This window comes from Paenibacillus sp. PL2-23 (assembly GCF_040834005.1).
Classification (GTDB): domain Bacteria; phylum Bacillota; class Bacilli; order Paenibacillales; family Paenibacillaceae; genus Pristimantibacillus.
Window position 1 is genome coordinate 1,018,185 of sequence record NZ_CP162129.1, and the last position, 57,671, is coordinate 1,075,855.

Genomic DNA, 57,671 nt, shown 5'->3' on the forward strand with positions numbered 1-57,671 from the left:
CTGGGGCCTTCGGGCTGCGGCAAAACAACAATATTGCGACTGATCGCGGGCTTCACAGAGCCGTCGCAGGGCAACATCTATTTTAACGGAAATATCATTAACAAGGTGCCGGCTAACAAACGCCAGGTGAATACCGTGTTCCAGGATTACGCGTTGTTCCCGCATCTGAACGTATTCGAGAATGTGGCGTTTGGCCTGCGCATCAAGGGGCTCAAGAACGACGCCATCGCAGCCAAAGTAACGGAAGCCCTGCGCTTCGTCAATCTGAGCGGCTATGAGAGCCGTGAAATGACTGAAATGTCGGGCGGCCAGCGCCAAAGGGTCGCGATCGCGCGAGCAATCGTCAACGAGCCGGAAATTTTGCTGCTGGACGAGCCGTTGTCGGCGCTTGACCTGAAGCTGCGGACGGAGATGCAGTACGAATTAAGAGAGCTGCAGCGCCGGCTTGGCATAACCTTTATATTCGTCACGCATGACCAGGAGGAGGCGCTGGCGATGTCGGACGAAATTTTTGTGCTGAGTGAAGGCACGATCCAGCAGTCGGGCACGCCGACGGACATCTATGATGAGCCCATCAACCGCTTCGTGGCGGATTTCATCGGGGAATCCAATATTGTAAAAGGAAACATGGTGCGCGATTTCGAGGTGGAGTTCGCAGGGCGCAGGTTCGAATGCGTCGACCAAGGCCTTGTTGAAGGCGAGACGGTAGATATCGTGATCCGGCCGGAGGATCTCGAGATTACGGCGGCGGGGAGCGGCAAGCTGGAGGTGAAGGTCGACACGCAGCTGTTCCGGGGCGTACATTACGAGATCAGCTGTTACGACGACGCGGGCAATGAATGGCTGGTTCATTCCACTCGCAAAGCGGCGGTTGGGGAGCGCATCGGTCTGATCTTCGAGCCGGAGGCGATTCACGTTATGCGTCTCGGCGAGACGGAGGAAGAATTCGATAAGCGGCTGGAAGCTTATGAGGACAGCGGAGTGGGTCAAGATGGACGTTAGGGCGCGCAATCTGTATCTGGTTCCTTATGTGCTGTGGATCGTGCTGTTTGTTGCGGCGCCGATTCTGCTGATCGTTTATTATTCATTCTTTAATGTAGAAGGCGAGCTGACGCTGGACAATTACGCGAAGTTTTTTACGCCGGTGTATCTGAAGATGACGCTCAGCTCCTTCTGGTATGCCTTCCTGATCACGCTGTTCTCGCTGCTGGTTGCCTATCCCACGGCTTATCTGCTGACGAGGACCAAGCACAAGGGGCTGTGGCTGCTGCTGATCATTCTGCCAAGCTGGATTAATCTGCTGCTGAAGGCTTACGCGTTCATCGGTCTGTTCGGCACGTACGGCTTCGTCAACGCGGTGCTGGAGGCTACGGGTATCGGAGCGAAGCAAATCTTGTTCACCGACTTCAGCTTTGTGTTCGTATCGGTATATATCTTTATCCCGTTCATGATTCTGCCCATCTTCAACGCCCTGGAGAAAATGAACCAGACACTCATCGATGCCGCGCGGGATCTCGGCGCATCGCCATGGATGACGTTCAGGCGAGTGGTGTTCCCGCTGACGCTTGACGGCGTGAAGGCCGGCTGTATGGCCGTGTTCATTCCCGCGCTGTCGCTGTTCATGATTACCCGGCTTATCGCGGGCAACCGAGTTATTACGCTCGGCACGGCGATCGAGCAGCATTTTCTCGTGACGCAGGATTGGGGGATGGGCGCGACCATCGCGGTATTCCTCATTATCGCTATGGCGATTATCATGCTCCTGACCGGGAATCGAAAGCGAGGGCTGATCGACATTGTCAAACGGTAAATGGAAGCTGTCTAACCTATACTTGATCGCGGTGTTCGTCATCCTGTACGCTCCGATCTTCTATCTTATGTTCTATTCGTTCAACAGCGGCGGGTCCATGCGGAATTTCGAGGGCTTCACGTGGGAGTTTTACGGTGAGGTGTTCCAGGATACACGGCTGCTCATCATCGTGCTGAACACGTTCGTGATCGCGCTGCTGTCGGCGGCTATCTCTACGGTGATCGGCGTGCTGGGCGCCATCGCGATCCATTATATTCGAAGCAACCGCCCCAAGGGCACGCTTCTGACGCTGAACAACGTGCTTATTGTCAGTCCGGACGTCATCATCGGCGCATCGTTCCTGATTCTGTTCACGATCGCCGGCATCCAGCTTGGCTTCGTGTCCGTGCTGCTGTCGCATATCGCGTTCAGCATTCCGATCGTTGTCATTATGGTGCTGCCCAAGCTGCAGGAGATGAGCGGCACGCTGATCGATGCCGCGCGCGATCTCGGCGCCAGCTCCTGGCAGGTGCTGACGAAGGTGATTATGCCGTATATTAAGCCAGGCATATTCGCGGGATTTTTTATGGCATTAACCTATTCGCTCGACGACTTTGCCGTGACGTTCTTCGTGACGGGCAATGGCTTCTCCACGCTGTCGGTGGAGATCTATTCGCGGGCGCGCCAAGGCGTGTCGCTGTCGATCAACGCGCTGTCTACGCTTATCTTCCTGTTCACGGTGCTGCTGGTCATCGGCTACTACTTCATTAACCGCCGGAATAATAAGGCGCCTGCCGCAGGGGAGGGACGCGTATGAGCCAGATCGTTCGTATGCTCCTGCTGGTGTTCGCCGCAGCCTTCGGCCTCATGTATGCTACGGCATATTTGAACGAGAGCGAGGGCTATTCCGGCGACGATACGCTGACTGTCTACAACTGGGGCGATTATATCGATCCGGAGCTGCTGGAGCAGTTCGAGGAGGAGACGGGCATTAAAATCGTCTACCAGACGTTCGATTCCAATGAAGCGATGATGACGAAGATCAAGCAGGGCGGCACAACGTTCGACGTAGCCGTTCCTTCTGAATATGCCATTAGCAAAATGAAAGATGACGGCCTGTTGCTGGAATTGGACCATACGATGCTGCCGAACCTGAAGCATATCGACGAGCGGTTCATGCATCTGTCCTTTGATCCGGACAACCTGTATTCCGTGCCATATTTCTGGGGGACGGTCGGCATCGTGTTCCATCCCGATCTTGTCGGCGATCTGACGTTCGAGAGCTGGGATGACCTGTGGGACCCCAGCTTGCGCAACAACGTGTTCCTCCTGGACGGCGCGCGCGAGGTTATGGGTATGGGTCTGAACAGTCTTGGCTATTCGCTGAACGACACGAACGAGGAGCATCTGCAGGAGGCGCTGGCCAAGCTGTCGAAGCTGACGCCTAACGTGAAGGCTATCGTTGGGGACGAGATCAAGATGCTCATCGCCAATGAAGAAGCGGCGGCAGGTCTGGTGTGGTCTGGCGACGCTTCGGAGATTATGTATGAGAACGAGGAGCTCGACTACGTTGTGCCGAAGGAGGGCTCGAATCTCTGGTTTGATAACATGGTCATTCCCAAGACGGCGCGCAACCTGGACGGCGCTCATCAGTTCATCAACTTTATGCTGGACCCGGAGGTAGCCGCGCAGAACGCCGAATATGTCGGCTATTCGACGCCGAATAAGGAGGCACTCGCGCTGCTGCCGGAGGATATCTCCGGCGACGAGCGCTTCTACCCGGACGAGGAGCTCACTGAGCGCCTTGAGGTGTACGACAACCTGGGTCCCCGCATGCTGTCGCATTACAACGAGCTGTTCCTGGAGTTTAAGATGCATCGGAAGTAATGCTCATGGGGAGGGGAGGCTGCAGCGCTGCACCTTGCAGCCAGCAGTGCTGCACCATGCAGTCAGCCGCCCTGCGCCTTGCAGCGACTAGCCCTGCGTCATGCAGTCAGCCGCCCTGCGCCTTGCAGCGACTAGCCCTGCGTCATGCAGCCAGCAGCTCTGCGCTTGCAGCGACCAGCCCTGCAACCTCCAGCCCGCGAATGCTGCAAAAATACATCAATTTCATGTGAAATAGCAGCTCCAGCAAGGAAATCATGTACGGCATACATCATTTATGTAGCAAAGTGCTTTAAAGGTAGGAAAATAGCACAAAATGATGTATTTTCGCAGGATTGCTGAGGCTGTTGTGAAGCTTTGAGTCAAAATCATGTACAAACGCAGCAATTTCGCTTAATATAGGCGAGCCGAGGGAGCTGCTGAAGCCGGAGACGCGGGAGAGGTTCCCGGCGGAGTTGCTGGACATCATTACAGCAGCATTGTCCTCGTCGATTACGTTGACCTTCGCGCTTGCCATTATTCCTGCGGCGCTTGCGCTGCTCGTGTCCTTGTTCATGGGCAGGAGCAAGCTGGATCCCTCCCAAGCGGATGAGGAATATGTGGGCGGACATTAAGGGGATGGCTTATCGGCCTGGGACATGCATCACGCGTGTCCTAGGCTTTTTTTCATGGAAGGAGGCTATTATTTCTTGAAAAAAATAAAAAAAATTTTCTGAATAATGAAAGGGCTCTCAGAAAGCGATGTCATCTTAGTTCCCGCAAGGGGTTAGCCCGATTCGGAAAAAGGTGCCAAATGCACGCAAAAGCCGCTCTTGGCGGGCGAATCGCCTTGACGGCGTTCGTTAAACCATGATACGGTTTTGTTAACATAACTAACACGAAAGCTTGTGAAAGGGGCAACTAAATATGATGAAAGCTATTATTTTTGACTTTGACGGAACGATTATTGATACGGAGACGCCTTGGTTTTACGCGTTTCGCGACGCTTATAAGGAATATGATGTGGAGCTGACGCTGGAGCAATATTCGCAGTGCGTGGGCACGAACATTTATACGTTTAATCCTTATGAGTATTTGAAGACTGACCGGGGCATCGAGCTTGACTTGGATGCGTTCAAGGCCAGAATTCACCAGGATCATGCCACGCTTATGAGCAAGCAGGAGGTTCGCGAGGGTATTCTCGACTACTTGAACGCGGCGAAGGCTGCGGGGCTTCGCATCGGTCTGGCCTCCAGCTCCGGAAGGTTCTGGATTGAGAAGCATCTTGAAGAGCTGGGTATTCGGGACTATTTTGAGACTATTATGACTGCGGATGATGTAAAGAACGTGAAGCCTGATCCGGAGCTGTATCAGAAGGCGCTTGCAGCGCTGGGGGTCAAGCCGGAGGAGGCGGTGGCCATTGAGGATTCGCCGAATGGCGCCAGAGCGGCCGCAGCCGCGGGCATGAGCTGTATCGTTGTGCCGAATGAGCTGACAGGTCTGCTGCCGTTCGATTCGGAGGCTGGTTACATTCATGCGGTATCGTTGACGCATATTGATTTTGAAACGTTGGTGTCTGGAAGCTTATTAAGCGTATGAGCTGGTGAGAGGTTAATAAACAGCCTTTCAACGAAAGAATAAGTCTGAATTTTCAAACTCTTTAGAGAGCCAGGATATGACGCAGAAATCGAAAAAATCGAGGGGGAGATACGATGAAAGCCGTGCATATAGGACCAGGTAATATCGGCCGTGGATTTATCGGCGCTCTCTTGTCTGATTCCGGATTCGAGGTCATCTTCGTGGCCAGGAATGAGCGCAAGGTGCAGCTGCTGCAGCAGAAGAAACGATATGAAGTGAAGTTCGCTAATGAAGCAAACGCAACAAATGAGGTAAACAATATATCCGCCATAAGCAGCAAAAACAAACAAGGCGTGGCCCAGGCTATCGCGGACGCAGATCTGGTAACGACGGCGGTAGGCGTTAACGCGCTGCCTCACATTGCGGGACTGATCGCTGAGGGTATTTCGATGAAGCTTGCTGAGGGGATTACGAAGCCGCTCCATGTCATGGCGTGTGAGAATGCCGTCGGCGGCAGCTCCCAGCTGAAGGCTCGCGTGATGAGCGCGCTGAGGGAGGAGGACCGGGAGAAGGCGGAGCAGTTCGTCGCCTTTCCGAATACGGCTGTAGACCGTATCATACCCGGTCAGGAGGACGAGGATTCGCTCAGCGTAACCGTTGAGCCTTATTATGAATGGGTAATTGACCGTTCTGAGATGCTGGAGGGCTTTCCGCCCATTAAAGGAGTTAAGTATGTGGATCATCTTGCTCCTTATATTGAACGGAAGCTGTTCACCGTCAACACCGGCCACTGCGTAGCGGCGTATCATGGCTATCTCGCCGGATATGAGACGATACAGGAAGCTATGAAGGACGATCGCTTGCGCAGTCAGGTGGTGAACGTGCTGAGGGAGACGGGAGCTATGCTGACGACCAAATACCATTGGGATGAAGCCAAGCACCGACTCTATATTCAGAAAATGATCACACGCTTCTCCAATCCTCGTCTGACAGACGAAATTGTACGTGTGGGCCGTTCTCCGATGCGGAAGCTGTCGCTTAACGACAGGCTCATTCGACCGGCGCTTCAGGCGCATAGCATGGGCCTGCCGGTACAGCATCTCACCTCGGCGATCGCCGCCGCGATGCTGTTCGACTATGAGCTGGACCCGGAGGCGGTAGCCTTGCAGCGCAAGCTGTCCAGCAAGGGCGTAGACGAGGTCATCACGCAAATCATGGGCATCCCGCGTAAGCATAAGATGCACCCTATGATTGCAAGCAAATATCATGAAATGAAAGCGAGGCTGAACGATTTCAGCGCGCAGGCAGCTTTATAATCCAGAGGCCCGGTCAGGACGATTTCGTCTTACCGGGGCCTTTTTAGCTTCAGCACAAATAGACGTTTGTGGCACGTCTATTTGCTCGCAACCGCCCATCCCAGCACAAATAGACGTTCCTGGCACGTCTATTTGCTCCCAGCCGCCCTTCCCCGCACAAATAGACGTTCCTGGCACGCTTTCACAAAGCGTGGTGGTCACCTTGACCAAGAAACAGTATACTAGCTGTAATGTTACCGAGGAATGGAGAGATCGTGGCATGGCAACCAAGCTGCTTATGAATGAGGCGATCAAGGCGTCGGAGGTGCTGCTGACAGGGCTGAACGGAGAGAGAGTTGGCGTGGTGTCCCGGGAGGAAGCGCTGGCGATGGCGAAGGAGCTGAAGGCAGACCTTGTCTGCGACTCGCTGATGAGCAGCCCTCCGCCATGCAGGTTGGCGGGGAAGGGCGCGGCGAAGCGGGAGAAGGACCAAGCCGGCAAGGAAGAGCGCCAGCAGAGCGGCGGGATGAAGGTGAAGGAAATTCGGCTCACCGCAAGCATCGAGGAGCACGATTATGACACGAAGCGCAGACAGGCGGAGAAGCTGCTTGCGTCGGGTAACGGCGTGCTGCTCGTTGTGAAGGTTCAAGGCAAGGAAGGGGCGGCGGCGAAGGAGCTGCTGGAACGGCTGACTGGAGATTTGAAGCACACTGGCAGAAGGAAAACGGGCATTCAGGTTAGCGGCAAGCAGGCCGCTGTTGAGCTGCTGCCGGTTTAAAGACGCGCTGGCCTTTATTCGCGGCGGGAGAATGACGGTGTTCACCCATCCGGAGCGAATCGTTATGAGCCGTTCATTACCTTGACAGTGGGCGGGGGATTAGGTATGATTTTTTTATTGAAAATCATTATCAATTAGTCCCTCAATTCAACATGGACGGAATAGGAGCTTGACATGCTGCGTCGTTTTTTCTCGTACTACAAGCCGTACAAGAAGCTGTTTTTTCTTGATTTTTTCAGCGCGGTCATACTAGCTGTACTGGAGCTCGTGTTCCCGCTTGCTGTTGGCTACGTCGTCAACAAGCTGCTGCCGGATGGCAACTGGGGCTTGATTGTGTCCGCCTGCGCTGTGCTTCTGGTTATTTATGCCATTAATACGCTGCTGAGCTATGTTGTAACTTACTGGGGACACATGCTGGGCATCAACATTGAGACCGATATGCGGAGGAGCCTGTTCGACCATGTGCAGAAGTTGAGCTTCCGCTTCTTCGACAATACCAAGACGGGGCATCTGATCTCCCGGCTGACGAACGATTTGTTCGAGATTGGAGAGGTGGCGCATCATGGACCGGAGGATATGTTCATCGCAGTGATGACGCTGATCGGCGCATTCGGCATTATGCTGTTCATTCAGCCTGAGCTTGCCATTATGACGTTTATTATTGTGCCGATTATTATATGGCTTGTGCTGTATTTCAACGGACGTATGACCAAGGCGGCGAATCGGCTGTTCTCCGATATGGCAGATTTCAACGCGCGGGTTGAGGATACGGTTGGCGGCATTCGCGTCGTTCAAGCGTTCGCGAACGAGAAGCATGAAGGCAAGCTGTTCAAGGCCAACAACCTGAGGTTCCGCGAGGCCAAGCTGATTGCTTACAGGCTGATCGGCCTCAATGCCTCCGTCTCCTACATGCTGATGAGAATCGTGTCGCTGTTCGTGCTCATTGCAGGCGCCTTCTATGTGCTGCGCAAAGGCATGCCATACGGGGATTTCATTACGTTTGTGCTGCTGACGAATATATTCTTCAAGCCGATTGAGAAGATTAATGCCGTTATTGAAAGCTATCCCAAAGGCATCGCCGGCTTCAAGCGGTATGTGGAGCTGATGGACACGGAGCCGGACGTTGCAGATAAGCCCAATGCTATCGAAGTGGATGGGCTTAGAGGCGACATTGAATACAAGGCTGTCACGTTCGGTTATGAAGGCGCCTCGAAGGTGCTTCAGGGCATTAACCTTTCTATTCGTGCGGGCGAGACGGTCGCCTTCGTCGGTCCGTCCGGCGCGGGCAAAACAACGCTCTGCAGCCTGCTGCCGAGATTTTATGAGATTGAGGATGGTATGATTACGGTGGATGGCCACGACATCCGCTCCCTGAAGCTGGAGTCGCTGCGACGGAGCATTGGCATCGTGCAGCAGGACGTGTTCCTGTTCGCAGGCACCATCCGGGAGAACATTGCTTACGGGCGGCTGGGCGCACATGATTCCGACATTATGGAGGCGGCTCGCCGGGCTAAGCTGGAGGACTTCATCCTGTCGCAGCCGCAAGGGCTGGACACAGTAGTGGGAGAGCGGGGAGTTAAGCTGTCCGGCGGACAGAAGCAGCGTCTTGCTATTGCGAGAATGTTCCTCAAAAATCCACCCATTCTTATTCTGGACGAAGCGACGTCCGCGCTTGATACCGAGACCGAAGCGGCGATCCAGCAATCGCTGGCTGAGCTGTCGGAGGGCCGCACGACGCTTGTTATCGCGCATCGTCTGGCGACCATCAAGAACGCTGACCGGATCGTCGTTGTGACGGAGAACGGCATTACCGAGCAGGGACGCCATGAGGAGCTGGTAGCTGCGGGAGGCATCTACAGCCGCCTGCATGAGGCGCAGTTCGGCCGCGCTTAAGTCCCATCCATCCATAGCGACAGAGCAAGGGCTGTCCACTGAGCAAATGAATATGCTCAGCGGACAGCCCTTTGTGCGCTTGAATCTATGGTTCCATTATAAGCCTGTGGCGGTGCCGCGCTCCTTCTTCTTCTTGTCCCAACGGAAGATGGTGTTCAGCCCCTTGTAGATATGCTTGGACTCCTTCGTGAGAAGGGGACCCAGTATGGCGAGAATAAGCACGTAGAGCGCCGCGAACGGCTGCAGCTTCTCGTCCAGATTAGCGGCAAGCCCGACGTTGGCGACAATGATGGAGAATTCGCCGCGCGATACAATGGTCAGTCCGATGTTGGACGAGGCCTTCGGCGACAGTCCGGCGCTTCTGCCAGCCAGCATGCCGGCGATAAAGTTGCCCAGCAGCGTGACGGCTACGGCGCCCAGCGTCAGCCAGACGGCGCCGCCCAGCTTCGCCGGCTCGATTGTTAATCCGAAGCTGAAGAAGAACATGGCGCCGAAGAAGTCACGGAAGGGCAGGATAAGATGCTCGATTCGCTTCATATGGTTCGTCTCGGCAAGCACCAGTCCGAACAGCAGGGCGCCGATCGCCTCGGCGACATGGATGGTCTCGCCAAGACCTGCGACGAAGAACAGCAGGCCGAAGATGAGCAGAATGAACAGCTCGTTGGAGCGGATGTCGAGCAGCTTATTCAGCAGCGGCGCGGCCTTCCTGCCCAGAATGAGGAAGAGCAGCATGAAGCCAAGCGCATAGGTGGCCGAGAGCAGCACGCCGCCAAGCGACGAGTCGGTGCTAAGCACGAGGCCGGACAGGACGGAGAGGTAAACCGCGAGGAATATATCCTCGTACATAATAATACCGAGGATCATCTCCGTCTCCGAGTTGGCCGTCCGCTTCAGATCAACCAGCACCTTGGCCACTATGGCGCTGGAGGAGATTGTCGTAATGCCGGCCAGCACCATGGTCTCCGCGAAGGAGAAGCCTGTGGCGAAGCCGTACAATAAGCCCAGCGAAAAATTGATTAGAATATAGATCGTGCCGCCGACGGCGATGTTGCGTCCGGATTTGATCAGCCTGCCGACGGAAAATTCAAGGCCCAAATAAAACAGCAGAAAGAGAACCCCGAGACGCCCCAGAAATTGGATTGTCTCCGCGCTGTGAACGAACGTGAAGTCCAGCACGCCTATAACAGGTGCATGGGGCCCGACTGCCATTCCGATCAGAATAAAGAAGGGGATGACCGAGAAACGAATCTTCGCTGCCAGCAATCCAACAAGGGCAACGAGGATGACGGCGAGTCCGATTTCAAGCACCATGTGATCCATGACTACCGGCTCCCGTTCTGCAGCATGGCTTTCAGGAGCTTAAGCTGATGGCGTTCTCCCGCCACAATCAGCGTTGTATCCGGCTTGAAGCGGTATTCCGGTCCGGGGTTAATATGCTTGGCGTCCTTCTCGACGGCGGCGATAATGGTTGCCCCGGTTGTCTGGCGAATGTCCGCCTCACCGATGCTTAGCCCGATACAGGCGGCCCCGAATTCTATTCTGTACCATTCAATGGTGAGATCGTCGAGCGCGACCTCAATTGTCTCCAGCGCCTTCGGCTTGTACGTCATGCCTCCCACGATGGCGGCGATCTGGCGGGCTTCTTCATCCTCCAGCGTCACCATGGAGATGCTGTCGTCCAGGTCGTCATAGTCGAAGTGGTATAGCTCGCGGCGGCCGTCGTCGTGAATAATGACAACAAGCTTGTCGCCGCTTCGCGTCATGATCTGATATTTTTTGCCGATGCCCGGCAGGTCTGATTCTCTAATATTCAATGGTTGCGCCTCCTTGGGATGTCGTTGACTGTCACACTCTCCGTAGTTTGCCAAGTGATGACCGACCTTCATCCACGAAACGCCCCGAGAATTGAATGGTTCGCAATATGCTGCGAAGCAGCAGAGTAAAATGATGCGCGTACAGGTAAACTATAGGAAGGCGAAGCGCGTAAATACCCAGCAAGCTGGCTGCCGCAGCCGCTACATTTGGGCTGTTGGGCAGCAGAGCCTTGGTCTCCGCGGGATGCTTGTCGACATGAAAATAGACCTGGATGGGCCGGGTCTGACTCTTGCGCGCGTTTGCAGTCAGCTCGAAGTTGTTGCCCGCCTGGTAAGCGAACAAAGCGGTAATCAGCAGGGGAAAGAGAAGGAACAGCGCCAGCATACGCTGCCGGAGACATGTGTTTTCTTGTTCTAGTTGAGTGTGCGGTATCGACATGTCAGTGCTTCCCCTCCTCCTGCTTGATCGTCCAGCGTGTAGCTAGCCATTGTTATCATTATTATAGCTGAAAGTGGTGCCGCGATAAAACCTGAAGCCTCTATCAGCTTTTGCCAGACAGAGACAGTCCATCGGACATGGCCCGAAGAAAGATGTCCGTCAGATCGGGATCCCACTGCGTGCCTCTGCCTTCCTCCAGAATGGAGAGCGCCCGTTCAATCGTCATACCTTTGCGGTACGGCCGGTCCGAGGTCATCGCGTCGTATGCGTCGGCAATGGCGATAACTCTGCCCAGCAGCGGAATGTCCGCGCCGGCCAAGCCGTCCGGGTACCCCTTGCCGTCATAACGCTCATGATGGGAGCGAATGCCTGGCAGGAAAGGGGCCATCTCGTCCGCCGGTTCGATTTGCTTGATAATATTTTCGCCAAGAATGGGATGCTGCTTGATCTGGTGAAATTCCTCGTCCGTCAGCCTGCCTTCCTTCAGCAGCACCGCGTCGCGAACGCCGATTTTGCCGATGTCATGGAGCAGGGCCGTCTTTCGGATCAGCTCGACCTGAGGTTCATCCCAGCCTGCATGCTGTCCGATCAGGACGGAGAACTGGGCTACGCGCTCGGAATGGCCGGCCGTATAAGCATCTCTGGCATCCAGCGCCGCCGCGAGAGTGAAGAAATAGCTTTGCACCAGCTGATTGTTGCGCTTCTCCCGCTCCTTGAGGCCTTCGAGCATATGGTTGAAGCCTGCGACCAGCTTGGAAAATTCATCAGAGTAGGTATCATCCGCCTTCACCTCCAGGTTGCCGTCCTGAACGGCGGCCATAGCCCGCTGGAGCGAGACGATCGGATCTTGTATGCTGCGGGACAGCAGCGATGCGCCGAACAGGGAGAAGGTAATGCCGATTGCAAGAATAATGCCGGCCCATTGCCAATACGCTTGTGAGTCGCTTTGCGGTATACCGTCCATCCGAATTTGCGAGGCGAGCGTGAACAGCAGCAGGGGGAGCGTCCCAATAAGGAAGGCGCTGAGCTGGAATTTGGTCCGTATGGAGACCAGCACGCTGCCGCGAAGCGTGAGATCGCGGTTGTACAGGGTAATGTTGGCGCTTCTGATGAAGGTGACTAGAGGTCTTATCGCAATGCTGGTCAAATAAAATTCGAACATGGCGTGCATGCTCGCAACCATCAGAGCGCCGCCTCCGGCAATGATGAGATAATGGTAGGGAAAATGAACCCAGCCGCTGCCGATCAGCAATAGGCATAGCAGGATGCCGGGGATGGACATGCCGAGAAAATGGGGGCCGAATGTCCGCTTCACTGCCAGCAGCGGAAAGCGATGCGTCTGCAGATAGGCGCGAGCCAGCTCCTCTTCCGTAGGATGGGCGCTTCGGAATATGGCCCTAATGGGCGCTAGATGTCTGAAGAACACGATCAGCTCGCAGACGAGCATCACCAGCAAAGAAACCGCCAAAACGCCAATGAGCAGCATCAGCTCGCTGAACGGAAGACGCAGCGTATTGAATATGAGAATAACGCCGAAGCCGAGCACGGCAACTGTCGAGCCGAATAGATAGTTGCGCAGCAGCGTCCTCAGAAATGTGGAGTAGAGCTTGCGTGAATCAGGATCAGGAGAGCCTTTAGGAGAGCCTTCGATCTTCCGGTGATGATGGTGTGTCATGGGTAAAAGCCTCTCCTCTGTCGATGCTCGAAGCATCTATTTCTTCATATTTTACGTGCGGTTTGGCAGGAAGTACAGAGGGCTATGGCATGTTTTGGCGATATCGCTCCAATTCGAAGAGGGCCAACGAACGCGCATTCCGGTTGAAGTCCAACGGTAAAGCTACGTATAATGAGGAGCAGAATAGGAAAATGGAGGAGTATCCATATGGCAAATCAACAAGCATGGTCGCCGGCTGAGGTCGCCGGAATGATTGATCATACGATATTAAAGGCAGATGCGACCAAAGAGGATATTATGGGCGTGTGCCGGGAAGCGAGAGAGCATCAATTCGCAACTGTATGTGTGAACGCGGGCTGGGTGAAGCTGGCCGCAGCGGAGCTGAATGGCAGCGGAGTTGGCATTACAACGGTAGTCGGCTTTCCGCTGGGCGCGACCAGCACGGCGTCCAAAGCGTTCGAGGCGAAGCAGGCAATCGAGGATGGCGCGACCGAAATCGATATGGTGCTGAACATCGGGCTGCTGAAATCAGGAGATAAGGATGCTGTTCGGCAGGATGTCGAAGGCGTAGTGGCGGCGTGCAAGAGCAAAGCTGCGCTTAAGGTTATTCTGGAGACCGGCATGCTGACAGACGAGGAGAAGGTGGCAGCCTGCGAGCTTTGTGTTCAAGCCGGCGCTGACTTCGTGAAGACGTCAACGGGCTTTGGCAAAGGGGGCGCTACCGCCGAGGACATCGCGCTTATGCGTCGTACAGTGGGTCCCGATATCGGGGTGAAGGCATCCGGCGGCGTCCGGGATTTGGAGACGGCGCTGCGCATGCTGCAGGCGGGGGCGAATCGGATCGGCGCGAGCTCAAGCGTGGCCATCGTGACAGGCGGTCAAGGCGAGGGCTACTAATCAGTGTCAGTTGATTGAAAAAGCTGAATAAAAGCTTGAAACGCCTTGCGCCGTCCACTCTAACAACTGGACGGCGCAAGGCGTTTTTTGTTTTACTTAAGCCAGCTTCTCGCAGCTAATGACGAGGCTGGCGCGGAGCTCCTCTCCAGGCGCCAGCATGATCAGCTCCTCGCGGCGGTTCATCTCGAACGGCATCGCCATCCACGGCTCGACGCAGACGAACGGGCGATCCTTGAGCGACCAGATGACCACATACTTGAATATGTCGTCGTAACGCAGCTTGACGCGGATGGAGGAGCTGACGGGGAAAGCAATCTCAGGCTGGGCCGCGTCCAGCAGACAGACGGATTCAACCAGGTCCTCCAGATCAAGCCGGCCGGTATAAGGCTTCTCTACGTTGTCGTTGAAGTCGATATACTTCGTCGCATCCGTCTCATAGGGAATGTCCTTGCCGCTGTCCAGGAGGAAGTAGGGATGGAAGCCGGCGTAGAAAGGAAGTGGCTCGCGGGTCCCTGTATTGCGATAATGCTGCTTCGTATGAAGCTCGCCGTTCACCAGCGAATAGGTGAAGAGCAGCTCGAAATCGAACGGATACGCTTCACGGGTCTCATTATTAGAGCGAAGCCTCAGCGTAACGGCGGCTTCTCCAGTCTCTGATGTGCCGACAACCTCCCATGGCGAGGTGCGCGCCACTCCGTGCTGCCCCATGCGGTATTCCTTGCCTTCCCACATATAGACGGAATCCTTGACGGGACCGCAGATGGGGAAGAGGATAGGATTGCCCCCGCGGATATTAGCCGTAGGATGGTCAAGCGTGGCGCGGTCCAGGTAGAACAGCTCGGCGCCTTGCAGCGTACAGCTTGTGACGATCCCGCCTCTCTCCGGGCATACGAGGACGCGAGAGGAGGTTGAGGGCTCCAGCAATTCATACATGGTATACGTTTCTTCCAAAATGCGAACTTCGAATGGTTTCACCAACGGTGGCAGCCTCCAGACATTTTTTTCTTATTGTGCCCTATTCCAAGGCATGAGTAAAGGGCCGCTCCGCGGGCTGCTGCCCCGGACCGGCCCTTAAGCTTTGTCATTCCTTTGCTTCGGCTGTTGCTTCTGCTTCCGTCGTTTCGGTCAAAGTGTTCGTAATTTTGGCTTTGCCGCGAATCTCTTCAAGCCAAGCGTTCGCCAGCTGGTTCGTCTCGTCGCTGGTCAGCTTCAGGCGAATCAGCTCCTTCTTCTCGTCGAAGTTGGCGGTGGAAGCTTCCTTGTAATCGGTTTTCTTAATAATGTGGTAGCCGAAGTCGCTTTGCACCACATCGCTGATCTGATCGATCTCCAGCGCGAATGCCGCATTGGCGAACGGCTCCACCATATCCGTCTTCGCAAAGAAGCCCAAATCTCCGCCGCCAGCTGCAGAACCGTCCGTGGATTTCGCCTGCGCCGTCTCCGCGAAGTCTGCGCCTGCCTTCAGCTCGGCAAGAATAGCGTCTGCCTCCTCCTTGGTTTCAACCAGGATGTGGGAAGCGCGCACTTGCTCCGGCGCTTCGCCGAGGCTGGATTTGTTCTGGTCAAAATAAGTCTGAATTTCCTCGTCCGTAACCTCCGTCTTAGGCTCCAGCACCTTGCGGAGCATCGCGCTGATGCGAACCTGATCGCGAAGATCGTCAACCGTCATGCCGTACTGCATAAGCTGGTTGTTGAAATCCTCTTCGCTTGGGAATTGCAGCTTGATGATATCGATTTCGTCAGTTACATCCTGATCCGTGATGGAGATGCTGGCTGCGTCTGCTTCCTGCTGCACCAGCTTCTCGGTGATCAGGTTGTCGAGGGCTGCTTCCCCATTGGCGTCCACCAGCAGCTCGTAAAGCTCGTCCTGCGTAATATTCTCGCCATTAACCGTTGCAACGGCACCGTTGCCGCCTCCGCCAAGCGGATTCATGACCAGCACAATAATGAGAGCCGCGGCCAGCAGGGCACTGAGCACGATCCAGCCGATCGGGCCCTTCTTGCCAGGCGCCCCAGCTCCGGATTCGTTGTTGTCGGCTGCGGAGTAGGCGGCCGCCGAAGCCGCTGCCGTCTCGGAGGCTGCAAGACGGGAAGCCTCCTTGCCTTCGTCGTTGCTCTCCGATGTGACGGCTGCTTCTGCAGGCTCTGCTCCAGTCGTCTCTTCTCCGTAGGTATAGCGTTCTTCTTGCTTCTCTTGCGCAGCCTCGCCTTCTGTCTGTTGGCCAGTGGACTGCGATTCCTTATTATTCATTCCATAAACTCCCTTCAATTTGCAATTCTTACCCTACTATATCAGAACGAAAACAAAAAAACCTTAATCTAACATAAAAAAAGGTCGTCGAAGCGGGTCGAATCTTCGATCTGGTGCATGTATACTAGAACTGTCTGATTTTTATGTCACAAGAGGAAGCTTATGGCTACGGGAGGGAACAGTCCTTGAGAAGAGATAGGGGCATAATCGTCAAATTATTGCTATTGCTGCTGCTGCCGTTACTCGCATATCTCATTCTTCCATTGACTCCTTACGATATGAGGATATCTGACCCGGAGGGCCATTTCTACATTGTTAGCCTGGTATCTGCTATTGGACTGGCCGTTGCCATTATGGTCGGCATTGTAGCCGCGCAGATGCGTAATATTAAGGTGAGCTTCTTATCGCTGTCTTATGTATCGCTTGCCGCTATGTTTATTCTTCACGGCTTAGGCACACCCGGCCTGCTCACGGATCACGCCGCCATCTCGGGCAACAGCGCCCAGCTGAGCGTGCTGCTGTCCGCCTTCTGGCTGTGGCTGTGCTCCATCTCGGGAGATCGGAGGCTCGTCCGATGGCTCGCAGCCAGACAGCGTCTGTTGCTTCCCGTATGGACGGCCAGCTTGATCGGCTTCGGCTTGTATGTGTGGCTGTACCCCGATATGATCACGCTGCTTCATCTAAGAGGGGACATTGGCAAGTGGATCACAACTGGTCTGATCCTCGGCATGACGGCTTGGTCCGTGTACCGCAACCTGCAGACCTTTCTTGTATCGCGCTTTCCGCTTCAGCTCGCGATTGTATACAGCTCAGGCTGGATGCTTGTGGCGCAAGTTATATTAGTAACGGGCCAAATATGGATGCTCAGCTGGTGGCTGTATCATTTCCTGCTGCTGGCCTCCGTCATCGTGATTGCGGCGGGTATCGTCCGTGAATATTTGAGCTCGGGCACTCTGCTGGGATCCGTCAAGCGTCTGTTCCGGGCGAACGCGCAGGATTGGATTCATACCTGCATGTCGCCGAGCGTGCAGCAGCTGGTGCTTGCAACAGAAGCCAAGGACGCCTATACGGCGGGACATAATTATCGCGTCGCGCTGTATGCGGTGAAGCTTGGCGAAGAGATGGGCCTGCCCTCCTCGCAGCTGAGAGCCATCGCGCAAGGCGCGCTGGTGCATGATATTGGCAAGCTGTACATTCCAGACGGTATTCTCAACAAGCCGGGCAGGCTGACAGAGTCGGAACGCGCCATGATGGAAGCACATCCCATGACAGGCTTTGACCTGTGCAAGCGGCTGGGATTCATGACGGAGGAGCTCGCGGTCGTTCGCTCCCATCACGAGAGATGGAACGGAAGCGGTTACCCCGATCGTCTGCACGGAGAATCCATCCCGCTCGTCGCGCGGATTGCGGCGATTGCCGATGTGTACGACGCGCTGACCTCCTCACGCTCCTATCGTGCCGCATTGTCCCATGAGGAAGCGATGCGAATATTGCTGCAGGAGAGCGGCACGCATTTCGACCCCAGATGCATCAGCGCATGGGAGCGGCTGACGAACGACCAGCAGTCGTTCTTCCAGGAAGCATGGCGGCTCAGTCCGCATACTGATCATCCCGACAAGGAGCAGAAGCTGGCTCGCTAGCGGGCAGGGAATTGCAGTCTCGGAGTCAACATACATAGCAGCATCGGAGGGAATGACGTGAACAGGATGTCGCTGCGGACCAAAGGCTTGATCTTTATTTTCTTAATTTCATTTATCCCCTTGCTCCTGGCGGGAGCGGGCAATTATTCTGCCGTTAAGGAAGCTATGCTCCATTCCGAGATTGAGAAGATCGGCAGCAAGCAGAAGAGCCAAGCCGATAATATAGCGGCCTGGATGGACATCAGGCGCGCGGAAGTGCAAGTGATGAGCCGGACGAGCGCCGTCCGGTTCGGAACGAACGAGGAGCGGCTGAATTATTTCCAGCGGGAGTTGGTGAGAAGCGGCTTCACTTATCATGCGCTGGGCTTCATCGGGCCGGACGGTGTCGCGTTCCGAAGCGACGGCTCTCCGCGGGACATGAGCGAGGAGCCGTTCTTCCGGGCTGCGATGGATGGCGATCTTATGATAACGGACCCTTACAGGCCGGCGTATTCCCTGGTGGAGCAGGCCTTTATCGTTGTGCCTGTCTACGGCATCGGCACGGAAATAGTAGGCGCGATCTACGGGACCATCCCGTTCACCTCGTTTAACCGCTTCTTCGATTTTGCGGATGAGGATAGCCGAATTCGATTCTATAACGATCAGGGCGGCATCATTTATACGTCCAATTCGCCTAATGCCACTCCGTCAACTGTCATGTCGGACCCTGTGCTGAGTGTCGTGTCTGAAGAGATGCTGAACCGGAGTGAGGGCCATGTGACCGTGAAAGCGAGAGCCCAGCACGAGCAATATATGGTGTTCTACGCCAAGGTGCAGGGAACGCCGTGGCGGATCGCTCTTCAGGAGCCGACCAGCAAGATGGAGGCGCTGCTTACGCCGATATTCTGGAGAATCGTCACGACGATCGCCATATCGGAAATCATCATCGCCGTGTTTTTTTTCCTCTACTTCGAAGCTATTGTGAAGCGGCTGGAACGGATTCTGAAGGTGACGGAGCAGGCGGCGGCAGGAGAGTTCCAGGCGGAGCATCTCGACACCTCGCAGAATGACGAGATTGGGCAGCTGGCGCATTCCGTCAACGGCATGATGGAGCATCTGCAGGAGATGTTCGATCAGCTGGGTGCGATTATCAATCAGAACCAGTATGGCTTTATCGTGCTTGACGACGAATATAGAGTGACCTATTTGAACAAAACCGCGGAGGAGATGCTTGGCTACAAAACCTCGGAGCTGGCGGGGCACGCGACGCCTCTCTTGTTCATTGACCCTGATGAGATCAGGGAGGAGGCGCAGCGCTTGTCCGATGAGCTGGGCCGGGAGGTGTCTCCAGGGCTATCCGTATTTAAGGAGCTCCGCAGCAACAAATTTTCGTATGAACGCGAATGGACGTTTATTCATAAGGACGGCACACGCATCCCTACGCTGTACAGCTCCAACGGCTTGCGCGACCGAGCCGGCAAATTCTCTGGCGTTGTAGGCATGGTCAGGGATATATCCGACCGGAAGGTCGTGGAGACAGCGAGAAACCGGCTGCTCGATATTGTGGAATCCGCCAAGGATTTGATCGCCTCCTTCGATATGGATGGCAAGATTATATACATGAATCGGGCCGGCAAAGAAATGCTGGGCATCTGGCAATCGGAGCAAAGCAATACCGCCATCGAGAGGTTTGTCGATCCCTCCATGTATGAGCAGCTGATGAAGGGCGCCGAGCTGGCCCGTCAATATGGCTTCTGGGAGTGCAGCGCCAGCTTACTCAAGGCCAATGGCGATGCGCTGTTTGTCTCCATGGTGGTGGTAGCTCACGTCGACGAGTCGACAGGCGATATGTTCTACTCCAGCATCGCCAGAGATATATCGGAGCAGAAGCTGGTGCAGGAGGAGCTGATTCGCGCGACGCTTGAGGCCGAGGAGGCCAATAAGGCCAAAAGCCGATTCCTTGCGCTGATGAGCCACGAAATCCGCACGCCGCTGAACGGCATCATCGGGCTGACGCAGCTGCTGCGCAAGACGGAGCTTTCTTCGCTGCAGAAGGATTATTTGAACAAAATGAATATGTCCTCGGAATCCTTGCTGAGCATTATTAATGATGTGCTCGACTTCTCCAAGATCGAAGCCGACAAGATTGAGGTAGAGCAGAGGCCGTTCAGTCTGGAGGAGCTGCTGCACCGGCTGTCGGGCGGTCTCAGCTTCTTCCTTGGGGGCAAGGAGCAGTTCGAATTTATGATGAAGACGCCTGATGTTCTGCCAGCCAGCGTTATTGGCGACTCGCTGAGACTGGAGCAGGTGCTGCTGAATCTATGCATGAACGCCATCAAATTCACCTCGCACGGCATGGTGAAGCTGGAGCTTGAGGTGGTGGAGCAAGCCGACGATATGCTGTACTTGAGCTTTATCGTCGCGGATTCCGGCATCGGGATGAGTCCAGAGGTTATGGAGAAGCTGTTTAAGCCGTTTACTCAGGCAGACAGCTCCACAACCCGGAAGTTTGGCGGAACCGGCCTGGGTCTTGTTATTTCGCAAAGGCTGGTAGAGCTAATGGGCGGCAAGCTGCAGGTGAGCAGCCGGGAAGGGCAAGGCAGCCGCTTTTACTTCACACTCCCATTCCGGGTTGTGCAGCAGGGCGCGCCGCAGAAGGTCAGTCCTTTCGGCTCCGCATGCACGATCTGGGTGGTTGAGGATGACGAGAAAATGCGGGAGCATTGGACGTACCTATTCGAGTCGCTCGGCTTGTCCGTCATGGCATACGATAGCTGGCATTCAGCTCTGGAGAAGCTGCGTCGAGCGGGTAAGGGCATTCTTCCGCAATTCCTGCTCATGGATATGGAGATGCCGGACATGTACGGAATTGAGACGCTGTACGAGTTCCAGTCCGAAGCGGAGAAGGTCGGGGCCCGGCTTATTGCGCTTACGACTACCTTCGGCAGGGAGGAGCTGCAGAAGCTGTCGCCGGAGGAGCGGCCTATCGCGATTCTGACGAAGCCTGTCACAAGAGGCGCCATCATTCGCGTGCTTGGCGAAGCGTTCCGCAATTCGAGCGCAGCTGGCAAGAGCAAGCAGCTTGGGAAGGAACAAACGGCTGATTCCGGCACCATGGCAAAAAATGTTAGAATATTGTTAGCGGAAGATAACAAAATTAACCAATTAGTTGCGGTAGAGATGCTCCAGAATAATGGCTACGAGGTCGGCATTGCACATAATGGCGAAGAAGCGCTGCACATGCTGGAGAAGGAAGCGTGGAACATGGTGTTGATGGATATTCATATGCCTGTGATGGATGGCACCGAGGCGGTCCGAGTCATTCGAGCGCAGCAGCGATATGACGCCATGCCGATTATCGCGGTTACCGCTAATGTCGTGAAGAAGGATCATGAGCATTATATGAAGCTGGGCATGAATGATGTGCTGACGAAGCCCTTGTCCGAGGAGCGGCTGCTCAAGAAGCTGACCTATTGGCTGGAGGCCTCGGAGGCCAAAGCGGCAGAGGCTTCTCAGGAGAAGGGGCATGGGGAGGTCTCCCCTCGTTCCGATCAGCTTGCCAATTCTCAGGCTGCGAGGGCTGACGCTGTCGCTGGCATGGACATGGAGAGCGCTCTGGAGCGAGTGAACGGCAAGCTGCCTATCTTGGTCCATATGATGGAGCAGTTCCGGCTGGATTACGCCGAATTTATGGACCGTCTTCGCATGATGATCAAGCAGAATGACAAGGAGACGGCGCTGCGCATGCTGCATACGCTGAAGGGCGCTTCCGGCTATCTGTCAGCCAATGAATTAATGCTTGCGGCGGATGAGGCAAGCGTGCATCTGAAGCTGGATGCTGCGGAGACGAAGGAGCTGCAGCTTGTCCTTGCGCATCTGGAGAAGGAGCTGGCTACGCTGCTGGCGGGAATCGATGCGGTTCGACCGAAGTTCGACAAATAAAATCTAACAATTTTCTAACAATCTGTTGTCCCGCGCTCATCCGTCATGTATAGTAGAGTTACTATCTTACTAATCGACAGAAATCTTCAACTCTTAAAGGGTGACGCCGATGTACAAAGTTTTGGTTATTGAAGATGACGTCATGATGAGCAATATGCTGTCGATGTACCTTTCGGAGGAAGGGTATGCGGTCAAGCAGGCTTATCGCGGAGATGAAGGGCTTCAGTTGGCATGCGAGTTCGAGCCGCATCTTATCCTTCTTGACCTCATGCTGCCTGACATGGGCGGACTTGAGGTATGCGCCCAGATTCGCAACGTCTCTCAAGTTCCGATTATGATATTATCCATGAAGAGCGAAGTGTCTGACCGTGTTCAAGCGCTGAAGACGGGGGCAGACGATTATTTGTGCAAGCCATTCAGCATGCACGAGCTGACGGCTCGGGTAGAGGCGCTGATTCGGAGGTCCCAGTCATCGCATACTGATGCGGTTGCCCAGACGGCTTCTGCTGTCGCGCAGACAGCCGCCGCTGCTGCTCCAGCGGGATCGGAAGAGGCGATTCAATTGGATGTGGAGAGACGGCTGCTCCTGGTGCGAGGCCAATTGGTCGAGACGACCTTCTCCGAATACGAGCTGATGAAGCTGTTCCTCACTCATCCCGGCAAGGTGTTCAGCAGGGAAGAGCTGATTAATGCGATACGAGGCTTCGACTCGTTCGTGACGGATCGTGCAATTGACGTACATATTGTCAATCTTCGGAAGAAGATTGAGCAGAACCCCAAGGAGCCGAAGCTGATTCGGACCGTCTGGGGCTTCGGGTACAAGTATACGGCCATGCCGAACGGGAACTTATTGAATACGGAGCGATGAGTAGAGCTGTGAATGGAGCTGTATGAACGGAGCTTTAAATAGAGCACCAATAGATCTGCGAATCGAGCATAAGTAGAACTGTGATAGAGCGATGTATGGAGCTTTGCCTGGGGGCGAGGCTCTTTTTGTGTTTCAAGCGGGGACGGACCGGTAATTCCGATTCCTTGATTATACACTCCATTTGTTTCTTAACACTTCTAACATCCGCCTAAAATTCGATGCGGCATTTTCCTAATATTTCTGTGTCATGATAGGCATATTGTGGCAGAACGGAACATGACAAAAAACGAAGGAGTGTTAGGCATGATTGGGCAGACCGGCTTTCCTGGTCGACAAGAAGCGATGATGCGCCTGGAGGTGGCGATCAGCGGTGCGCGCTTGTCGGGAAAGCGACTATTGGTGGCAATGGTGAGCCTGGACCGGTTCTTCCGGGTGCATACGGTTAGGGGCTCTGAATTCGGGAACCGCGTGCTTGATATAGTGGAGAGAAGGCTGTGCGGCTACAGCCTGAAGCATGCGGGTGCGACGGTGACCAAGCTGGAAGGACACACTTATCTTGTTATTCTGCATGAGGATGAGCAATCGGCGAGAGGCTTGCAGCAGATGGAAGCGGTGAAGTACGCGGTGGAGCGTCCCATTGACGAGGAGCAGGAGGAGCTTTATTTGACCGCCAGCATCGGCGCGGCTTATTACCCCAATGACGGCTTGACCAGCGAGCATTTGATCTGTCGCTCGGAGGCTGCTCTTCATCAGGCCAAGGAGCAGGGGGGCAACCGGGTGTTCTTCTATACCATTAAGGATACGGAGCAGCAGAACAGGCGCTTGCTCATGGAGAACAGCCTTAGAGCCGCATTGTACATGAGGCAATTCAAGCTGCGATTCCAGCCGTACTACAGAATGGAGGACGGCACACTGAGGGGCTTTCAGACAAGCATCCATTGGGAGCATCCCGAGCTCGGCGACGTGCCGGCCGAAGAATTTATACCTGTTGCGGAGCAAAGCGGCTTTATTGTGCCGATCGGGGAGTGGGCTATTGTAGAGGCTTGCAAAAGGCTGAAGCTGCTGAAGCGGTTCGGCAAGCAGGAGCTGACCATGTCGGTTCAGCTGTCCCCGCTGCAGCTGAAGGACCCTGCCTTCCCGAAGGTTGTCCTCAGTCATGTTCAGGACCATGGGCTGCAGCCCGGCGCTCTGGAGCTTGAGGTGAAGGAGCCTGCGCGAATCTTCGGCTCAACGACCTCTCTGACGTCGCTCAGCCGCCTGAGAGCCTCAGGCGTTCGTATTGCCTTGGTGGATTTCGGCACGGGCGGCGCCTCCTTCCACAATCTGAATCAGCTGCCGATCCAGAGCGTGAGGATCGACGCGTCCTTTGTCCACAGAATTGATCTTCAGGGTGCGGAGCGGCATATTGTGGAGGCGATCGTTCGTCTAGCCCAGAAGCTGGGCTTGGAGACGATAGCGGAAGGCGTTGAATACAAGGGGCAATTCGAGCTGTTGAAGGAGTGGGGCTGCCAATACGCGCAAGGGCGTCTGCTGGGACAGCCGCTTGAGGCGAGTATGCTGGAGCCCGCGTCGCTGCGCGGCGCGCTTGCATCTGCCAATTAATGTACCATAGTCGGCCCGCCCCTCTCGCACATGGGCAGAGGAGGCGGGCCTCTCCTATCATGACGTCAAAAAGGCTGCCCCATTAGTCTTTAATGACCTTAAGGGACAGCCTTTGTTCTCGGCAACAGCATTAGCTGACTTCCAGATACAGCTTCGTGCCGTCGTTATATTGAAAGATCGCGACATCGCGTACCATCTCAACCGATTTGATCCGTTTCCATTTCTTCCTGAAATCGAAATCCAATTCCATTTCGTACAATTTATGACCCAGCAGTTCTACAGATGCCGATTGTTCGTTAGGGTAATAGACAGGGACGGAACGATTTTTGAAGGTAATGATTCGCATCATAGCAGCATGCACCTCCGATTGCGTTTTTCCCATTATACCTAGAACATTTTAGCCTCGTATGAAGCTGTCGTCAGGATATTGTTACCTTTGCTAATACATTCCTAATAGTTAGCGGTACTATACGACTACGAGCTGCTGTATTTCCACTTCTTCTTGTAATAGCCGTGTCCGTAATGATGATTGTAGCGATGCGGCGGATGCGGCGGATAGTAGGGCTGTTGGCCTGTCGGCGGGTAAGGCGGCTGGCCATTCGGATAATGCGGCTGACCTGCATATTGATTCGGATAGTGCGGTTGGCCCCCATGCTGGTTCGGGTAAGGCGGTTGACCCTGTGGATACGGCGCCTGGCCCGGATAATGTCCGTGATGACCATGATGCTGGTTCGGATAATGCGGATGCGGCGGATAATGCGGCGGCGGGTAGTAGCCCTTCTTGTAATCACTGCTGCTCATCATATAATGAGAATATTTGGGTCCTGCAATAGAATGGAGTATACGCTTAAGCATAGGTGAAACCTCCTTTGGCATTAGGTGCAAAAAATCGTTGAATATTTAGTTATACGTATACATCGGCAAGAGGTTTCTGTGCGTTCACCTTTCCTTTAAGAGGTAGTAACTCGACAGCGCCATACAGCGGCTGTAAGCTTAAGAGAGAAGGAGCTGAGACGGATATGATGAACAGGATTATCACTAGGTGGCGCGGCATGATGGAAGCTTGGCGTGATTATCCGTTGCAGCAGGGCGCGGTCTGGAATGGCCGTTATCGAGTGGATCGCCTGCTCGGAATGGGGAGCTATGGCCAGGCTTATGTCTGTCGCGATTTGGAATCTGGTGCCGTCGTCCTGCTGAAGCGCAACAAACCAAGTAAAGGCCAGGTTGGGATCGAGCTGCTTCGCAGAGAGAACGCCATTATGGAGCAGCTGAGCCACCCACAAATTCCTGTGCGTATCGCCTACAGCAAGCGGCGCAGGGATGAAGCCATTATTATGGAATACGTCGAGGGCTTCAACCTGGAGCACGCGATTTATGAGCAAAAGATGACGTTTGACGCCCGCGAGGCGCTAAGCATGCTGCAGCAGCTCCTAGGTCCTCTGCGATACTTGCACGCGCAGGGTTTCGTGCATCGGGATGTTCGCATCCCGAATGTGCTGCTCCAGGACGGCGTGCTTCATCTGGTCGACTTCGGTCTGGCTTGCCGCGTTGGCGAAGAGCTTCCTCCGGCTCTGCGCGATGCGCTGGGCGAAGGTGAAGCTATGGCAGCCCAGAGCGCCGCAGCCGTCAAACACCGAATGAGAGGCCCCTATCCCTCCAGCGATTGGTTCGGGCTCGGGCATTTGTTCTTGTTCGTCATGTATTCGGGCTACGAGCATCCCGAGGGAGCAGAGGAGGGAACCTGGATGGAAGAGCTGAGGCTGGAGCCCGAGATTGAGCAATTTGTTGCAAAGCTGCTTCAGGACGAGCCAGCCTGGCAGTCGACGGAGCAGTGTGAGGAGGAGCTGATCTCGCTGCTCCACAAGCTCCGTCAAGCGCATTAAGGGCCGGCCGGCGGTATGAACGCATAGTGCACCAGTGCCAGAATCGCCAGATGAAGCGGATAGAAGCTTCTCCACAGACTACGGGGCACCCGGATGCGATCCACGCTCCTCATGAAGTCGGGCAAATAGACGATGCATACGGTCGCAAGCAGGCTGAAGAGCTGAAGAACCCAGCCCTTATAGAATACGCTGGCCACGTTCAGAGCCAGATGCATAATCACGAACAGCTGAGGCTGCGCGTAGCGATAGATCAGGGCCAGCAGAAGCGCGTAAGCTCCGTAATCGAACGGGAGCGCCTCCAACAGAACCAGATTGATTGCGGCGAGGGCGTAGCCCCATGCCGGCTTGTGCTTGTAACGATCCAGCACGATGAAGGTCAGCAGACAGACGAACAGTGTGGCGACCACATTAAGCTCTATGACGTGAAAGGCGAGCATATAGGGCGCTTGAGAGATAACGGCCAGCAGACCGAGCCTCGTTAAATATTTGGCGCTGTCGCGCGTTCGAAAGTACCCTATAACAATAGCATACACGTAAAAGGGCAATGCGAAACGTCCGATGATCCGCCAGACGGGATCCTCCGGGAACCATATGGCTCCGATGTGGTCGATGAGCATTGTAAGCATAGCAAGAAGCTGGATGGCAATCACCTGCGCTTTATCATAAGAGCTAGTTCATTGCCTTAAGTATATCACAAGCGCCGCCGCATCGGAGAGCCGCGGATAGGGGAGCCTCTACAGCCCGGCGTTTTTCTTCAGCCTCTCGGCGATCTCCATAAACTCCTCATGCGAGATGCCAGGAGCGAATTCCTCTGGCAGTTCACCCAAATCCGGCATGGGAGCCCCCTCCGGAGAGCCTTGAATGACCTCCAGCTTGGCGCCTGTCTGTGGATTCTGGCCGCTCCAGATCCATACAACATCCTTGAAATCATGGGGGCTGAACGTATACAGCTTGTTGCCTAGCCCCATAGCCTCATACTTGCGCGCAGCCTCGAACTGCTCATTGCTCAGGCTCGGGATCGGTATCAGCTTCTTGATGTCGACGCCCGTCGCCATCTCCAGCGCCTTGGCGTACGCGAGCACGTGAACGCCTCCCCGCACGAGCAGATAGCCGATCATGGCGCGAGCCGTAGGATGGTCGGTCATTTCGTACACGCGCATCTTGTGCGTGCGCGCTCCGCACTCCAGGAAAAAATTGTGAAGCAGGTCCAGCACCAGATTGCCGCTGTTGAACACATTGTCTCCCGCCCACGGCCTGCCCATGGAATCCCCGGCAAGGGCGGTCTGGGCGGTCTGGATGAAGAAATAGCTGTTGCGTTTGTTCAGCCCCTCCTGCAGCGGCGTTGAGTCTGGAGCGCCAGGCTTGGTTGTGCCGGTCAGCACCATGTTGATTGTAGCGGCGACCAGCTCCACATGTCCCATTTCCTCAGCCGTAATACTGGCCACAAGATCGTAGAAGGGCTTAAACTTCTTCTTGCCCCTGAAGTTGAAGGATTGATAGAGATAATTGTTGAGGGTGGACATTTCGCCGAATTTGCCGCCCATCAGCTCCTGCACCGCGGCAGCGGCGTTGGCATCGGCATAAGGAGAGTCGGGGAGCTCAATCAGAAGTCTGTTTTGCCTCTGGAACATAGATGGCTTCACCTCGTCTTTCGGGCCTGCACAGGCCTGTCATGGATAGTAATAATGGCGTGATTGTTACATAGATAGGTATGCGCGAGCTGGCATCCGCATACCGGATAGGCCTGCCGTCCGAAGCGGATGCGCCTGAATAGGGAAATGGGGTTTGCCTCATAATAATGCAGGCTTCAACAATTTAAAGGACCCCAGAGGAGGCAACACCATGAACTATTCCCAGTACGGCAACGCAAATGGACAGTTGAATCAAATCGAAGGCATCGTACAGCAATTGATCCAGCAAACTCAGCAAGCTTCCGCACAATACCAGCAGCTCCTTAAGCAAGAGCAGGAGAATGCGGCGCTGCTGCAGCAAATCGCTCAGCGCGAGCAGCAAGCGGCCCAAATCATTCAAACTGCGCTGCAAGGCCATCATACAGCCGTCCAGCAAATGCAGAATATTACCAGCCTCTGCAACCAAATTTCGCAGACGTCTCTGACGCAGTCTGCCGCTTATATGCATAATCAGAGCAATGACTATTCCAATAACGCCAGCTACAGCAGCTATCGTCAATAAGGCATAAAGAAACGAAACACCCCCTAATCTTCGAAGGAAGAGCAGGGGGTGTTTCGCTTGTACGGGTTTTCCGGTTCATCCGTTCATTGGTATCGTCTTCAGCGGCTTCTCCGCGGGCCCTTCGAGCACCTCGCCGGTGAATGAGAAGCGGGAGCCGTGGCAAGGACAGTCCCATGTCCGCTCGCCGTCGTTCCATTCGACCTCGCAGCCCATATGGGTGCAGGTCGTATCCACCACGAACAGCTTGCCCTCGGGATCCCTGTAAGCGCCGGCCCTCCGCCCATGCACAGACACTGCCGCTCCTTCATCCGGTCCCAAGTCCTTAGGCTTCTGCAGGACCATCTCCAGCTTGCCTCCGATGAGATGCTTGGCTACGTCGAAGTTGTCGACAACGAGATTTTTGAGCGTCTTGAGGGAGAGGGAGCGGGAAGGCGCGAACAGCTCGGCATAAGGAGACTGCTTCTCCTGAATCAAATCCCGGATGAGAAGCGCCGCCGCCGTGCCGGTTGTCATGCCCCACTTCTTGTAGCCGGTCGCGATATAAATATTCGGCGTGTTCTCCGTAATGCGGCCTATATAAGGCAGCTTGTCTCCAGTGACCAGGTCCTGGGCCGACCACCTATAAGCAATCTGCTGCGGGTCGAAGTGGTCCGCGGCAAATTGCTGCAGCGTCTCGTAATGATTGATCGTACAGATGCCCTGACCCGTCTTGTGGGATTGTCCGCCGATAAGCAGCAAGGAGGAGCCGTCCTCTGCAGCCGCGCTGCGAATGGAGCGCTTCGGATCCTCCGCGCTGAGGTACATGCCGCCGGGATACGGGATTGAGCTTTTGATGGCAAGCACATAAGAGCGTTCTGCATGCATGCGGGCGAAGAAGAAGCCGTGGCCATCGTAGAAGGGAAAGTGCGAGCAAATAACCACTTGGTTGCAGGCGACCTTGCGGCCATCGCTGGTGACGACCGTGGGGCATTCGGCCTGCTGAATATCCGTTGCCGTCGTATGCTCGTAGATTTGGCCGCCAGCCTCGACGAACTTGCCTATGAGGACCTTCAAGTATTGCAAGGGGTGGAACTGCGCCTGTTCCTTCATCAGCACCGCCGCTTTGGCGGGAAGCTGGACAAGAGGGAGGCGGTCGACATAGGAGCCCGGAATGCCGAGCTTCTCATAAGCGGCCATCTCGGCTTGCAGCTTCTGCATGTAAGCGTCCGAGTTCGTATAGACGTAAGCGTCCTCCGAGGAGAAGCCGCATTCAATTCCGTGCACCTGGATGGTATGCCGAATAAATTGCAAGGCGTCCCGGTTGGCGGTGTAATAGAGACCTGCCTTTTCATAGCCTTCCTGCTTGATAAGCTCGTCGTAGATGAGGTCGTGCTGCGCCGTAATTTTGGCCGTTGTATGGGAGGTGGTGCCGCTCAGCAGCTTTCCGGCCTCTAGCAGCGTTACCCGCATCCCGGCCATTGCTAACAGGTAGGCGGTCGTGATACCCGTTATGCCGCCGCCGACGACCGCGATCTCGGTGTCGATATCCTCCTCCAGCTTGGGGTAAGAGGGGAGACCTTCTTGGGATTGGGCCCAATAGGGCTCTGGATAGGTAGGCAGAGATGGATGAGTTGCCATTACATTGCTCCTTTGCGCAAAAAGTTCATCCCTTCATTTCTTCCCTTAATGAGGAAATTTATTCGGATGAACGACCCGTTCTCTTCATTCCAAGCGGCGACTCCAGGGATATCTAGCCCTCACCTCGTATTGAAGCGCCTCCTCTATATCCGAGAATCGCAGCAGAAGCTTCGACAGGCTCAGATGAGAGAAGGGCATGCCGGAGGTGGAAGCGATGCGGTCGACGTACTGGCGGAGACTCGGGAGATGAAGACCAAGCAAAGCAGGGTCAGCGAGGTGACGCAGGTAGACGAAATCCGGCACAGACAACGTCAGCTCGTGATCGTGCTGTTCATCGCTCTCATACGCTTCGAACGGGGCGTCCAGCCGAATGAAGAGGGGACGGGTCCAATCCGCGCCCTCCATCTCCGTCAGCAGAAGCCATTCGGGATATAGCGCTCCTGTATCGGCATCACGCGTGTAATAGACGGTTTGCTTCATGGGTTCATCTATCCTTTCGTCATCCCTGCACTGCGGGAGGCCTCTGTCTGCCTATAAAGCTGCCGGAGCAGCCGGTTCGTCATGTCCGAATAGGGCTCCCTCCGCGACTCGCTGCTGCCGGCTATCCTCTCGCGGAGCTGACGATCACTCCGTTGCTGTCGGATGCGCCCAGCAATGCGGTCCAGACGTTTCCGGACGAAGGACGGCGGAACATCGAACGCTTCAGCGAGCAGGCGAACATCCTGCGGATGGTAATGAAGCTGGACGAACGCCTGCAGCATATGGATAGGCATGGCGCTGTACAGCTGGAACAACCCGGCCTGCGTTTCCTGCAATGCGACGAACGATTGCGGCAGCTGCCTCTGGTTGCCCGTATGCAGGGCGGGATGGCTCAGCTCATGGAAAAACGCCAGCTTCTGCCGATGCTTGTCCATGTGAATATTTAAGAAGATTAAGCAATCGCCTTCCTCGTCGTACAGGACCTTCGTCTCGCCCTCCGTATACGCGATGTGGGCGCCGAACAGCGACGCGACCTTGTCCCAATCGTTCAGGTCAGCAGGCGCTCGCAAGCCGCTCCTATGAAACATCTCCCCAATCCAAAGCTCCATCTCCGCTGGCCGGTACAACTCAAAGTTCAAGGCCTCCATCTGTGACCCCCTGAAATAAGAATATATGTTCTGTTATATGGTGAAAAATAAAACCCTTCGCAGGGCTTTATCCTTATTCGTTGCCAGCTTCCCGCTCTTTGCGGCGCTTCTCCTTGAAGGCGCGGAACATCTCCAGCTCGCGCTTCAGATGCTCGGCTTCCTCCTCGTCCATCTCCTCTGGCGGACCGCCCAGATAAGCGATGTACACTCCGGCTTCGTGATCGCGGTGCTCCGCAGTGGAGCGCTTCCGATCCATGGCTCCCTTGGGATCGGGCTCGTCCGTCAGATCCAGCAAGTAGTCCGCGTTGGTATGGAGAGCATCGACAAGCGCTGCCAGCGTCTCATGCGGTGGGGCACTCCGTCCCTGCTCATAGTTGCTGATTGCGGCTTTCGTGAGGTTAACCTTCAGCGCAAGCTGCTCTTGCGTAAGCTGATGATGCTTTCGGCGTTCCGTTAACCGATCGGCTCTGAACACGGTAATCTCTCCTTACAGGCTTCCGCAGAACTTATACAAGAATATTGTACTTCAGCTCAAGAGACTTGCCAATAGCTTATTCGTTTTATATTTTAACGCTTGACATACAAGATTCTTGTACATAGAATGAGGGACAAGAGTACAAGTATCTTGTACTAGATAACAAAGGGAGCGTGATAGAAATGTCGGGACCCGCGTATTCGGAAATACGAGAGAGAGTGGTGCGCTTAGAGACCAAATGGGATGAAGCAGCCGAAACCAAAGAAACGGCGAAGCTCGCTGCGAAGGAAGCGGCAGAGGCGCTGCAAACCGTAAAGGCCCTTCAGCAGACGCTGATGGATGTGCAGGACAATCAGAAATGGCTATGGCGCATGGTTATCGGCGGGGTGGTTGCGGCGATTTTGTCGTTTGTTGTGAAAGGAGGCTAGCTAGAGAGGCGATCCTATCATTTTCAGCGGATGACGCTCTTCATCAACCCATACTACTCTCTTACGGATGCATAAAATAGAGTATGCATGATAGAGAGGAGGGATGACATGTCCGCCAATTTACAAGTCAGCGGCTTAGGCCGCAGGGGCAGCCGCTTCGCCGGCGTTATGGACGGCCGCCGCAAGCATCATCACCATCATCACCGCAGACATGAAGATTTCGCTGTAGAAGGGATTCAAGATGCTGGGCGCGTGCTGGGCGCCAAGTTCAACAATCTTCGGAAGCGCTGCAAGGCGCGCAGGCTCGTTGCTGCGATCCGCCATTGCGACGCCAGAACGATTCATGAGCTGTTCGGACGGCATTGCAGAGTCGTCTGCTTCTTCAAGAGACCTGGCTACGATTGTGTCAAGCTCAGCTGCAGCTTCGATGGAGGATCCGCCGTGGTCACATTCGATATTTGCGTTAGAAGCTTGAACACAGGCTGCGGTTGCGGCTGCGGCAACGGCTTCTACGGAGGTAACGGCTTCCTGTAAGCCTTAGACCCGTTAGACCTGCAACACACATGCAGCAGCCCGCGCTGTCACCGACAGCGCGGGCTGTTCCATCGTTAATAGGATAGAGCAAGGAGCTTGTTCATGACCTCTACATAATAGCGGTTGTCGCGAGGCACGAACTGATTGGCGCGAACGCTTCGGGTGCTCGGGCGAAGTCCGATGGGCTCGTTCGTTGCTTCTGCCTCGGCTCTCGTCGAGCCGGTCAGCTCAACCCCATGGGCGGCAAGCTCCCCGCGTCGCCCCTCGAACAAGGCGAGCAGCTCCTCTACCTCAACCTCGAAGACACCTGCGACCTCTTCAGGCTGCAGGCGCAGCGCTGTCAGCGGCACGTCGCTGATCAAGGCGAATACATCGCTGACCTCCCGATCGATGAAGGGGCGGCCGTTCACCATGCCTTCCTCTTCCTCCGTGATTTGTCCCAGCGGGATGAGCTCCTCGAAGCTCGCCGTCACGCCGATCTCCTCCTCCAGCTCGCGCACGGCGTCCCGGACCGTCTCGCCGGCGGTCAAATGTCCGGCCGCGGTAATGTCGAAGCAGCCGGGGTTCGTATCCTTGGTCAGCTGCCGCAGCTGGAATCGCACGTAGCGGCGGTCTCCGTCACGGCGGGCCAGCCAGCAATGGAACGAGCGGTGCCAGTAGCCTCTGGCATGCGTATCTGCGCGGGTTGCCGTGCCGATATGGCGCAGCTCCTTGTCGTAGATGTCGAACAGCTCGTCATCAGGCATTCGACGATGCCTCTAGCTGCGAGGTGCAATGCTTGCAGCGCGTCGCTTTGATTGGGATTTTGGACAGGCAGTATGGACAATCCTTCTCTGTCGGCGCGGCAGGAGCCTTCTCCTTCTCCTCGTTCTTGCGGCGCAGAGTGTTTATCCCCTTCACCATCAGGAAGATACAGAATGCGACGATGAGGAAGTCGAGAACGACGTTAATGAATTGCCCGTAGCGAATCGCGGCCGCCGTCTCTAACGCGGCTTCATCCATGTCGGTTACGTCCACGAGATAATATTTTAAATCCTTGAAGTTGACTTCGCCAAGCAGCGCGCCGATAGGAGGCATAATGACATCGTTGACGAGAGAGGTGACGATTTTGCCGAAGGCTCCTCCAATAATGACACCGACGGCTAGATCGATAACGTTTCCTTTCATAGCAAACTCTTTGAATTCTTGCATCATTTTCATCGAATAAGGCCCTCCGTTCCTTCCATATCTTTCACTCTTCCTTCTATTATGAACCCAATCTAGCACGGATAAACGAGATTCGCAAGTCTCAGGTGCTTTGGAACTACTTCATTTTTTTACAAAAAAAAGCAGGAATAACTCGAAATGAAAAGGATTTTTTGGTAATTTGTCGAAGTCACTATAACGTGCAGGCTATTTATGATGGGAGAGATAGAACGAAGATGGATCATATCGTACACGGAAACGTTTACTATCTGCTGCTATCTCTAGCAATTATGTGCTTTGCTTCCTATACAACGCTAAGTATGGTTGATTCCATAAGTGCGAAAGTACCACATCAAGCGAGATTGCATGTGCTGGGAGCCGCTTCTGTATTCAGTCTAGGACTTTGGGCGATGCATGTCGTATCGTTCCTTGCGTCTGATCACCTATTAATTTTGGATTGGAGCATCGTCGCTACGTTTGTCGTTTGCCTCATTCTGACCACAGGCGCGCTGGGCCTGCTTTATTTCGTGCCTCGGAGAACGGGATGGCATGAGTATGGGGCGGCGATTCTATTCGCACTTGCTCCTGCGGCGATTCAGCATTTATCCATTCTGTCCAGCAAGGTGCAGTCCTACCATATCCAGAAGGCGGATCTTGCATGCTCGCTGGCGGTAAGCTTGGCGGGAGCCTTGGCGGTCATTACGCTGAATCGCAAAGGAATAAACAAATGGATCCTCAGCTTCATATTGGGCATGTCCAACCTCATTATGCACCAGATCGGCATACACTCCGTAACGATTGAATACCGGGAGCTTATGACGACAGAGAAATTTAATGAATATTTGCTGATGTTTGCCTTCGTATTGGGTTTATCCACGTTGTTTATTATCAGCTTCAGTCTCGTGTCCTGGATCAGCGCCAAAAAACTAACCTTAATCAACAGCAGGTACAAGCTGCTGGTGGAGAACTCCATGGATATGATTGCCTTGATTAAGGATGGTAATTGGGAGTATGTGAACCCCTCGGGGCTTCGGCTGTTCGAGGCAAGCGGTGAAGGCGAAATGCTGGGGATGGCTGTGCTGAAGCAGCTGGAGAGGAAGCATCATGACAGATTCCTCCATTGGCTCGCGGACGAGGCGGTTCAAGATGAGCACGCCGTTCCGGTGGAGCTGGAGTGGACCACCCTGCGAGGCAAGCACATCTATACAGAGGCTGTCAGAACCCGCACCTCGTTGTATGGCTCCACGATCGAGCAGGTCATTATCCGGGATATTTCCGAACGCAAGCGCAACGAGGAGCTGATGATCAAGACGGAGAAGCTGTCCATTGCGGGACAGCTGGCGGCAGGCATCGCTCATGAAATCCGAAATCCGCTTACATCGCTTAAAGGCTTCATGCAGCTGATCTCCACAGGCCGTGTCCAGAACAATCGGTATTATGGCATCATGAACGCAGAGCTGATTCGTATTGAGACCATTATTAGCGAGCTTCTGATGCTGTCCAAGCCTCAGGCGTATGAATATGCATGTCTGGATATACGAAAGCTGATGAAGGAGACCGTGGCCGGCTTAAGCCTGCTTGCGAAGCAGAACGGTGTTCAGCTGGACTATGGACAAGCGCCTCCCGTGAAATCGCTATGGGTGCTGGGCGTCGATATTCAGCTGAGGCAGGTGCTCTTCAACATTATGAAGAACGCCATCGAATCCATGCTAAGCGGAGGCACGGTCAGGATCAGGCTAGCCCTTGAGAACGCAGAGATGGTGTCCATCCTAATCCAGGATGAAGGCATCGGCATACCGGAGGAACAGCTTGCCAACATCGGCCAGCCCTTCTATACGACCAAGGACAAGGGAACGGGACTTGGACTGATGGTCACCTACAAAATCATTGAAAACCACGAGGGGCAAATTACTGCGGAGAGTCAGCTTGGCATCGGCACGACGTTCAGCATCAAGCTGCCCTATCGCAAGCCTTGCGAGGAGCAGAACGCTGAGCTGGATCAGTCGCTGTTCATGTGAGCGCGGATTAATAGTTGCCAGAGAAGCGAGTAGTATGGTATACCTCTAGATAACGAACGTTTGTTCGAATTCGTGAGTGCGCGTTGGAGGAGTGAACATGGCAGAGCCGCTGAAGAACATGTATAACGGCAGTTTTCTGGAGCAGTTCGGCGAGCGGATGAGAGCCGCTTGGCCGCCATTCCAGACGGAACGGTTTGTAGAGCGGGCACGACAGGACGACTGGGAGCTTCTGGAGCTGAAGCCCCGCATCCGCAGAATTACGGAGGCGCTCGGCGCCTCGCTGCCGGGAGATTACAGGGAGGCGCTCGCCATCCTGTATCTCGTTGATGAAGCATGCACGGGCTTCCCGTATTTGTTTTTCCCGGATTTCGTGGAGGTGTTCGGGAGGGAGGAGGACGACTGGGCACATTCCATGGACGCGCTGGCTCGCTTCACGAGGCGTTCCTCTTCGGAATTTGCCGTCAGGCCGTTCATTATCGAGCATCCGGATCGTATGATTCCGCAGCTGCTGGAGTGGGCGAATCATTCCAACGAGCACGTGAGGCGCTTGGCGAGCGAAGGCTCCCGGCCTCGACTGCCCTGGGGACAGGCGCTTACGCGCTTCAAGCAGGATCCCTCTCCGATGCTCCCGCTGCTGGAGAAGCTGAAGGCCGATCCCTCCTTATACGTGCGCAAGAGCGTGGCTAATCATCTCAACGATATCGCCAAGGATCATCCGGATTTGGTTATGGAGCTGGCAGAGCGCTGGAAGGGACAGCATCCGCTGACAGACTGGATCGTCAGGCATGCGTGCCGGACGCTGATCAAGCGGGCGCACCCGCGTGTAATGACATTATTCGGCTATTCGGCCGGCGGCAAGGAAGCAGAGCGGGGAGAGGCGCTGGTACAGGCCGCTGAGCTTACGCTGTCTGCCGCAGAGGTGCCTATTGGCGGCGAGACGGAGCTTCAATACGGGATTCAGCTGGCGGGCGAACCGGGCCAGTCCGGCGGCACCAGGCTGAAGCTGCGGATTGAATATGGCATTGACTTCGTGAAGGCGGGAGGCAAAACCTCCTTGAAGCGCTTCCTGCTATCGGATCGCGAATTCAGCCAGGGTGAGCTTGTGAAGGGAAGCAGAAGGCACCGGTTTGCGGATTTGACGACTCGGAAGCATTATGAGGGCGTTCATGGCATCTCGCTGTGGGTGAATGGGGTGGAAGTGGCCAGAACCGAGCTGACGGTATCGGGCAGCCGCAACAAAGAAGGGAGAGGCTCGACGCATTAGCGTCGCGCTTCTCCCTTCTTCGGTTGCTGCTACTCCTTGTTGCTGCCTTGATGACGCCGAGGATGCTGCATATGCGCTTCCGGATCGTCATCGTCATCATGAGGCGTAAGCCGAGGGTCGGTGCGCCCTTCGTGATGATTGTCGAATTCAAGCTCGACCTGCTTCCACTCTGTGCTGCCAAGGATGGGATCGGCCGGGAAGGTGTCCCCGCGTTCCAGACGCTCGTCCCGTCCCCATTCGTTACGGTAGATACCATCCGCCTCGACGAATTCCCCGGTTATCGGTTTCATACGTTTATCTTCGTTCATGATGCCTTATTCCTCCTCACACTGACTTCGAAAGCGCGGCTCCGGTTACAAACCGTGCTTAGGCACCGCTGCGCGGTCGGCCTCCGATTGAAGCTCGCTGGCTTGCGCCTTGCTCGCGAGATGCTGGTCAGCCATGGACTGAGCCTTGCTGGCCGCCTTCTGGCGATCGGATGGTTGTTTGCCGGACATGGGCTATCGCTCCTTCTGCAGGAAGTGTCTTGATCTTGCGCCTTGGAAGATCGGCATTAGTGTGCCACGCGAGGAAGGAACTTATGAGTGCCGAGCAGCTAACCCTTGATCTGATACCTGTTCTCCAGCATTCTCCCGCCGAAATACATCACGAGCACGGCTGTAATGGAGACGAAGATTCGCCAGGGCTCATCCACCAGATTGCCGATATCGAAGCTAATCAGAGAAATAACGAAGATCATAACCGCCTTCCCCATTACCGTTGCGACCAAAAAAGTATGGAACGGTATCTTGCTGAGACCCGCAATTACCGTGATGATGATCGAGGGCGTGAAGGGGAAGCAGGCCAGCAGGAACAACGGCGTAAAGCCTTTGCGTTCGATCCAGTTGAAGAATCTGACCGACCTCGGGAACCGCCTCATTAATTTCGCTTGAACGTTCCGCCCTAATGAGCGGCAGATCAGAAATACGCAGATGCCCCCCGCTGTCACGCCGATCCAGGAGAACAGGAAGCCGAAGCCAAGTCCGTAGATATTGGCGTTGGCCGCAATGATCAGGATTAGCGGAAGAAACGGCAGGAATGATTCCACAAAGGGAAGGAGGATGCCGGGCAGCGGCCCGAATTGCGAATAGCTCTCCAGTGTCCGCTGGATGCTGTCGACATCCATTTCTTTCAGGTTGGTGATCCAGTCTTGCAGATGCTTCATGAATTATTGTACCCCGCTCTGCTTCAGTGTTGAATAATATAAGCCAATTAGCCCGAATAAGGCAGCGCTTGTCCAGAACACAAGCGTCTCGCCTCCCCATAGCGCGATAACCCCGCCGATGACAGGCCCGATCATGACGCCGATGCCTTCGATGGTGGAGAGGATCCCCCAGCCGATGCCTTCTTGCTTCGGCGGCACGTACTGCGCCAGCATGGCGTTCCAGGTTGGCAGGATTGCGGCATAAGACAATCCAAGCGCTACCGCAATAACTAAACAATACCAAAACGACAGCCCCCACGCCAGCATATAGAGGCCAGCGGCGAAGCAGCCGAACCCGACGACAAGAAACCACCGGCTTCCGCCCAGCAGATCCGACAGCTTGCCCATCGGTATCATGCCTCCGACAGCGAATAAGCCGCCTGCAGTCAGGAGGATGGAATATTGGATGCCGCTCATGCCAAGCTCCTCGCTGGCGAAGGTGGGCAGGATGGGAACCAGCATGCTGGCTCCCGTTGTCTGCAGAATCATGCCTGGCAGAAGCATCTTCATAGCGCTGATCCTTTCCTTGAGGGCAGCCATCTGCTCCTTGAGAGGAATACGCTGGATGGCTGCCAGCTCTCCCTTGCGCATACCGAAGGACAATGCCACAGCCAGAATAGACAGCACGATAAGCAGAAGATAGGTGAAGGAGGTGCTGTAATCCAGCAGTACATTGCACACGATGGGTCCGCTGCCAAGCCCGAAGAGCCATACCGTATACAGGTAGCCCATCTGAGTCGCGCGATGCTCCTCCTTCACCTTGGTCAGACAGACAATCCAGATCGGCGACATGCCGATCCCGTATATGGCGGCCGCGCCGATGAACATCCAGGGCAGCTCGGCGAACTGAAGGGCATAGACGCCCGCAAGCGCAATCACTAAGCTGATTTGCACGATCAAGCGGGGAGAGAAGCGGTCCAGCAAATACCCAATCACAATCTTAAGCAGGGTATCGGTCAAATAATGCGCGGAAATCGCAACGCCGATGACATCCGGAGACAGTCCCAGCGTCTTGGCGCCATAGATGGGAAGCAGGCTGACCAGCACGGCGCCGCGCACGAATTCGACGATGAACAGAACGACGGACAGAAGCCTCATATCGGCTCCCATCCAATGGTTTTGGCGTATACTCACTTATGAACTCCTTTGCTGCCGATGCTGACATTACAAGTGTGTTGCATGATTTATTATACGCAAGTTGGATACAATATCCAAAATTATCGCCTCTGCTGCAGTATTCGTACCCGTGGATGGAGCTCCTTTGGGCTGCAGCTTGCGAATGTTCAGTCGGATATTCATCAGGCGAAGCGGATCGTGAAGGAGATCAAGCATCTCATCCATTAACATGTCGAGATCGTTGGCAACAAAGGCGGCGCCTTTGGATTGCAGGAACAGCGCGTTTCGTTTCTCCTGACCGGGAACAGGGCGGTAAATGAAAGGGGGCAGCTCTGCGGCGATGGCTTCCGCAAGTGTGATGCCGCCAGGCTTGGTGACAAGACAATCGGCAAGCGCCATCAGCTCGTGCATTTCGTTGACGTAGCCGAAGGTGCGCAGCCGGGGCTGCAGGGAGCCGTGCCCGTAGGCTGCATCAATAGCAGCCTTCAGCTCATGGTTCCGGCCGCAGACCAATGCGATCTGCACGTCGCTGGAGCGACGAAGCAAGCAGGCGCACATCTCGGTAATATGGGGGAGTACCCCTTGAGCTCCACCCATAATGAGGACGACAGGCTTGCCGGGCTGAAGGCCATGTTTGGCGAATAAGGTATGGTTGGGCTGCGCTCCGGCTTGAAAGCCTTTTTTGAGCGGGATGCCGCTTACGGTAATATGATTATGGTGGATGCCCAGACGCTTGAGGTCAGCTTGCAGCTCGGAGGTTGCTACGTAATATCGGTCGATGCCAGGGTGGACCCAGCGGCAGTGAAGGTCGAAATCCGTCATCACCACATAGGATGGGATGCGGCTGCCTCTCTGCTGCAGTCTTTGGGGTGCGAACAGCGGGAACGTATAGACGACGGCATCCGGATTCTCTGCCAGCAGGATTTGGCGAATCTTCTGCTTGCCGAAGGAATGCAGCCAGCTCCCGAACAGGGAGTCATGCTTCATCGGCTTCGTAATATCGTACATCCAGCCGTACAGGTATGGTAGATGGGTATAGCTTTTTTGATAAAATAGCCTTGTCATCTCGTTGATCCAGGGGTGTGCTTCGGCCATGAGGTCGTACATCACGATTTGCTGCTTGTCGTGGCCAAGGTTCGAGTAGGCTTCCTGCAGAGCTTTGGCCGCTTGAATATGCCCATCGCCATACGAAGCGTATACGATGAGCAGCTTAGGCGAACGGTAATGGGGTTGTTGTCTCATGACGGGCTGACGCACCTCCTGGCCTAAGTTTAAGGAGCTATTGTAAAACGGGTGTGTATTGTATATGAATCCTTTATATTATTTTTGTTGAGGATTTGTAATATTCAGCAAAGGAGAGATAAGTGAAATGAAATATGCGGTTCTGGGCCGATCCGGTCTAAGGGTGAGCAGGCTTTGCTTGGGCACGATGAATTTCGGCGTCGATACCGATGAGAGGGAAGCGTTCCGCATCATGGATGCCGCGCTGGACGCGGGCATCAACTTCTTCGATACGGCCAATATCTATGGCTGGGGCGAGAATGCCGGGCGTACGGAAGAAATCATCGGCCAATGGTTCCAGAAGGGCGGCGGCCGCCGCGAGCGAACGGTGCTGGCTACTAAAGTGTATGGTGACATGCATGATACATATGACGGTCCCAATCGCGAGCAGGGGCTGTCCGCGTACAAAATTCGCCGTCACCTGGAGGGCTCGCTGAAGCGTCTGCAGACGGACCACATCGAGCTGTACCAGATGCATCACGTTGACCGCCATGTTCATTGGAGTGAGCTGTGGAGCGCCTTCGAGCACGCTCAGGCACAAGGGAAGATTGGTTATGTCGGCTCCAGCAACTTCGCGGGCTGGGATATCGCGGTGGCGCAAGGCGAGGCGAAGGCGAGAGGGACGCTTGGTCTCGTCTCGGAGCAGCACAAATATAACTTGCTGTGCAGGCTGCCGGAGCTCGAGGTGCTGCCGGCATCGCAGGCGCTGGGGCTCGGCGTTATTCCGTGGAGCCCGCTGGACGGCGGCCTGCTGGCAGGCAATCATCGCAGAAGCGGCGGCGGCCGCAGAAGCGGGGATGCCAAGCGCCTGGAGAAGCATGGCGCTCAGCTGGAGGCGTATGCGAAGCTTTGCGATGAACTGGGACACTCGGAGGATCTGGTATCCCTGGCGTGGCTCCTGCACAATCCGGCCGTGACCGCCCCGATTATCGGCGTTCGCACGCTGGAGCAATTCGAGCGCTCTCTGCGCGTCCTGGACGTAGAGCTGGACGAAGCAACGCTCCAGCGCATCGACGAGATCTTCCCCGGCCCCGGCGGCGACGCGCCGAAGGCTTACGCCTGGTAAGCGGGAGGGAGCAGCAGCTGAGGGCGCGGCAGCCGAGGGGGCGTCCCGGCACGTAGCAACGACACGAGGTGTCGTTGTTGCGCCTCAGGAGCAGTTAGTATGCATAGTAGACACACGAGATGTCGTTATTGCACCAAAAGGGGCGTTTCGGCACGCAACAACCACACGAGGTGTCGTTGTTGCGCCTCAGGAGCAATTGGTTTGCGTAGTAGCCACACAGATGTCGTTATTGCACCAAAAGGGGCGTTCCGGCACGCAGTAACCACACGAGGTGTCGTTGTTGCGCCTCAGGAGCAATTAGTTTGCGTAGTAGCCACACGAGATGTCGTTATTCCACCAAAAGGGGCGTCCCGGCACGCAGTAACCACACGAGGTGTCGTTGTTGCGCCTCAGGAGCAATTAGTTTGCGTAGTAGCCACACGAGATGTCGTTATTCCACCAAAAGGGGCGTCCGGCACGCAGCAACCACACGAGGTGTCGTTGTTGCGCCTCAGGAGCAGCTAATTTACTCAGTAGCCACACGAGATGTCGTTATTCCACCAAACGGGCCGTACCAGCACACTGTAACGAGAAATCTACAGCAAACCAAACAGCCCGAGCTTAAAGGCTCGGGCTGCTTCCTTGCCTGCAGGCAGGCGGCACTACTCAAATAAGCAAATTAAACAAGACGGGATCTTTGTTCAGCTCCACGAACTGGAAGCCCTTCTTCTGCATGCGGTCGACGAGCGGCGCATAGTCAACTCGGTGCTTCAGCTCGATGCCGACGAGGGCAGGGCCGTTGTCCTTGTTCGATTTCTTCGTATATTCGAAGCGGGTAATATCGTCGTTGGGCCCCAGCACTTGGTCAAGGAATTCACGCAAGGCACCCGCGCGCTGAGGAAAGCTGACCATAAAATAATGCTTATATCCTTCGTAAATAAGCGAACGTTCCTTGATTTCCTGCATCCGGTCCACGTCGTTATTGCCGCCGCTTACCACACATATGACTCGCTTGCCCGCGATGCTGTCACGGTAAGCATCAAGCGCAGCGATCGGGAGCGCCCCAGCCGGTTCAGCTACAATGGCGTTTTCGTTGTAGAGATCCAGCAGCGTCGTACAAACCTTGCCCTCAGGCACAACGATGACATCGTCAAGCAGCTCCTGGCATATCGCGAAGGTTAGATCGCCAATTCTTTTGACAGCTGCGCCGTCTACGAACTTATCGATCCCCTCTAGAGGCACAACCTCGCCGGCATCCAGCGAAACGCGGAGAGAAGGAGCGCCCTCTGGCTCAACGCCGATAATCTGCGTCTCTGCAGATACCGTTTTGACATAGGAGGCAACACCTGCAGCGAGCCCGCCACCCCCAACTGTTACGAAAATATAATCAGGAGCTGCTTCTGCTTTCTCCATCAGCTCTTGGCCGACGGTTCCGTTGCCTGCAATGATCTTGCGATCGTCGAAGGGGTGAATGAAGGCCATATCGCATCGCTTGCTCTCCGCAATGGCTTCCGCATAGGCATCGTCGAACGTATCGCCGGTCAGGATAACCTCCACCATGTCTCCTCCGAAGAAGGACACCTGCTTCACCTTTTGTCTTGGCGTAGTGCTAGGCATGTAGATTTTACCCGGAATCCCGAGAGCTTGGCAAGAATATGCAACGCCCTGGGCATGGTTGCCCGCGCTCGCGCAAACAACGCCTTTGGTTGTCTCTTCCGGGGTAAGCGAACGCATAAGATGATAGGCTCCTCGAATCTTGAAGGAACGCACCACCTGTAGATCCTCGCGTTTCAGCCAAACCTGGCAGTTATAGCGCTCAGACAAAACCCTATTATATTGAAGCGGCGTACGAGAGATCACATCCTTCAGATGCATCTGCGCCTGTACGATTTCCTCAAGACCAATTCTATGATAAGTATGAGATCCAGCTCCCATCTTGCAACCCATCCTTCCAGCATGCGATAAAACTTTAACTTTTAGATGATTCATTATACCATTATGTTAGTCATAATGTGGGCACGAGTCTTAAAATATAGGGGCAGGGTGGAGGAGAGCAAGCGTGGGCAAATGGTTCAAACGTCTATTCCTTTCATTTATCGTATTAATCGTCGTCCTGGCGGTGGCGCTTTGGGGGCTGCTTGCGTACATCGCGCCAGATGAACAGCTTGATTTGAACTACGATTCCGTTGATATTCGAGGGAAGGCGCTGGAGATGGCCAAGAGCTTGAAGCTGGAGCTTGTGCTGACGGAACAGGATATTAATAACCTGATCAAAAAGCGGCTGGAGCGGGACATCGCCGATCATGTAGTGCTGGACGGAGCGAGATTCGAGCTCCAGGGTGACCGGCTCATCGCCCATTTGAACGTGACATACATGGAGCTTGTGTCGGCACAAATGAAGGTGGAGTACCGACTGGAATGGCAAGAGCCGAGCTTGGCGCTGCGCCCGCAAGGATTGTTTGTAAAAGGGTTTGAGCTGCCTGATCATTCATTGGAGACCATCATCGTTCCGCTTGACTTGCCAACGGGGGAGATCGTCTCGGTCAAGGAGGTTCAATTCGAGGACGGACAGGTCAGGGTGTTATTCAGGGCGAAGCTGCCGTTTTGAAAAAAATATCAACACATAAGGGAGGCTGGGCATTGTGTGCCCGGCCTCCCTTGCTGTCAAAACTGCGTTATATCGTGCTGATCTGCTTGATAACAATCGTAGCGTTTGTGTTATTTTGCAGGAGAGTTGGATTGAGGGTGTCGCTGTTCACGAGTTGTAGAGTTACAGGGGCGGTTGTCACGGCTATTATAATTTCGCCTGTTACAGGTCCACCACCTTCACCAGTGAACGGGAGGGAAGTGACGGCCGTTCCATCGATTTCAATATCAAAGCCCATTACACTGCCTGCATTATGAACCGTGAAGTTGACTTCGTAATATCCGTTTTCCAGAATCGTGAACGTGTCATCTGGCGGTGTGAATGTGGCGAATGCTGTGCCGACTGAGAAGCCATCGGTGAATTCGATAGGTGTCTCCGGCGGAACGGAGTCCGTTCCAGGACCCCCGAATTCTCTCCATGCTGTAACAAAGCTATCAACTTCCCCAGGAGGTCCTGTTGGCCCCGTCGGTCCTGTTGGGCCAGTAGGCCCAGTAGCGCCGTCTGCACCGGTAGCGCCAGTTGCTCCGTCTGCCCCGGTCGCCCCCGTAGCGCCATCAGCGCCCGTCGGTCCTGTTGGACCAGTAGGTCCAGTTGCGCCGTCTGCACCGGTAGCGCCAGTAGCTCCGTCAGCCCCCGTTGCACCGGTCGCGCCAGTAGCACCATCCGCGCCCGTCGGTCCTGTTGGACCAGTAGGTCCAGTTGCGCCGTCCGCACCGGTAGCGCCAGTAGCTCCGTCAGCCCCCGTTGGACCAGTTGCACCTGTAGCACCATCAGCGCCCGTCGGTCCTGTTGGACCAGTAGGTCCAGTCGCGCCATCTGCACCGGTAGCGCCAGTAGCACCATCGGCACCTGTCGCACCTGTAGCACCATCAGCGCCCGTCGGTCCTGTTGGACCAGTCGGTCCAGTCGCGCCATCTGCACCGGTAGCGCCAGTAGCTCCGTCAGCCCCCGTTGCCCCGGTCGCGCCAGTAGCACCATCGGCACCTGTCGCCCCCGTAGCACCATCCGCGCCAGTCGGTCCTGTGGGTCCTGTTGGACCAGTCGCACCGTCCGCGCCGGTAGCGCCAGTAGCTCCGTCAGCCCCTGTTACGCCAGTAGCCCCCGTAGCACCATCCGCGCCCGTCGGTCCTGTTGGACCGGTAGGTCCAGTAGCGCCGTCTACACCGGTCGCGCCAGTCGCCCCATCGGCACCTGTCGCCCCCGTAGCCCCATCCGCGCCCGTCGGTCCTGTTGGACCAGTAGGTCCAGTAGCGCCGTCTACACCGGTCGCGCCAGTTGCACCATCTGCACCAGTCGCCCCCGTAGCCCCGTCCGCACCAGTCGCTCCAGTGGAGCCTGTCGTACCAGTCGCACCAGTTGCACCAGTCGCTCCAGTGGAGCCTGTCGCCCCCGTAGAGCCTGTCGCCCCTGTAGCGCCAGTAGCGCCAGTAGAACCTGTCGCCCCCGTAGAGCCTGTCGCCCCTGTAGCGCCAGTAGCGCCAGTAGAACCTGTCGCCCCCGTTGCACCTTTAGGTCCCGGAGGCCCTTCGGGTCCACGTTTGCCTTTCTTACCTTTCTTGCCACGAGGTCCTGTCGGTCCCGTCGCTCCAGTAGATCCCGTCGGTCCTGTCGGTCCTGTCGGTCCCGTCGGTCCTGGTATAGGCTGCGGAGCTTCAAGACGTACACTGGCTGGACAATCTGTTACGACAATATCAATCGTGTCAGAAGAAAAATTCAAGTTTTGGCCCATAGCAACAGTTGCTTCACCTATTGGACCCGTTACTGTAAAAAATTTTCGTTTGCATTTTTTGCATTTTTTCTTTTTGTGACCGTTGATAACTGAACGTTTTCCACTTTTGGATACTACAGCTGATGGACGTTTCTTCGCAGTGAGCTTCTTATTAATTAGTTTGATGGTTTTCTTTTTGCGTTTAGAAGAATCCAGTTTCATACACCTCCTCTGAGATTGGATTATAGTACGCTTCATAGATTGATTTTGTATGTGTGTTTGGGAAGTGGGATTATTATTTTGTAGTCAAAATAGATGAAGTAGAAGCATAGTGGTTGTTTTCACACCATTTTCCTTCAATAATTAGAAGCTGGTAGAACCCCACTCTGGTTTAACGACAGATTAGGTTCAATAAAACTGGGTAGGTAAGAATGTTAGCGGGTCCAGAAAACTGCCTTTTATAATACTCAGGAGGCTGAGAATAAGGTTCTCAGCCCCCTTTAGAGGAGGGTCTAAAGAAAGATTGAAATTTAATCGCTATACTGTGCTAATTTGCTTAATGACAATAGTAGCATTAGTATCATTTTGCAGGTTTGTTTGATTACTATCCACGTTCACGAGTTGAAGCGTAACAGGAGCAGATGTGACTAATACGATAATTTCACCTGATACGGGCCCGCCACCTTGACCTGTGAAAGGCAGAGATGTGGTTGCTATACCATCTACCTCCAGATCAAACCCCATTGCGTTGCCTGAATTATGAATCGTGAAATTAACCTCGTAATACCCGTTCTCCAGAATTGTGAACGTATCATCTGGTGGAGTGAATGTTGCGAATGCTGTTCCGACCGAGAATCCGTCCGTGTAACCGATAGCTGTTTGTGTAGGGATGGAGTCGGTGCCAGGACCAGCGAATTCTCTCCAAGCTGTAACGAAGCTGTCGAGTTCCCCGGCAGGTCCTGTTGGACCAGTAGGTCCAGTAGCGCCGTCTGAACCGGTCGCTCCAGTTGCCCCATCGGCACCAGTCGCCCCCGTAGCCCCATCCGCGCCCGTCGGTCCTGTGGGTCCTGTTGGACCAGTCGCACCGTCCGCGCCGGTCGCGCCAGTTGCTCCGTCAGCCCCCGTAGCACCGGTAGCACCATCAGCGCCTGTCGGTCCTGTGGGTCCTGTTGGACCAGTCGCCCCGTCCGCGCCGGTCGCGCCAGTTGCTCCGTCAGCCCCCGTAGCACCGGTAGCACCATCAGCGCCAGTTGGTCCTGTGGGTCCTGTTGGACCAGTCGCCCCATCCGCGCCCGTCGGTCCTGTGGGTCCTGTTGGACCAGTCGCCCCGTCCGCGCCGGTCGCGCCAGTTGCTCCGTCAGCCCCCGTAGCACCGGTAGCACCATCAGCGCCAGTTGGTCCTGTGGGTCCTGTTGGACCAGTCGCCCCATCCGCGCCCGTCGGTCCTGTGGGTCCTGTTGGACCAGTCGCCCCGTCCGCGCCGGTCGCGCCAGTTGCTCCGTCAGCCCCCGTAGCACCGGTAGCACCATCAGCGCCAGTTGGTCCTGTGGGTCCTGTTGGACCAGTCGCCCCATCCGCGCCCGTCGGTCCTGTGGGTCCTGTTGGACCAGTCGCCCCATCCGCGCCCGTCGGTCCTGTGGGTCCTGTTGGACCAGTCGCCCCGTCCGCGCCGGTCGCGCCAGTTGCTCCGTCAGCCCCCGTAGCACCGGTAGCACCATCAGCGCCTGTCGGTCCTGTGGGTCCTGTTGGACCCGTCGCACCGTCCGCGCCGGTCGCGCCAGTTGCTCCGTCAGCCCCCGTAGCACCATCCGCGCCCGTCGGTCCTGTTGGACCAGTAGGTCCAGTTGCGCCGTCTGCACCGGTAGCGCCAGTCGCCCCATCGGCACCTGTCGCCCCCGTAGCACCATCAGCGCCAGTTGGTCCTGTGGGTCCTGTTGGACCAGTCGCCCCATCCGCGCCCGTCGGTCCTGTTGGACCGGTAGGTCCAGTAGCGCCGTCTGCGCCGGTCGCGCCAGTTGTTCCGTCAGCCCCCGTAGCACCGGTAGCCCCATCAGCGCCCGTCGGTCCTGTTGGACCAGTAGGTCCAGTAGCGCCGTCTGCACCGGTCGCGCCAGTCGCCCCATCGGCACCTGTCGCCCCCGTAGCACCATCCGCGCCAGTTGGTCCTGTGGGTCCTGTTGGACCAGTCGCCCCGTCCGCGCCGGTCGCGCCAGTAGCTCCGTCAGCCCCCGTAGCACCGGTAGCACCATCAGCGCCTGTCGGTCCTGTGGGTCCTGTTGGACCAGTAGCGCCGTCCGCGCCGGTCGCGCCAGTAGCTCCGTCAGCCCCCGTAGCACCGGTAGCACCATCAGCGCCCGTCGGTCCTGTGGGTCCTGTTGGACCAGTCGCCCCGTCCGCACCAGTCGCTCCAGTTGCCCCATCGGCTCCAGTCGCCCCCGTAGCACCATCAGCGCCCGTCGGTCCTGTGGGTCCTGTTGGACCAGTCGCCCCGTCCGCACCAGTCGCTCCAGTTGCCCCATCGGCTCCAGTCGCCCCCGTAGCACCATCAGCGCCCGTCGGTCCTGTTGGACCAGTAGGTCCAGTAGCACCGTCTGCACCGGTCGCTCCTGTTGCCCCATCGGCACCAGTAGCCCCCGTAGCACCATCAGCGCCCGTCGGTCCTGTTGGACCGGTAGGTCCAGTAGCGCCGTCTACACCTGTCGCGCCAGTCGCCCCATCGGCACCAGTCGCCCCCGTAGCACCATCCGCGCCTGTCGGTCCTGTTGGACCAGTAGGTCCAGTAGCGCCGTCTACACCGGTCGCTCCAGTTGCTCCGTTAGAGCCCGTTGCGCCAGTCGCACCATCTGCACCAGTCGGTCCTGTTGGTCCAGTCGCACCGGTAGCCCCAGTAGACCCGTCATTTCCAGTTGAGCCCGTTGCACCAGTCGCACCAGTCGCTCCAGTGGAGCCTGTAGTACCAGTCGCACCAGTCGCTCCAGTGGAGCCTGTAGTACCAGTCGCACCAGTCGCTCCGGTGGAGCCTGTAGTACCAGTCGCACCAGTCGCTCCGGTGGAGCCAGTCGTACCTGTTGCACCTTTAGGTCCAGGAGGCCCTTCGGGTCCACGTTTGCCTTTCTCGCCTTCCTTGCCACGAGGTCCCGTCGCTCCAGTAGGTCCCGTCGGTCCTGTCGATCCCGTCGGTCCTGGTATAGGCTGCGGAGCTTCAAGACGTACATTGGCTGGACAATCTGTTACGACAATGTCAATCGTGTCAGAAGAAAAATTTAAGTTTTGGCCCAAAGCGACTGTTGCCTCGCCTACTGGACCCGTTACTGTAAAAAGTTTTCGTTTGCATAATTTTTTTGTGTGGCCGTTGATCACTGAACGTTTTCCGCTTTTGGATACTACAGCTGTTGGACGTTTCTTCGCAGTGAGCTTCTTATTAATTAGTTTGATGGTATTCTTTTTGTGTTTAGAAGAATCCAGGTTCATGCACCTCCTCTGAGATTGGTTTATAGTACGATTGATAGTTTGCAAATGTATGTACGTTCAGGAAGTGATAGCAATTTTATTGTTCTGAAATGGAAAAATGTGCTCTTATAAGGGGTTGTGAGAATGTTGTATTACTCAAGCGTTAAGGCTGTGCCGTCCTTGAGCGGAGCAGCATACGGTTGGCGTTGAAATATAAGCCCAGTATAGAGAAAACTTATAGTTTCTTATATCTTCAAAAAGACCTTGTTCGCTATATGGAGCGAGCAAGGTCTTAAGAGTTTCATGCTGATTGATTTCAATTAGGTTAATTGGTTAATAGACCAGCAGATCCCGCTGCCTGCTCCGCCCAAATCCAAAGCTGCAGTTAACCCGTCTGCTTCATAAAACAGTCCGATAGTTTCGCCAGCAGTCAGCTCTACTTCACCAGCCAAAGTAACAGTTCCATTACCGAGAATTGTCCGAAGCGTTAACACCAATGCCACGTTCACATTAAGAACAGGGAAAAGGCCTGTAATTAAGTCGGTGGCGTCGGAAGTTCTGCGAACGACAATGGCAGGATTAATGTCCGGTCCTAGGCTTACGCTGGCTGCCGCTGTTGTTGTATAACCAACTGTAGCGCTAATTAAATATCTGCCTGTTTGCGGAACTGTATAGACACCAGTAACGGGATCAAAGCTGCTGTCTCCGAAGTAAGGGTCGGCTACGGACCAGTCAGTAATTTGCTGGGTTGCTGCGACTTCAGCAGCAGTCGTGAATGCGGAGAAGCCTTCGGTTGTTAAGACGGGCCCAGTTGCGCCAGTCGGTCCCATCGATCCCATCGGTCCAGCAGGCCCCGTCGGTCCTTCGGGTCCAGTTGCGCCGTCTGCGCCAGTTGGCCCCATCGGTCCCATTGGTCCCATCGGCCCTTCGGGTCCAGTCGCACCTTCTGCGCCAGTTGGCCCCATCGGTCCCATTGGCCCCATCAGCCCTTCGGGTCCAGTCGCACCTTCCGCGCCAGTTGGCCCCATCGGTCCCATCGGTCCCATCGGCCCTTCAGGTCCAGTTGGTCCCATCGGTCCTTCACCGTAAGGTCCCGTCGGTCCCATCGGCCCTTCAGGTCCGGTAGCTCCCGTCGCGCCTGTCGCGCCGGTCGGTCCAACTCCATAAGGTCCAGTCGCGCCTGTCGCGCCAGTTGCACCCGTTGCACCTGTCGCACCCGTTGGTCCAACCCCATATGGGCCAGTTGCACCCGTCGCGCCAGTTGCGCCGGTTGCACCTCTTGGTCCCGGCATCCCTGGAATGCCAGGAGGTCCCGGAGGTCCTTCCGCACCGTCTCTTCCACGCTTGCCACGTTCACCTTCTTTGCCCCTTGGACCACGAGGTCCTTCGGGTCCTTGAGGACCGGTCGGTCCAGGAGGTCCTTGCTGTCCTTGCTGAACCTCCATACGAACATTCGCTGAGCCCTCAGTCACGACGATATCAATAGTGTCCGATTCAAAGTTTAATGTGCCGCCTAAGGGAACTTTAGCAGATCCAATAGGGCCTGTGACTTTGAATAGATTGCGATGCCTGCATCTCTTTTTCTTCTTTTTCTTGTGATGACAGCTGGAGCTTTCCGCGCTTTTAGGTGCAACGGCTATTATACGTTTCTTCGATGTCGGCTTGGTCTTTATCAACTTAGCCGATTTCCTTTTGCGAGATAGAGAATCCAGTTTCATACACCTCCTCTTGAATTAGATTATTGTACGGTTCATAGATTCAAATTGTATGTGCGTTTGGTATGTAAGCTATCGAATTTCGTCATTTCAGTTAAAAATGTGCATTCGCATATCCAAAAAAAACAGGTCTGACGCCAGAGCGCCAGACCTAATTGAATATTCACTTACACAATTGTAATGCCTGCGCTTGCGTATCCCGAAACCGAGTGGATGAGGGTTACGCCTCCAGCAGTAGCGGAAAATACCAGAAGCAGGCGAGTGCCGGCCGCCACACTAATCTGCAGATCGCTTGCTAATCCGCTGCACGTCGACCCTTGATCAAGCACGCCGGTGAGAGAAGGGGAGAGCAGCACCTCGGCACCCGGAATCGGCTCGAAAACATTACTGGACGCTAGGGACTGATACAATTGCGCGCGTAGGGTTATAGCCGATCCGATCAGATTCAGCGGAACCGTAGTGCTGAAGAATGCGGCGATCGATTCAATATAGCCGGCTCTTGGCAGGGGGAACGAGAAATTAAGCAGCGTGCCGGTTGCGCCGGTCAGATCTATGGTTGCTCCAAGCGTATCAAGCGTAGGTGCGCTCAGGCCAAAGCCAATCAAGCCCGCTATGCCTGCAACGCCCTCGGCAAGGGTAGTAACCTCAATAGGAAGTCCCGATGAGAACGGCACAAGGAAGGAACCGCCCGCTGCCCCTGTCGCGCCTGTAGCACCCACAGGACCGGTTGGACCCGTGGCTCCATCCGCGCCAGCTGGACCCGTGGCCCCTGTTGCGCCAGTCGCCCCCGTCGCTCCGTCTGTGCCATTAACTCCGGCCGGACCTGTGGCCCCTGTCGCGCCAGTCGCGCCCGTTGCTCCCGTAACTCCGGTTGGACCTGGGAGACCTTCACCCGTAGCCCCAGTAGCCCCGGTGGCCCCCGTAGCTCCCGTCGCGCCAGTTGGTCCGGCAGCTCCAGCAGGACCAGCCTCTCCGGGCGCTCCAGTGGCGCCAGTATAGCCTATTGGACCTTGAGGCCCCATAGGTCCCTGCGGGCCTTGGGGTCCTGCTGGTCCAGCCGCGCCTTGGGGTCCTGCTGGTCCAGCCGCGCCTTGAGTGCCGGCTTCGCCCTGCGGTCCCTGAGGTCCGATGGGACCTTGCTCGCCGGTTGCACCAGTGGCGCCAACTGGACCAGTGGCGCCTGTGTTGCCGCGCGGGCCTTGAACGCCTGCGGGTCCTGGAGGACCTTCGGCGCCTGTCTCGCCGGTCGCGCCTCTATCGCCAGCCGCTCCCGTTGCGCCGATCAGCCCTTGAGCGCCCTGAGGTCCCTGCGGTCCAGCCATGCCTTGAGCGCCCTGAGGGCCTTGCGGTCCGGCAGGTCCTTGTGGTCCAGCTGGTCCTTGCGGGCCTTGCTCGCCTTGGCCGCCTTGCGGTCCTTGAGGGCCGACGGGGCCTTGCGCGCCGGCAGGTCCTTGTGGTCCCACGGGACCTTGAGAGCCAGTAGGTCCGGTCGCTCCAGGAGGGCCTCCGGCAGGGCCCGCAGGTCCAGTCGGACCGGTATGTCCACGCTTGCCTCGGTCACCTTCCGGACCCCGTTTGCCACGCTCGCCCTGAGGCCCCATTGGTCCCATCGGGCCTGTGTCGCCTGTTGGTCCGGTCGGTCCGGGGGGGCCCATTACTCCATCACGGTGCCTGGTCGCGTCCAGCTCCAGCTCCAAGTGCGAAGTGTTAGCGCGTTTCGGCTTGACGGATATTTTTTTTCTTCTGGAAGCGTGAAGCTTTTTGCTTTTCTTACGCATGGTGGAGGACTTGCCTCCTTTATAGGCTTGGATGCTTACGATTTTTTTTCTCAAACGGCGCTTGCGGCAATTGCGATTGCAAGAATAATTCAGTTGGAGCACCTCCTAGGTGATTTCTTTAGTTTACGGGCGGGTATATATAATTGCTTGGGTTTATCAGGGCGGGCGGCTGGGCAAACATCCATTTTTGCAAAAATGGGCGGCTTATGTCGGCTGAAGCACGGGAGAAGCGGGGGGTGACGGGCTTACCTGAGCATGCAATGGAGGTTGACAGAGCTGTTGAGAATCTTTATCATAACAATATAAGTGATAATAATTATCAATTAACTAGGACATAGATGCAGGAACGAATGACAATAGCAATCATGAGAGCCTGAAGCAAGCTCTCTCGCAGATAGGAGCGTAAATGATGCATACTGAAACGAAGAAGCCCTGGAACTGGATGCTGTTCCCCTTTTCCTCTATTAGAACAAGTCCGTTCGGCGTGTTCGCCGCGACTGTAGGACATGGCGTCTACGAGATCGACGGGGCTCAGAATTGGGATAAGCTGGGTACGGGGCTGCCGGATACCACAAGCATCTATCGTCTGCAGCTGCACCACGAGCTGCTTCATGCTTGCACGAGCTCGGGGCTGTACGAATGGATGGGCGAGCATTGGGAGAGGGACGGTCTCGCGCTGCCCTGCTACCAGTACAAGCGAATAGGAGGAGCCTGCTACGCGGCAACGGATGACGGAATCTGGATCCGCACCGGCTCCAAGTGGGGCCAGCTGTGCTGCGAAGACAAGCGGGTGCACGATTTTCTCAATTTGCCGCAATACGTCATTGTCGGGCATGACAGCGGCATCTCGCTCTATGATCGATTCATGGACGACTGGGCTCACTTCGAGCTTCATCGCAGCGTCACAAGCCTTGCGGTATACCGGGGGCATTTGATCGGGGCGACGGATCAGGGAGAGCTGCTTGTCGGGGATAAGAGAGGGCAATTCGAGCGCATTCAATTCGGCGCCAAATTTATTTTCTCCGTGGCGTCCCGGAATGGGGACACTTATGTGTGCACGGATCAAGGACTGTATAAGCTCGCCTATGTGGCTGACCGATTGATTCTGCTGTCGGTTCAGCTCGGCTTTCCAGTGACGGACGTCGACTGTCGCGACAACAAGCTGTATATGGCGACCCTATTCCAGGGCGTTCGGATGCTGGAGCTATAGGAGGGCGTCCTTTCGAAGCTTTGTTTCTTCCATTAGGGGAAACGGAGCTTTTCTTTTTTTTGAGAGCAGAACCCTCAATAAGAGTATGGACAAAAGCTTGTCGATTCAAGTAACATGGCAGTATTCACCAAGATGCCTGTCCTAAGCGCATCCAAGGAGAGATCAGCTTGCCAGACGATTTATTGCTAACCTTTCGTTCTCCGCCTCTGCCTTTTTTTATCGAATCCAACAGGCTTACCTATCAGCCCGGGGAGGAGCATCCCAATCGGACGAATCTCGGGGTGTTCGACCTGCTGTTCGTGAACGAAGGCACCTTATATGTAGCGGAGGAAAATAATAAATGGACGCTGACGCCGGGAGACGTCCTCATCCTGCGCCCGGACCGGTGGCATTACTCCTTCCGCCCATGCTCGGAGGAGACGGTATTCGACTGGGTGCACTTCCAGACGGTGGGCGCCTGGGAGGAGACGGCGGATAATCAGCCAGGCTCCATACGGGGCGACTACTATACATACGCGATTCGTCTGCCCAAGAGGATGAGACTGTCCTACCCCGATGAAGCCAAGCTCATCTTCTCGCAGCTTCACGATGCTGCCAAAAGCTCGACGCACGGGGCGTTCTGGGACCGCCAGCAGCGGTTTCTGCATCTGCTGCAGATGCTGGACGAGGGCTGGCGCTCCGACGCGGCCAAAGCCGCGGTGTCCATAGCGGAGAGAGCCGCCGCTTATTTGAAGCTGAACTATCGTTCGCCGATCAGCAACACCATGCTCAGCGAAGCGATGGAGCTGCATACGAATTACATAACCAGGTGCATGACGGAGGTGTTCGGCTGCACGCCTCAGCAATATTTGTTGTATTATCGGCTGGATCAAGCGAAGCTGCTGCTCATTAAGACGGACTGGCATATCGCGAGAGTGGCGGAGGAAACGGGATTCCGGCAGACGCCGCATTTCTCCAGGCTGTTCGCGGCCCACACGGGCATGTCGCCATTGAAGTTCAGGAAGCGCTTTACGACTTAAGTATGTTTTTTGCGCATATTCCGGCCTTATGAATAATTTTCCTCTCTCCTACAAAAACTGGTTGCAATGACACAGCCAAGGGCAGAAGGAGAGAGTGGCGATGATTGAACGGTTTTCATTGACGGCGGAGATTGGCGATATGATGGATAGATTCGGAATACAGAGGGTGGTGCACGGGCACTCGAGCCGGTTCAATGTGACGCCAACTCAGACGGTATCCATTATTATGAATGATCGCCATCAGACGCGAGTGCTGCAGGAGTCCCGTTGGGGGCTGTTTCCGTTCTGGGCAAAAGATTCCGTGAATACGGATTTTGCGACGCTAGCTTCCAAGCCTTTCCTGCAAAAAATGGTGGAGCGCCAGCGCTGCATCATTCCCTGCAGCGGCTTCTATGGCCAGAAGCAGTTCGGCAAGGAGCGCGAGCCGAGAGCGATGCATACGGTTGTGCCCACTCAGCCGCTGCTTGCCATCGCCGGCATCTACGATTGCTGGCGCCATGTGAACGGCAAGGAGGTGCGGGCCGTTACGATGCTGACCGCGGCGTCGTCAGGCGCTATGTCGGGCTGGCAGCCCCGCGTGCCCGTCGCGCTTGACGAGGAGGGCGTGGAGGACTGGCTGAATCCGAGACTGACGGATTACAGCAGGCTTCGCAAGCATCTGGAGGCGCCGGAGGGCTACCTGATGCGCTCCTATCCCGTCACCAACGCCGTTCACGACGAATGGTACGAAGCCCCGGATTGCATCCGGGAAATCGCGATCCCTGATTTTGCTTAATTGCACAACAGCTCAATAAAAAGTCCCCTGCAGCCAGCTTGGCCGGGCAGGGGACTTTTTTTGTTTTGTGAAGATCTCTTGGAAAGCGCTGCGAGTGCTGGATTTGAACGAAAAATCGTTCAAAGTGGAGCAGCAGCGCGTCCGCTAGCCGGGTTAGCCTGAGCGGGTCCGATGGATTTCATCGGTGAGCAGAGGGACCACCTCGAACAGGTCGCCGACGATGCCATAGTCCGCGATGCCGAAGATCGGGGCGTCGGGGTCCTTGTTGATGGCGACGATGGTGCGCGACTGGCTCATGCCGGCGAGATGCTGAATCGCGCCGCTGATGCCGCAGGCGATGTACAGCTGCGGCGTCACGACCTTGCCCGTCTGCCCGATCTGCAGGGCATAGTCGCAGTAGCCGGCGTCGCAAGCGGCGCGCGAAGCGCCTACCGCGCCGCCGAGCGCCGCGGCCAGCGCCCGCAGCGGCTCGAAGCCCGCCGCGCTGCGCACGCCTCTGCCGCCCGACACGACGATGTCGGCCTCGGCGAGGTCAAGCTGTCCGCCAGCGCGGCGAAGCACGCCTCGCACGGCGGTCCAGAGCGGCGGCGGCGCGTAAGCCAGCGCCCGCACGCTGCCGCCGCCGCGCCCGCCGGCGTCCTCCGGTTCCGTCGGCGGCAGGTTGTTCGGGCGCACCGTGATGACCCACGGGTGGCCCGGGGCTAGGCTGCGCCGCTCGAACGCCTTGCCGGCGTAGAGCGGGCGGACGAACAAGACGCCATCGCTGCCATCCGGCTCGATGGCGATCACGTCTGCGACGTGGCCGGCGCCATAGGCCGCGGCCACGCGGGGCGCGAGCTCGCGCCCCGCCGCGGTATGGCCGAGCAGCAGCGCGTCCGGCCTTACCGCATCCATGGCCGCGCCCAGCACGGCGCTATACGCCTCGGGCGCGTAATCCCCGAGGGCCGGATCGTCGGCGATGTGCACGACGTCCGCCCCTCGGGCTTGCATCGCGGCAGCGTCCTCCGCCGCGATTGCGGACCCGGCGAGGACGGCATGGACCTCGCCGTCCTCGCCCGCGAGGCGCCTGGCTGCGCCCAGCGCCTCGTAAGCGACGCGCCGCGGCTGGCCGTCGCGGCGCTCGGCGTATACAAGTATCGTTCTGGCCACACGATACAGCTCCTTTCGTTCATAACTCGGCGTTAGAGCTCGGGTTAAAGCAGCACCCTCGCTTCCGAGCGCAGCAGCTTATGGGTTTCGGGTTGTCTGCTTGACGGCCGCTTCAGCTATGGCAGCACCTTCGCTTCCGAGCGCAGCAGCTTCACGAGCTCCGCCGCCTGCTCGGCAGGCGCGCCGGGAATCCGCTTGCCCGCGGCGCGGGGGGGCGGAGGGAACAGGCTGACCTGGCGCGAGCGCGCCTCGCCCAGGGTGTTGGCCGGCAGGCTGAGCTCGCCCAGGCTAATGGTGCGAAGCGGCTTCTTCTTCGCCTTCATAATGCCGGGCAGAGAGGGATAACGCGGCTCGTTCAAGCCTTGCTGCGCCGTGATCAGGGCAGGCAGCGGGAGTGCGACCGTCTCCGTGTCGCCCTCGGCATCGCGCTCCACCAGCGCATAACGCTCGGCCGCTGTTGGATGCTGGATGCCGAGCTCGGCGGCGGAGCCGATGCTCAGCTTGACCG

At 55.9% G+C, this 57,671-nt stretch carries 52 protein-coding genes and 1 pseudogene (2 of these 53 cut by a window edge); 25 read left to right on the plus strand and 28 right to left on the minus strand.

Annotated features, from left to right (window positions below):
- The 9 genes from AB1S56_RS04370 to AB1S56_RS04410 all read left to right on the plus strand — a co-directional run.
- Positions 1-1,002, plus strand: the 3' portion of a protein-coding gene (locus AB1S56_RS04370; RefSeq protein ID WP_340870581.1) for an ABC transporter ATP-binding protein. 117 nt of this gene lie to the left of the window's left edge; the window shows 1,002 of its 1,119 coding nt (coding positions 118-1,119); its start codon lies off the left edge, out of view; the stop codon is at positions 1,000-1,002.
- Positions 992-1,810 carry an ABC transporter permease gene (locus AB1S56_RS04375; RefSeq protein ID WP_340870580.1) on the plus strand — a complete coding sequence of 273 codons (819 nt, stop codon included), beginning with the start codon at positions 992-994 and terminating at the stop codon, positions 1,808-1,810. The genes AB1S56_RS04370 and AB1S56_RS04375 overlap by 11 nt, the downstream gene beginning before the upstream one ends.
- Entirely contained in the window at positions 1,797-2,606 is an 810-nt protein-coding gene (locus AB1S56_RS04380; RefSeq protein ID WP_340870579.1) for an ABC transporter permease, read from the plus strand. Before AB1S56_RS04375 ends, AB1S56_RS04380 begins: the two co-directional genes overlap by 14 nt.
- Positions 2,603-3,676, plus strand: a complete 1,074-nt coding sequence (locus AB1S56_RS04385) for an ABC transporter substrate-binding protein (protein WP_340870578.1) — start codon at positions 2,603-2,605, stop codon at positions 3,674-3,676. Before AB1S56_RS04380 ends, AB1S56_RS04385 begins: the two co-directional genes overlap by 4 nt.
- A gap of 452 nt (positions 3,677-4,128) precedes the next feature.
- A complete protein-coding gene (locus AB1S56_RS04390; RefSeq protein WP_340870577.1) occupies positions 4,129-4,287 on the plus strand; it encodes a hypothetical protein in 159 nt (52 codons plus the stop codon).
- Between the two features lie 292 nt (positions 4,288-4,579).
- Complete coding sequence (locus AB1S56_RS04395; protein WP_340870576.1) at positions 4,580-5,251, plus strand: HAD family hydrolase; 672 nt, start codon at positions 4,580-4,582, stop codon at positions 5,249-5,251.
- 113 nt (positions 5,252-5,364) lie between these two features.
- Entirely contained in the window at positions 5,365-6,546 is a 1,182-nt protein-coding gene (locus AB1S56_RS04400; RefSeq protein ID WP_340870575.1) for a mannitol-1-phosphate 5-dehydrogenase, read from the plus strand.
- A 259-nt stretch (positions 6,547-6,805) separates the two neighbouring features.
- Entirely contained in the window at positions 6,806-7,303 is a 498-nt protein-coding gene (gene infC, locus AB1S56_RS04405; protein ID WP_340870574.1) for a translation initiation factor IF-3, read from the plus strand.
- A 174-nt stretch (positions 7,304-7,477) separates the two neighbouring features.
- Positions 7,478-9,196 (plus strand): ABC transporter ATP-binding protein, encoded by a 1,719-nt coding sequence (locus AB1S56_RS04410; RefSeq protein WP_340870573.1) that lies wholly within the window; start codon positions 7,478-7,480, stop codon positions 9,194-9,196.
- Positions 9,197-9,292: 96 nt separating this feature from the next.
- Here the strand turns inward: AB1S56_RS04410 and AB1S56_RS04415 are convergent, their stop codons facing one another.
- The 4 genes from AB1S56_RS04415 to AB1S56_RS04430 all read right to left on the minus strand — a co-directional run bounded on the left by AB1S56_RS04415 (position 9,293) and on the right by AB1S56_RS04430 (position 13,124).
- On the minus strand, positions 9,293-10,516 hold the full coding sequence (locus tag AB1S56_RS04415) for a cation:proton antiporter (RefSeq protein WP_340870572.1): 1,224 nt from the start codon (positions 10,514-10,516) through the stop codon (positions 9,293-9,295).
- Positions 10,517-10,518: 2 nt separating this feature from the next.
- Positions 10,519-11,010 (minus strand): cation:proton antiporter regulatory subunit, encoded by a 492-nt coding sequence (locus tag AB1S56_RS04420; RefSeq protein ID WP_340870571.1) that lies wholly within the window; start codon positions 11,008-11,010, stop codon positions 10,519-10,521.
- 31 nt (positions 11,011-11,041) lie between these two features.
- Complete coding sequence (locus tag AB1S56_RS04425; protein ID WP_340870570.1) at positions 11,042-11,449, minus strand: hypothetical protein; 408 nt, start codon at positions 11,447-11,449, stop codon at positions 11,042-11,044.
- A 103-nt stretch (positions 11,450-11,552) separates the two neighbouring features.
- A complete protein-coding gene (locus AB1S56_RS04430) occupies positions 11,553-13,124 on the minus strand; it encodes an HD domain-containing phosphohydrolase (protein ID WP_340870569.1) in 1,572 nt (523 codons plus the stop codon).
- Positions 13,125-13,331: 207 nt separating this feature from the next.
- On the opposite strand from AB1S56_RS04430, the gene deoC reads away from it, so the two are divergent.
- Positions 13,332-14,021 (plus strand): deoxyribose-phosphate aldolase, encoded by a 690-nt coding sequence (gene deoC, locus AB1S56_RS04435; RefSeq protein ID WP_340870568.1) that lies wholly within the window; start codon positions 13,332-13,334, stop codon positions 14,019-14,021.
- A 96-nt stretch (positions 14,022-14,117) separates the two neighbouring features.
- Here deoC and AB1S56_RS04440 read toward each other — a convergent pair whose 3' ends face one another.
- Together AB1S56_RS04440 and AB1S56_RS04445 are read right to left on the minus strand one after the other, a co-directional pair.
- A complete protein-coding gene (locus AB1S56_RS04440; protein WP_340870567.1) occupies positions 14,118-14,996 on the minus strand; it encodes an aldose epimerase in 879 nt (292 codons plus the stop codon).
- Positions 14,997-15,102: 106 nt separating this feature from the next.
- Positions 15,103-16,272 carry a peptidylprolyl isomerase gene (locus tag AB1S56_RS04445; protein WP_340870566.1) on the minus strand — a complete coding sequence of 390 codons (1,170 nt, stop codon included), beginning with the start codon at positions 16,270-16,272 and terminating at the stop codon, positions 15,103-15,105.
- Positions 16,273-16,457: 185 nt separating this feature from the next.
- Here AB1S56_RS04445 and AB1S56_RS04450 point away from each other — a divergent pair, with 185 nt between their 5' ends.
- The 4 genes from AB1S56_RS04450 (at position 16,458) to AB1S56_RS04465 (ending at position 24,303) form a co-directional block, all read left to right on the plus strand.
- Complete coding sequence (locus AB1S56_RS04450) at positions 16,458-17,912, plus strand: HD-GYP domain-containing protein (RefSeq protein WP_340870565.1); 1,455 nt, start codon at positions 16,458-16,460, stop codon at positions 17,910-17,912.
- A gap of 66 nt (positions 17,913-17,978) precedes the next feature.
- Positions 17,979-21,833 carry a response regulator gene (locus AB1S56_RS04455; RefSeq protein WP_340870622.1) on the plus strand — a complete coding sequence of 1,285 codons (3,855 nt, stop codon included), beginning with the start codon at positions 17,979-17,981 and terminating at the stop codon, positions 21,831-21,833.
- 109 nt (positions 21,834-21,942) lie between these two features.
- Entirely contained in the window at positions 21,943-22,701 is a 759-nt protein-coding gene (locus tag AB1S56_RS04460) for a response regulator transcription factor (protein ID WP_340870564.1), read from the plus strand.
- Positions 22,702-22,977: 276 nt separating this feature from the next.
- Entirely contained in the window at positions 22,978-24,303 is a 1,326-nt protein-coding gene (locus AB1S56_RS04465) for a bifunctional diguanylate cyclase/phosphodiesterase (RefSeq protein WP_340870563.1), read from the plus strand.
- Positions 24,304-24,433: 130 nt separating this feature from the next.
- On the opposite strand, the gene AB1S56_RS04470 is transcribed toward AB1S56_RS04465, so the two are convergent.
- Together AB1S56_RS04470 and AB1S56_RS04475 are read right to left on the minus strand one after the other, a co-directional pair.
- Positions 24,434-24,652, minus strand: a complete 219-nt coding sequence (locus AB1S56_RS04470) for a hypothetical protein (RefSeq protein WP_340870562.1) — start codon at positions 24,650-24,652, stop codon at positions 24,434-24,436.
- A 125-nt stretch (positions 24,653-24,777) separates the two neighbouring features.
- A complete protein-coding gene (locus AB1S56_RS04475) occupies positions 24,778-25,158 on the minus strand; it encodes a hypothetical protein (RefSeq protein ID WP_340870561.1) in 381 nt (126 codons plus the stop codon).
- A 164-nt stretch (positions 25,159-25,322) separates the two neighbouring features.
- Here AB1S56_RS04475 and AB1S56_RS04480 point away from each other — a divergent pair, with 164 nt between their 5' ends.
- Positions 25,323-26,186 (plus strand): protein kinase, encoded by an 864-nt coding sequence (locus tag AB1S56_RS04480; protein WP_340870560.1) that lies wholly within the window; start codon positions 25,323-25,325, stop codon positions 26,184-26,186.
- On the opposite strand, the gene AB1S56_RS04485 is transcribed toward AB1S56_RS04480, so the two are convergent.
- Both AB1S56_RS04485 and AB1S56_RS04490 read right to left on the minus strand, forming a co-directional pair.
- Positions 26,183-26,836 carry a TraX family protein gene (locus tag AB1S56_RS04485; protein WP_340870559.1) on the minus strand — a complete coding sequence of 218 codons (654 nt, stop codon included), beginning with the start codon at positions 26,834-26,836 and terminating at the stop codon, positions 26,183-26,185. The two genes, AB1S56_RS04480 and AB1S56_RS04485, sit on opposite strands and share 4 nt — an antisense overlap.
- A gap of 84 nt (positions 26,837-26,920) precedes the next feature.
- Positions 26,921-27,817, minus strand: a complete 897-nt coding sequence (locus AB1S56_RS04490; protein WP_340870558.1) for a manganese catalase family protein — start codon at positions 27,815-27,817, stop codon at positions 26,921-26,923.
- A 211-nt stretch (positions 27,818-28,028) separates the two neighbouring features.
- Between AB1S56_RS04490 and AB1S56_RS04495 the strand changes: the two genes are divergently transcribed.
- Entirely contained in the window at positions 28,029-28,379 is a 351-nt protein-coding gene (locus tag AB1S56_RS04495; protein WP_340870557.1) for a hypothetical protein, read from the plus strand.
- A gap of 75 nt (positions 28,380-28,454) precedes the next feature.
- On the opposite strand, the gene AB1S56_RS04500 is transcribed toward AB1S56_RS04495, so the two are convergent.
- The 4 genes from AB1S56_RS04500 to AB1S56_RS04515 form a co-directional block, all read right to left on the minus strand.
- Entirely contained in the window at positions 28,455-29,996 is a 1,542-nt protein-coding gene (locus tag AB1S56_RS04500; protein WP_340870556.1) for an FAD-dependent oxidoreductase, read from the minus strand.
- An 84-nt stretch (positions 29,997-30,080) separates the two neighbouring features.
- Positions 30,081-30,476 (minus strand): hypothetical protein, encoded by a 396-nt coding sequence (locus tag AB1S56_RS04505; protein ID WP_340870555.1) that lies wholly within the window; start codon positions 30,474-30,476, stop codon positions 30,081-30,083.
- Between the two features lie 8 nt (positions 30,477-30,484).
- The gene (locus AB1S56_RS04510) at positions 30,485-31,123 is read right to left on the minus strand and encodes an ImmA/IrrE family metallo-endopeptidase (RefSeq protein ID WP_340870554.1); all 639 of its coding nucleotides are present in this window, start codon (positions 31,121-31,123) and stop codon (positions 30,485-30,487) included.
- A 73-nt stretch (positions 31,124-31,196) separates the two neighbouring features.
- Complete coding sequence (locus tag AB1S56_RS04515; RefSeq protein ID WP_340870552.1) at positions 31,197-31,598, minus strand: helix-turn-helix transcriptional regulator; 402 nt, start codon at positions 31,596-31,598, stop codon at positions 31,197-31,199.
- A gap of 182 nt (positions 31,599-31,780) precedes the next feature.
- Here AB1S56_RS04515 and AB1S56_RS04520 point away from each other — a divergent pair, with 182 nt between their 5' ends.
- A complete protein-coding gene (locus AB1S56_RS04520; RefSeq protein ID WP_340870551.1) occupies positions 31,781-32,026 on the plus strand; it encodes a hemolysin XhlA family protein in 246 nt (81 codons plus the stop codon).
- A gap of 108 nt (positions 32,027-32,134) precedes the next feature.
- On the plus strand, positions 32,135-32,560 hold the full coding sequence (locus tag AB1S56_RS04525) for a hypothetical protein (protein ID WP_340870550.1): 426 nt from the start codon (positions 32,135-32,137) through the stop codon (positions 32,558-32,560).
- 74 nt (positions 32,561-32,634) lie between these two features.
- Here the strand turns inward: AB1S56_RS04525 and AB1S56_RS04530 are convergent, their stop codons facing one another.
- The gene (locus AB1S56_RS04530; RefSeq protein ID WP_340870549.1) at positions 32,635-33,306 is read right to left on the minus strand and encodes an NUDIX domain-containing protein; all 672 of its coding nucleotides are present in this window, start codon (positions 33,304-33,306) and stop codon (positions 32,635-32,637) included.
- Complete coding sequence (mscL, locus tag AB1S56_RS04535) at positions 33,299-33,760, minus strand: large-conductance mechanosensitive channel protein MscL (RefSeq protein ID WP_340870548.1); 462 nt, start codon at positions 33,758-33,760, stop codon at positions 33,299-33,301. Before mscL ends, AB1S56_RS04530 begins: the two co-directional genes overlap by 8 nt.
- A 395-nt stretch (positions 33,761-34,155) precedes the next feature.
- On the opposite strand from mscL, the gene AB1S56_RS04540 reads away from it, so the two are divergent.
- Together AB1S56_RS04540 and AB1S56_RS04545 are read left to right on the plus strand one after the other, a co-directional pair.
- Positions 34,156-35,763 (plus strand): ATP-binding protein, encoded by a 1,608-nt coding sequence (locus AB1S56_RS04540; RefSeq protein WP_340870547.1) that lies wholly within the window; start codon positions 34,156-34,158, stop codon positions 35,761-35,763.
- A 97-nt stretch (positions 35,764-35,860) separates the two neighbouring features.
- Positions 35,861-37,027 (plus strand): DNA alkylation repair protein, encoded by a 1,167-nt coding sequence (locus tag AB1S56_RS04545; RefSeq protein ID WP_340870546.1) that lies wholly within the window; start codon positions 35,861-35,863, stop codon positions 37,025-37,027.
- 29 nt (positions 37,028-37,056) lie between these two features.
- On the opposite strand, the gene AB1S56_RS04550 is transcribed toward AB1S56_RS04545, so the two are convergent.
- From AB1S56_RS04550 to AB1S56_RS04570, 5 genes are all read right to left on the minus strand, one after another.
- Positions 37,057-37,335, minus strand: a complete 279-nt coding sequence (locus tag AB1S56_RS04550; RefSeq protein ID WP_340870545.1) for a transposase — start codon at positions 37,333-37,335, stop codon at positions 37,057-37,059.
- 45 nt (positions 37,336-37,380) lie between these two features.
- Positions 37,381-37,524 (minus strand): hypothetical protein, encoded by a 144-nt coding sequence (locus AB1S56_RS04555; protein ID WP_340870544.1) that lies wholly within the window; start codon positions 37,522-37,524, stop codon positions 37,381-37,383.
- A 98-nt stretch (positions 37,525-37,622) separates the two neighbouring features.
- Positions 37,623-38,231, minus strand: a complete 609-nt coding sequence (locus tag AB1S56_RS04560) for a TVP38/TMEM64 family protein (protein ID WP_340870543.1) — start codon at positions 38,229-38,231, stop codon at positions 37,623-37,625.
- Positions 38,232-38,234: 3 nt separating this feature from the next.
- Positions 38,235-39,404 (minus strand): MFS transporter, encoded by a 1,170-nt coding sequence (locus tag AB1S56_RS04565; RefSeq protein WP_340870542.1) that lies wholly within the window; start codon positions 39,402-39,404, stop codon positions 38,235-38,237.
- Between the two features lie 30 nt (positions 39,405-39,434).
- Positions 39,435-40,628 (minus strand): glycosyltransferase, encoded by a 1,194-nt coding sequence (locus tag AB1S56_RS04570; protein WP_340870541.1) that lies wholly within the window; start codon positions 40,626-40,628, stop codon positions 39,435-39,437.
- A 127-nt stretch (positions 40,629-40,755) separates the two neighbouring features.
- Here AB1S56_RS04570 and AB1S56_RS04575 point away from each other — a divergent pair, with 127 nt between their 5' ends.
- The gene (locus tag AB1S56_RS04575) at positions 40,756-41,733 is read left to right on the plus strand and encodes an aldo/keto reductase (RefSeq protein ID WP_340870540.1); all 978 of its coding nucleotides are present in this window, start codon (positions 40,756-40,758) and stop codon (positions 41,731-41,733) included.
- 645 nt (positions 41,734-42,378) lie between these two features.
- Here the strand turns inward: AB1S56_RS04575 and ilvA are convergent.
- Positions 42,379-43,647 (minus strand): threonine ammonia-lyase IlvA, encoded by a 1,269-nt coding sequence (ilvA, locus tag AB1S56_RS04580; RefSeq protein WP_340870539.1) that lies wholly within the window; start codon positions 43,645-43,647, stop codon positions 42,379-42,381.
- Positions 43,648-43,771: 124 nt separating this feature from the next.
- On the opposite strand from ilvA, the gene AB1S56_RS04585 reads away from it, so the two are divergent.
- On the plus strand, positions 43,772-44,320 hold the full coding sequence (locus tag AB1S56_RS04585; RefSeq protein WP_340870538.1) for a hypothetical protein: 549 nt from the start codon (positions 43,772-43,774) through the stop codon (positions 44,318-44,320).
- 67 nt (positions 44,321-44,387) lie between these two features.
- Here the strand turns inward: AB1S56_RS04585 and AB1S56_RS04590 are convergent.
- The 4 genes and pseudogenes from AB1S56_RS04590 to AB1S56_RS04605 all read right to left on the minus strand — a co-directional run.
- Positions 44,388-45,992, minus strand: a pseudogene (locus AB1S56_RS04590) (hypothetical protein); the annotation flags it as partial.
- 612 nt (positions 45,993-46,604) lie between these two features.
- Positions 46,605-49,346 (minus strand): beta strand repeat-containing protein, encoded by a 2,742-nt coding sequence (locus AB1S56_RS04595; RefSeq protein WP_367903429.1) that lies wholly within the window; start codon positions 49,344-49,346, stop codon positions 46,605-46,607.
- 491 nt (positions 49,347-49,837) lie between these two features.
- Positions 49,838-50,962 carry a collagen-like protein gene (locus AB1S56_RS04600; RefSeq protein ID WP_367903430.1) on the minus strand — a complete coding sequence of 375 codons (1,125 nt, stop codon included), beginning with the start codon at positions 50,960-50,962 and terminating at the stop codon, positions 49,838-49,840.
- 437 nt (positions 50,963-51,399) lie between these two features.
- Positions 51,400-52,554, minus strand: a complete 1,155-nt coding sequence (locus AB1S56_RS04605; RefSeq protein ID WP_367903466.1) for an exosporium glycoprotein BclB-related protein — start codon at positions 52,552-52,554, stop codon at positions 51,400-51,402.
- An 862-nt stretch (positions 52,555-53,416) separates the two neighbouring features.
- Between AB1S56_RS04605 and AB1S56_RS04610 the strand changes: the two genes are divergently transcribed.
- The 3 genes from AB1S56_RS04610 (at position 53,417) to AB1S56_RS04620 (ending at position 56,014) form a co-directional block, all read left to right on the plus strand.
- The gene (locus AB1S56_RS04610) at positions 53,417-54,220 is read left to right on the plus strand and encodes a hypothetical protein (RefSeq protein ID WP_340870535.1); all 804 of its coding nucleotides are present in this window, start codon (positions 53,417-53,419) and stop codon (positions 54,218-54,220) included.
- Positions 54,221-54,387: 167 nt separating this feature from the next.
- Entirely contained in the window at positions 54,388-55,239 is an 852-nt protein-coding gene (locus tag AB1S56_RS04615) for a helix-turn-helix domain-containing protein (RefSeq protein ID WP_340870534.1), read from the plus strand.
- 100 nt (positions 55,240-55,339) lie between these two features.
- Positions 55,340-56,014, plus strand: a complete 675-nt coding sequence (locus AB1S56_RS04620; RefSeq protein WP_340870533.1) for an SOS response-associated peptidase — start codon at positions 55,340-55,342, stop codon at positions 56,012-56,014.
- A gap of 153 nt (positions 56,015-56,167) precedes the next feature.
- Here AB1S56_RS04620 and AB1S56_RS04625 read toward each other — a convergent pair whose 3' ends face one another.
- Positions 56,168-57,163: an electron transfer flavoprotein subunit alpha/FixB family protein gene (locus AB1S56_RS04625; protein ID WP_340870532.1), complete on the minus strand. Its 996-nt coding sequence runs from the start codon at positions 57,161-57,163 to the stop codon at positions 56,168-56,170.
- A gap of 116 nt (positions 57,164-57,279) precedes the next feature.
- On the minus strand, positions 57,280-57,671 hold the end of the coding sequence (locus AB1S56_RS04630; protein WP_340870620.1) for an electron transfer flavoprotein subunit beta/FixA family protein. 421 nt of this gene lie beyond the right edge of the window; 392 of the gene's 813 nt are visible here — the last part of the coding sequence; its start codon lies beyond the right edge, outside the window; its stop codon occupies positions 57,280-57,282.

Coding starts and splice junctions, on each gene's coding strand:
- AB1S56_RS04555 (WP_340870544.1), bottom strand. CDS start 37,524: ATGTCCGGCAAACAACCATCCGATCGCCAGAAGGCGGCCAGCAAGGCT.
- AB1S56_RS04495 (WP_340870557.1), top strand. CDS start 28,029: ATGAACTATTCCCAGTACGGCAACGCAAATGGACAGTTGAATCAAATC.
- deoC (WP_340870568.1), top strand. CDS start 13,332: ATGGCAAATCAACAAGCATGGTCGCCGGCTGAGGTCGCCGGAATGATT.
- AB1S56_RS04545 (WP_340870546.1), top strand. CDS start 35,861: ATGGCAGAGCCGCTGAAGAACATGTATAACGGCAGTTTTCTGGAGCAG.
- AB1S56_RS04620 (WP_340870533.1), top strand. CDS start 55,340: ATGATTGAACGGTTTTCATTGACGGCGGAGATTGGCGATATGATGGAT.
- AB1S56_RS04520 (WP_340870551.1), top strand. CDS start 31,781: ATGTCGGGACCCGCGTATTCGGAAATACGAGAGAGAGTGGTGCGCTTA.
- AB1S56_RS04560 (WP_340870543.1), bottom strand. CDS start 38,231: ATGAAGCATCTGCAAGACTGGATCACCAACCTGAAAGAAATGGATGTC.
- AB1S56_RS04475 (WP_340870561.1), bottom strand. CDS start 25,158: ATGCTTAAGCGTATACTCCATTCTATTGCAGGACCCAAATATTCTCAT.
- AB1S56_RS04430 (WP_340870569.1), bottom strand. CDS start 13,124: ATGACACACCATCATCACCGGAAGATCGAAGGCTCTCCTAAAGGCTCT.
- AB1S56_RS04510 (WP_340870554.1), bottom strand. CDS start 31,123: ATGGAGGCCTTGAACTTTGAGTTGTACCGGCCAGCGGAGATGGAGCTT.
- AB1S56_RS04395 (WP_340870576.1), top strand. CDS start 4,580: ATGATGAAAGCTATTATTTTTGACTTTGACGGAACGATTATTGATACG.
- AB1S56_RS04605 (WP_367903466.1), bottom strand. CDS start 52,554: ATGGCTGGACCGCAGGGACCTCAGGGCGCTCAAGGGCTGATCGGCGCA.
- AB1S56_RS04445 (WP_340870566.1), bottom strand. CDS start 16,272: ATGAATAATAAGGAATCGCAGTCCACTGGCCAACAGACAGAAGGCGAG.
- AB1S56_RS04400 (WP_340870575.1), top strand. CDS start 5,365: ATGAAAGCCGTGCATATAGGACCAGGTAATATCGGCCGTGGATTTATC.
- AB1S56_RS04385 (WP_340870578.1), top strand. CDS start 2,603: ATGAGCCAGATCGTTCGTATGCTCCTGCTGGTGTTCGCCGCAGCCTTC.
- infC (WP_340870574.1), top strand. CDS start 6,806: ATGGCAACCAAGCTGCTTATGAATGAGGCGATCAAGGCGTCGGAGGTG.
- AB1S56_RS04500 (WP_340870556.1), bottom strand. CDS start 29,996: ATGGCAACTCATCCATCTCTGCCTACCTATCCAGAGCCCTATTGGGCC.
- AB1S56_RS04505 (WP_340870555.1), bottom strand. CDS start 30,476: ATGAAGCAAACCGTCTATTACACGCGTGATGCCGATACAGGAGCGCTA.
- AB1S56_RS04525 (WP_340870550.1), top strand. CDS start 32,135: ATGTCCGCCAATTTACAAGTCAGCGGCTTAGGCCGCAGGGGCAGCCGC.
- AB1S56_RS04410 (WP_340870573.1), top strand. CDS start 7,478: ATGCTGCGTCGTTTTTTCTCGTACTACAAGCCGTACAAGAAGCTGTTT.
- AB1S56_RS04415 (WP_340870572.1), bottom strand. CDS start 10,516: ATGGATCACATGGTGCTTGAAATCGGACTCGCCGTCATCCTCGTTGCC.
- AB1S56_RS04470 (WP_340870562.1), bottom strand. CDS start 24,652: ATGATGCGAATCATTACCTTCAAAAATCGTTCCGTCCCTGTCTATTAC.
- AB1S56_RS04465 (WP_340870563.1), top strand. CDS start 22,978: ATGACAAAAAACGAAGGAGTGTTAGGCATGATTGGGCAGACCGGCTTT.
- AB1S56_RS04460 (WP_340870564.1), top strand. CDS start 21,943: ATGTACAAAGTTTTGGTTATTGAAGATGACGTCATGATGAGCAATATG.
- AB1S56_RS04425 (WP_340870570.1), bottom strand. CDS start 11,449: ATGTCGATACCGCACACTCAACTAGAACAAGAAAACACATGTCTCCGG.
- AB1S56_RS04600 (WP_367903430.1), bottom strand. CDS start 50,962: ATGGAGGTTCAGCAAGGACAGCAAGGACCTCCTGGACCGACCGGTCCT.
- AB1S56_RS04575 (WP_340870540.1), top strand. CDS start 40,756: ATGAAATATGCGGTTCTGGGCCGATCCGGTCTAAGGGTGAGCAGGCTT.
- AB1S56_RS04375 (WP_340870580.1), top strand. CDS start 992: ATGGACGTTAGGGCGCGCAATCTGTATCTGGTTCCTTATGTGCTGTGG.
- AB1S56_RS04550 (WP_340870545.1), bottom strand. CDS start 37,335: ATGAACGAAGATAAACGTATGAAACCGATAACCGGGGAATTCGTCGAG.
- AB1S56_RS04610 (WP_340870535.1), top strand. CDS start 53,417: ATGATGCATACTGAAACGAAGAAGCCCTGGAACTGGATGCTGTTCCCC.
- AB1S56_RS04455 (WP_340870622.1), top strand. CDS start 17,979: ATGTCGCTGCGGACCAAAGGCTTGATCTTTATTTTCTTAATTTCATTT.
- AB1S56_RS04570 (WP_340870541.1), bottom strand. CDS start 40,628: ATGAGACAACAACCCCATTACCGTTCGCCTAAGCTGCTCATCGTATAC.
- AB1S56_RS04480 (WP_340870560.1), top strand. CDS start 25,323: ATGATGAACAGGATTATCACTAGGTGGCGCGGCATGATGGAAGCTTGG.
- AB1S56_RS04530 (WP_340870549.1), bottom strand. CDS start 33,306: ATGCCTGATGACGAGCTGTTCGACATCTACGACAAGGAGCTGCGCCAT.
- ilvA (WP_340870539.1), bottom strand. CDS start 43,647: ATGGGAGCTGGATCTCATACTTATCATAGAATTGGTCTTGAGGAAATC.
- AB1S56_RS04540 (WP_340870547.1), top strand. CDS start 34,156: ATGCATGTCGTATCGTTCCTTGCGTCTGATCACCTATTAATTTTGGAT.
- AB1S56_RS04490 (WP_340870558.1), bottom strand. CDS start 27,817: ATGTTCCAGAGGCAAAACAGACTTCTGATTGAGCTCCCCGACTCTCCT.
- mscL (WP_340870548.1), bottom strand. CDS start 33,760: ATGAAAATGATGCAAGAATTCAAAGAGTTTGCTATGAAAGGAAACGTT.